This is a genomic window from Listeria immobilis (assembly GCF_014322845.1).
Classification (GTDB): Bacteria; Bacillota; Bacilli; order Lactobacillales; family Listeriaceae; genus Listeria; species Listeria immobilis.
This window is the reverse complement of record NZ_JAASUA010000013.1, coordinates 1-57671: the sequence shown is the minus strand read 5'-3', so window position 1 is coordinate 57671 and position 57671 is coordinate 1. Positions and strand designations below refer to the sequence as shown.

Here is a 57671-nt window from a genome sequence, read left to right as displayed (position 1 = left end):
TCTCTATCCACAAATACGAGCGAAACATCTGTATCACAAACCAAATGTAATTCATTCTCTCCACTAATTGCTGCGACTTGTTGGTTAATTATATCTCCATTTGAAAAAAAATGAAGAATTTGAAATTTTTTATTCTCAACGTGAAGAATTCCATTTGTAATGATAATAAACTCGTCTAGAAAAGTTTCTCCCTTGATAACCTTATTTTTAGAGAGTTTCACGTAACGGATCCATTTATCTTTTAATTTATACTTATCTAATTCTTGGACCATTTCTTTCACTTTTTCATTGTACAAATGTATCTCCTCCTACTAGTTTTCCTAAGTTTAGCAGGATTAAAGGGTTTTCATGTGTGGATTTTACACACAATTAGGTTTCTTTTTCGTCAAATTTATTACAAAAATACCTTTAAAATGAGAAATTATAACTAAAAAGAAAAATCCTCATCCATCAATGGAGAGAATTTCTGCTTTTTTAGGAACAATCCCAGTTATATAAAATATTCGAAAAGTCACGATTAATTAAGTCTTGTTTATTAATGAAAAAATTACCAACGCCACAATCACCCCACATAATTGCCATTCGATTTTCGTCAAAGTCTTCTGAGGCTAATTGGAATAGCAACGTGTCATGATGCGGGTTTTCTGTATACATACGAGGATCTTCTTGTGTGAAAAATGGATAGCCACCAACTTGACTTTTCTCTGTTGCTAGATTATATAATTGGTCTATTTTATCTTCATCTTCGGCAAATATTAAATCTGCAAGTTCATAGAAATTATGACCAAATTCATGTTCAAAATCATAACTATCTTGTAAAAGGATTTGATCTGATACTAGACCAGAGATTTTAAACTCCCCATTAACGACCGGATAAAAGTGTGTTTTTAATACATCTTTAAAAAAGAAATCTTGTTCTTCTGCCGTTAAACTTTCACTTCCTAAATCATCAAAGAAAAAAACACGGAAATTTTCTTGCTTTGTAGGATTTTCGAAATTAAGTCCTAATAAATCATCTTGATAATCAATGTAAAATGCCAATATACCAAATTCTGGATAATTTTCCATTTGTGGCATTTCGGAAAAATTAATTTGCGCTAATAAAGAAAGCGGCTTCCCTTCTTCTGTTAATGGGTAACCTTGTTCTTTTGGCAAATAACCACGTCCTCCAGCTTTACTTTGGAGTAATGATAATGTTCCCGCTTCTTTAAAATTCAATACTAGCCGTTCTTTCTCAGTTTCTAAAAATCGCTCTGCCCATTCACTTGGTAGAATATCAAAAAGTTGTTCCATGCGTTACCTTCTTTCTTTTTTTTTCCATTATAACATGAAAAAGTGCAATATCTGATGAAACAAGATATTGCACTACTTTGTTATTATTTATAAAATTTAAATTTCCCTTTACTCGCTAAAACACCTGAACCGCCTATTAATAGAAGCGCACGATCATCAATAACTTTTTTCATTACGGATGCTGGATAGCCTTTAAGATTTTTTCCAAAGACAACGCCAATTGCATCATTGTCACCTAATGAGCAAACCGTTCCTTTTTCATGATAAACAAAATCTTGTAAATCTGTTTCACCATTCACTAATTTTTCTAAGTTGACTGCCGCTACATCTGCTTGTTGCATAGCGATTTGGGCAGTTGGTGGGAATGGACGTTCATTCGCTGGGTTAATGATTAAAGAACAGTCACCCACGATTAAAATTTCTTCATTACCTGGAACAGTAAGATTATTGTTTACTTTTACACGTCCTCGGCCTGCTTCAAATCCAGATGCTTCGATGACACTATTTCCACGAACTCCAGCAGCCCATATAATCGTTGCTGCTTTAATTTCGCGAATTTCGTTTTCACTTTCAGCATATTTTACGCCGTCAGCAGTAGCTTCTTTGACTGGTTTCCCAACATGAAACTCTACACCACGGTCTTCTAAAACACCTACTCCATAATCCACTAATTTAGCATCAAATTGTGGTAATACTTTTGGTGCTGCTTCCATACAGAAAATCTTTACCTTCTCACGTGGTACATCATATTTTTTGACTAGTTCTGGAATGCGATTAGTTAATTCCCCAAGAAACTCAATTCCAGTAAAGCCTGCTCCACCAACGATGATTGTTAATAATTCATCACGAGGATCTGTTTTCCATTTAGCAAATTGCGCCTCGATATGCGCACGGATTTTTTTCACTGATTCTACGCTTGTAATAGTAAACGCATATTCTTTTAAACCACTGATTCCAAATGTTTCTGCTTCTGACCCAAGTGCAATTAACAAGTAGTCATAGCTAATATCGCCATTTGCATCTAGTGTAACTGTTTTTTCGTCTTTATTAATTTTGACTACAGTATCTTGAATGAAGGTTGTTTTTGCTTCATTAACAACTTTCTCAAGCGGGTACATTAATTTTTCTGGTTCAATTGTTCCTGCTGCCGCCTCATGTAACCATGTCGTTTCATGATGATAGTCATTCTTATTCACTAGAACGATTTCGGCATCCAAGTTTCTCTGTTGCAATTTACGTAAAGTTTTTAGTCCTCCATAACCTGCTCCGAGAATGACAATTTTTGATTTACTCATCTGGTATCACATCTACTTTCCCTTATATTTTTCTTCACAAAAAAAATTGCATTAAGAATTTCTTACTGCACCTATGTAGATTGCGCTAAAAATCTACTGTAAACTATTTTCAAGAGAAACTGGTAAGTACCAATATATTCCCCATATTTATAGCTTACAAACTATATCATAGACTTTTTAAGTATCATTTTCAAGAAAGCGAACTTGCGGTTTTTGGCTTCCTGCGAACTAGGTTAGAGTGGTATACGATATTTTTCACAATTAAGCTCTCTACTTGCTTGTATTTTGGAATCATCCTTTATTTAAATTAAAATTGGTCTAGTTCACTTTAATTCCTTTTTTTAGTCTAGCAATCCCGCAAACATTCTTTTTCAACAAATTATGCTAAAATATGCTTATTGCAACTTTAGTGTTTTCAAAAGGAATTTAGTACCTAGGGGGGTGATGTGTTTTGGATGAAAAAACAAAAATATACGATATCACGATCATTGGCGGTGGACCAGTTGGGCTATTTGCGGCCTTTTATGCTGGAATGCGAAGTGCGAGTGTGAAAATAATCGAAAGTTTACCACAATTAGGGGGGCAACTTTCAACGCTATATCCCGAGAAATATATTTATGATATTCCGGGCTATCCATCTGTCCGCGCACAAGAACTTGTAAATAATCTTATTCAACAAATGAAGCCATTTGAGCCGACTGTTGCATTAGAAGAAGCTGTTCAAAGTGTGGAAAAACAAGTAGATGGGACATTTGAAATCATCACAAAGAAAGACATACATTATAGTAAGGCAGTGATTATAACAGCAGGTAACGGCGCATTTGAACCTAGACGTTTGGACCTTCCTAACGCGGAACAATATGAAGGCACAAATATTCACTACTTTATTAATGATATAAGTCGTTTTTCCGGACGGCATGTTGCTGTTTGTGGCGGCGGAGATTCTGCAGTAGACTGGGCGCTTATGCTGGAAAAAGTTGCAAGTTCCGTGTCCATTATTCATAGACGCAACGCTTTTCGTGCACATGAACATAGCGTAAGCAATCTAGAAAAATCTTCCATAAAGGTTAAAACACCATTCATTCCAACCGAAATTCTTGGAGATGGAGACAGGTTGACCCATATTACATTGCAAGAAGTAAAAGGAGATACAAAAGAAACACTGGAAATTGACGATTTTGTCATAAATTATGGCTTTGTTTCCTCACTTGGACCGATTAAAAATTGGGGACTTGAGCTAGAGCGTAACTCCATTGTTGTCAATTCCAAAATGGAGACGAGTGTTCCTGGTATTTATTGTGCTGGTGATATTTGCACTTATGATGGCAAAGTAAAACTGATTGCTACTGGATTTGGGGAAGCACCTACTGCTGTAAATAATGCGATGAACTTTATTGATCCAAAAGCTCGTGTACAACCAATGCATTCCACTTCTTTATTCGAATAATACCTAAAGCCACGAGGTAACTTGTGGTTTTATTTTTGACTCACCGGGAAAAGTTCTTTGTAGAGATTTTTTAGGAGGAGATTAGCAATGAATGTACTTGTAATTGGCGCAAATGGTAAGATTGGCCGTCATCTGGTTAAAAAACTTGCTTTAGAAAAAGGTTTTTTTGTGCGAGCAATGGTTAGAAAAGCCGAACAAGTAGCAGCACTTGAAAAACTTGGTGCAAAGCCTATTATTGCAGATTTAAAAAAAGATTTTATTTACGCGTACGATGAAATAGAAGCAGTCATTTTCACAGCAGGATCTGGCGGTCATACACCTCCTGAAGAAACCATCAAAATTGATCAGGATGGCGCAATTAAAGCAATAGAATTCGCAAAAGAAAGAGGAATTCGTCGCTTTATTCTTGTTAGTTCTTATGGAGCAGATAACCCAGAAAATGGACCAGACTCCCTTGTTCATTATTTAAAAGCTAAAGCTAAGGCAGATGAAGTACTAAAAAGAAGCCGACTTGAGTATACAATCGTCCGCCCAGTTGGACTTTCTGATGATGCAGGAACTGGCAAAATCGCGGAAGTTTCTGGAACGCCAAAAACATCAATACCACGTGAAGATGTAGCCACTTTTATTACAGAAGCCTTGTCACAAAAATCCAGTTTTTATAAGACATATACCATCGAAAGCGGCGAAACACCCATCACCAATTTTTTCAACTAATAAAAAGCGATGATGCCAATTTTTACGGCTCATCGCTTTTTCTATATGATTAAAACGGATTCTCTTCTAAAAATGTATAGATATTTGAAACAAGTTCATCCGGCGTTTCTCCTCGAACCACTTCTCCATCAACTAAAGCAAACAAACTAGTTGCACATAAATCACAATAAGTTAGACAATCATATTCAATCACATCTAAACTATCATCTGCATCTAATTTTGCAAATGCCGCATCTGCCCCACTAGCTAAATTATTCACGCAAAATTCCACAATAGGATTCATTCCTTCTTGCCTCCTAAAAGTCCTACATTGTTGCTGAGTACCCACGATCCGTCATAACTTGATAGATATCTTTTAACCGCGGATTACCTTCTGCGATAATGTCCCCATCAACGACAATAACTGGATACATATAGTCCTCATCTACAATTTTATTCGCTATATCCCTAATCTCTGTTTCACTTGGCGGATTAAAAATATCTACATACTCAACTACAAACGGCTGTCCAGAAAACTTTCTACCAATAGCTGCTCGAAGCCATTCCTCTGTTTCTTTCGAGGATGGCGCTCCGACACAACTCGCACAAATAGTCGTTGAACCATATACATATAACTTTGCTTCCTTTACCATCACGCTTCACCTCACTATCATTGTACAAAAACCTACCCTAAAAAGCGACTAAGCTGTTTCATTTTAGCATAACTATTAAATTTCATGAATTTTTATAAAGGTATGAATTGACACAAATTTCTAGATATATTATAATATTTCCAATACATTGCATTTCTTTAACGCTGTGATGTATTATCAAGGAAAAACCAAGCTCGGTTGTACCCGTGATTCCACGGTCAACATATAAGTAACACTCCCTTTAACAATTGGGCGCGCAACCCAATTGTCTTTCAACCTTACCAGTTGAAAGAGCACGTTCCTTTCTGAGCCTTAGGAACGTGTTTTTGTTTGGCCCGTTCGAAGCAAAGCAAGTTACGGGCCAAATATGCATGCGAGCAAAGCGAGCATGTAATCCTCCAGTACTCGAAAACTCCAAAAACCTAACCCACCTAATACCGGCCCGTTCGAAGCAAAGCGAGCTACGGGCCAAATATGCATGCGAGCAAAGCGAGCATGTAATCCTCCCAGTACTCGAAAACAAAAAAAATATAGCCCACCTAATACCGGCCCGCCCGAAGCAAAGCAAGCTACAGGCCAAATATACATACGAACAAAGCGAGCATGTAATCCTCCCAGTACTTGAAAACTCCAAAAACCTAACCCACCTAATACCGGCCCGTCCGAAGCAAAGCAAGTTACGGGCCAAATATACATGCGAACAAAGCGAGCATGTAATCCTCCCAGTACTCGAAAACTCCAAAAACCTAGCCCACCTAATACCAGCCCGTTCGAAGCAAAGCGAGCATGTATCCTCCCACACCCAAACACCCAAACAATCAACACAATCCCTCTCTCATCAAAATCAATCCCTTCCCATTTTCCATTATCCTGTTATAATAGAAAATATAATAACTCCGCTCGAAAGGAGAGCTATTTCCTATGGAAGAAATCAGTTATGCCGAAGTGGATAAAGCCTTAAAAAAATTCCGCCCCTTCCTAATTAGGGATGGCGGCGATTATGAACTTGTAGAAGTAACTCCAGACGGCACCGTGAAAATCAAGTTGCTCGGTGCATGCGAGACTTGTCCAAGTTCTGATATGACATTAAAGATGGGAATTGAGCTTACTTTAGCTGAAAAAATCATCGGTTTCAAAGAAGTAGTGCAGGTTTTTTAACAAGCACATCTTAGCGACCTAATTTATCGGTCGCTATTTTTGTAGCTTTATGTTTAGAACATCCTGTAAACGTCTATCATAACAATATACATACAAGAAATAAGGAGGTTGCAAAATGGTCGAAAAACAAAGTGCCTTAGAAGCCAAAGCTCGTAGCTGGCTTATCGAACGAGGAGTAGAAATAGATGATATTGCCGAACTTGTCTTATTTTTACAACAAAAATATCATCCTGGATTAGAACTTGAAATTTGCCGTCAAAATGTAGAACATGTTCTTCGTAAGCGGGAAGTTCAAAATGCTGTTTTAACGGGCATACAGCTAGATGTATTGGCAGAAAAAGGCGAACTTGTCCAACCACTCCAAAATATCATTGATGCGGATGAAGGACTATACGGTGTTGATGAGATTCTTGCGCTTTCCATCGTCAATGTTTATGGCTCTATCGGCTTTACTAATTATGGTTATATTGATAAAGTAAAACCTGGTATTCTAGCTAAACTAAACGCCCATGACGGAATGGCTGTCCATACATTTTTAGATGATATTGTTGGTGCAATCGCTGCTGCAGCTGCAAGTCGTCTTGCGCATAGTTATCATGATGATATTGTAAACTAAACAAAAACCCAGTAAAAACGGGGCTATTCCTCTGTTTTTACTGGGTTTTCTTTTTTCCATTTTACTTCTACTTGACGAATAGAATGTTTATTCATAGAACGAACAATAAAACGGTATCCTTCATGTTCTATCTCATCACCAGCTTCTAAGTCAAATCGTTCGAGTAACATCCAACCTGATAATGTGTGTACCCCTGGCGTGTCAATTGGGATACCAAGCGCTTCCTCTACTTCAAGAAGTGGTTCTGAGCCAGCTATAATAAAGTGATTTGTTGCTACTTTTCGAATTCCTTTTGGTCCTTTTGTTTCTTCCATATCACCGACAATCACTTCTGTAACATCCTCAAGCGTAACAATACCAGCAGTTCCACCGTATTCATCCGTTAAAACAGCGAATGGCTCACTTTCTTGTTGCATTCTAACAAGCAATTCTTCTAAGGCAATTCCTTCAAACACTTCCAAAACAGGTATAATAAAAGGTTTAATTGGCTTATTAATAATCGTTTCATCTTTTCCAAGTCCAGCCATTACAGCACTGACTCGAAGCATGCCGACAATGTGATCCTTATCCTCATCTTCCATCACTGGGAAAATATGGTATGTATGTTGAGAAATTAATTGCAATAAATCTCGCACTGTCGCTGTCTGATCAATTGCAATCATCGACATCCGAGGTATCATCACTTCTTTTGCAGGAACATCACCTAGTTTAAAAATATTTTTCATATAACGGAACTCTTGCTGATTAAGCAAGCCCTGTCTATAACTATCTTCAAAAATAATTTTTAGTTCCGTTGGTGTCATTTGATCTACATCATTTGTCTGCTTTACACCAAACATCCGAGTAATTAAATTAGCTGAATTATTTAAAAGCCAATTAAGCGGAAACGTTAAACGATACCAATAAACCAGTGGTCTAGCAATAAATAGAGCTACTTTCTCTGTACTTTGAATCGTAAATGTTTTCGGAGCAAGTTCCCCAAGAACCACATTTAAAAAAGTGATTAAAATAAATGAAACAAAAATAGAAATCGGTTTTTCGAATGATTCTGGTAGAGGTAACATAAGAAATAAAGGCTCAAGCCAACCACGCATGGTCGCTTCTCCTATCCACCCCATCGCAAGTGCAGCAAGCGTATTTCCTAATTGACAGGCAGCCAGATAGTCGTTCATATTGGAGGTTACTTTCTTAACGTATTTCGCTCGAGGATTGTTTGTCGCAAGTAGTTGCAAGACAGTTGGTTTCCTAATTGCTACAATCGCAAATTCACTCGCAACAAAGAAAGCTGTCGCTGCAATTAAAAATATCACAAAAAAATCATTAAAAATATCCATTCTACATTCTCCTTATCTGCTGCCTTTCGTACTATTAGCGTTTAAACCACAAATCTGCAACTGCTTCTCCGTCGATAATTTCTCCCGTTTTTTCAAAACCATATTTTGCATAAAACTTTTCAGCCACTGTATTTTCTGGTTCAAAAGATAAGCGCAAACGTGCCGGCTTCTCAGGAAGATTTTTCACTTTTTCAATAATTTGCGTTAAAGCTTCTCCGCCATAACCCTTGCCCTGATGCTCTTTACCTGTCATAAAACGAACAAGCCAAAATTCACCGTCATCCGTATCCATCCCATACATCGCATAGCCAACAGGAATATTTTCCGAGTAGATAACAAGCGAATGATAGGTTTCTTCAAAACTTGCTTCAATAATTGAATACCAATTTTCCGCTACAAAGGTTTTTTGATGTGGGTGTACTTCAAGTTTAGCCGTATCATGAAAATTATCTTTTGTTAGCTTTTGAATTGAAACCATAATTTCTCCCCCATTTCTTTGATAAAAAAAGAGCAGAAAAATTCCGCTCTTCTAGTTAATTTTCCAATCAGTTAGCTTATTCACTGCATAAGTTGGCTGAATTTTTTTAGTAAGTAATGCTTCTTTTGAAGTGAAACCTGTATGAACAATAAGTGTGTCCATCCCATAATTAATTCCTGCCAAAATATCTGTTTCGTAGTTATCGCCAACCATTATTGCTTCATCTTTCGTTACACCAAGTTTTGCGAGTGCTTGTTCCATAATAATCGGTTCTGGTTTTCCAATAAAAACGGGTGCTGTTTCTGTCGCCACGGAAACAACCGATGTGATCGAACCATTTCCCGGAAGCAAACCATGTTCTGTGGGGATTGCTGCATCACCATTTGTAGAAATAAACATTGCACCACTTCGAACGGCGAGAGCTGCCTTCGCAAATTTTTCATAATCAACTTCTCGATCAAGGCCAACAACTACAAAAGCTGGATTACTAGAAGTTATTTCAAAATCATTATCTGTTAGTTCTTGTTTTATTCCACGTTCACCGATAACATAAACCGTTTTTTCTCGTTTTTGCGCTATCATATATTGAACGGTTGCTTGTGAAGTTGTAAAAACATCCTCACTTTTTGCTTGAATCCCCATATCTGTTAAATGTTCTGCTACTTGTCCTGGTGTTTTTGTTGAGTTATTAGTCACAAATAAATATGGAATTCCCGCTCGTTTTAAGTTTTCAATAAATATAATCGCTTCCGGAATCACTGCCGCACCGCGATACATTGTACCATCTAAATCAATTAAATAAGCTTGATAATTCTTCAAATCCCTACTACCTCATTTACTATTTTACTTTTTTAATAACAAAGTAAGCACAACCAAAATTGCAATATTCGTATATATACTCTTTTAATGTACTAATTTTATTATCATAGGCTGCTTTACGATTTTCATCATCAAAAAAGCCTTTTAGTCTAAGTTGATCATAACCCCAATCACCTACTATATAGTCATATCGTCCAAGGATATCACTAAATCGTTCATTCAATTTTTCCTCATCAAAAGCATCGCGATAATTGGTGATAATCTCATAATTTAAATCTTGAATCGTAATTGTCACTTGTTTTCCTCCTGTCCGTACATTTTCTTGAGTTTCCATTTTAAAATATCTCGGAGTAACTCTGGTGTATATACTTCTTTTCGTTTTATTTGTTTTATTATTGGGAAAAACGGAGCGAATACAAAGGTATCATGTGTCGCTATTCGGTATTCCCGGTTTTTATCAATTGGTTTATTGTCAAAAAGAGGTATTTTTTTTACTGGGTCAAAGCTAGTTCTGTCCATTAATATTGTCCCAAAAAACTCGCCTCGAAAGCCAAACCCACGTAAAGGAATTTCTTGAAGTTCTGCTCTTTTTCGGTAAATCCCATCTACAAGAATTTCAAGTTCTTCGCCTGTCATCGTTAGTGCAATCGCATTGAGTGGGTGTGGTAACATTTGGTGAATATCAAAGGAAGTTACAATTCCAGCCTCAAAATCCGTCATAAAAATGCCTGCGTTCATCACGAATGTCTCCGCACCTGTCCACTCACAAACAGCATCGTTTAAAATATGAGCAATTTCGGAGTCATCAAACCAATTATGCGCTAACTTTTCAGGAATCGCAACTACTTTTTCGGCAAGCTCCTCCCGCCCCTTTTCAAAGAAAGCTTGAATTTCGTTTGCCTCATTTGGAACAGCGGGAAGGTCTTCGGTTTTAAATGTGGTTGCGGTTTTTGAAAGGATATGATTATTGTCATCAAACGCTATATCGACTTTACCAACATATTCGCCCCATCTTCCAGCGGCAGCGAGTATTGCATTTCCTTCCAGTTTTCCGTTTTCAAGTAAATGATGTGTATGTCCGCCTAAAATAATATCAACTTCGGGAATCTCAAGAGCAATTCGTTCGTCGGTTGGTAGACCTAAATGACTCAGCATAATAACCAAGTCAGTATCTTGTTCTAGGCTATCAATTTGTTTTTTTATTGCACTCATTGGTTCCTCGATTCCCCAACCCATTGCTTCATAATACTCTTTAAAAGGAGCTGTGGCACCAATAATCGCTATTTTTATTTGGTTTATTTCTTTATATACAATCGACTTCACCCAGTCTGGTTGCATTGTTCTCGCCTTATCCGCAAAAAAATTACAGCAAACAACCGCAAAAGCCGCATGTTTATACAAATTTTCTAAGTCTTCATGTGCTAAAGTTGTTCCTTCATTATTACCAAACGTCACTGCATCATAAGGTAGTTGATTGAGTAAGTCAGTATTTGCTTGACCATTTGTTCCTTCAGTAAGCGGATGAACCCGGTCCATGAAGTCGCCAATATCAAAAAAAAGTGCTGACTTGCCTTCTTCCTCTGCTAGTGTTCGCTTCTCTTTTAAGAAGGTAAAAATACGTGGCCAATGTTCCAAGTGACTATGAACATCATTGGTATGCCATAAAGTTAATTGTTTCATTAATCCACCCCACTCCTTACTATAACTATTGTAGCTTAAATCTGCTTTTTTTACACGTGCTGGGGCTATATAAATCTCGTGTGCCATTTTTTATGTTATGATAGAATATATTGTTTTTAAAGGGACGTGATTTTTTGGATATTACGCAAACGGTTGAAATCCTGCTAATCTCTGTTTTTGCAGGGGTAATTGGCTCTTTGCTTGGTCTAGGTGGTGGTATTATTGTCACACCTGCCCTCACACTTCTTTTTGGTATTGACATCCAATATGCCATTGGGGCGAGTATTATTTCTGTGATTGCAACGAGTAGTGGTTCCGCGGTCGCTTACATAAAAGATGGAATTACAAACTTACGAGTGGGTATGTTTCTCGAAATTGCCACAACTATTGGCGCCATAACAGGTGCTTTTGTCAGTGGACTACTGTCAGCAACTGCTTTATACATTATATTCGGTCTATTATTACTATATTCTGCCTTCAATATGATTAAAAAAGTCGGTTCAGAATTCCCGACAAATGTAAAACCAGATCCATTAGCAACAAAATTAAAATTACATGATTCTTATTATGATAAGTCTCTACGGCAAACAGTCGATTACCAAGTCGCTAATGTTCCTGCTGGTTTTGGCGTTATGTATGGAGCCGGAATTGCAAGCGGGTTACTCGGTATCGGTAGCGGTGCTTTTAAAGTAATGGCCCTGGACGTCTTTATGAAAATGCCACTTAAAGTCAGCAGTGCAACAAGTAATTTAATGATGGGGGTAACTGCAGCAGCCAGCGCAACTGTGTATCTATTCCAAGGAGACATTCAACCTGCTATCGCTGCTCCTGTTGCCATTGGTGTATTAGTTGGTGCAACACTTGGAACTCGTGTTATGCAACGTTTGAAAAGTAAAGTCATCCGAATCATCTTCATTCCTGTCATTTTATATGTTGCCATCCAAATGATTTTAGAAGGATTGGGGTGGATTTAAATGACAGAAAAAAACGAAGAGATGTATCGCGTGGAACTTATTGTCAGTGCATTATTAAGAATTGGCGTTATTTTAAGTGCTATTATTATTATTTTTGGACTTATAATGCTGTTTGTTACTGGTGAAAGTGGCTACCCAGGCGAGACCTATCCAACATCCCTTACTGCGATATTCAGCGGTCTTGCTTCTCTTAAACCATATGCCATTATGATGTTCGGGCTATTTTGCTTAATTTTGACCCCTGTCTTACGAGTCGTTGTTTCGCTATTTACTTTTTTAAAAGAGAAAGACTACTTGTATGTTGGGATTACAGGATTAGTATTGGTTATTTTAGTTATTAGTTTTCTGATTGGTATAAAGGCATAAAAAACAGGATGCACATTTTACCAATATTTTTCTTTAGCTAGTCTGTAATTATTGGACTGAAATAAGCTGATTAGTTATGATTGATTAATAACCTCAAGCAAAAAACTATCTTCTCTATTGAAAAGATAGTTTTTTATTTTACTCAGAAAACAAATCCATTTGCATTGGTGCTAGACCTTGAAACTCTATTTGCAATGCAGCTTGTAAATGTTTAGCATTATCTGCTGCATCTCCCCCGCTATTATTATTGAAAATAACAACTACTTCTTTGGATACCTTTTGCAAATGTTCAATATATTTGGCCCATTCCTTTATTTCCTCATCATTATATCGATATAGCGTTCTAACCTCACGCCACTCTGGACTATTTGCCTTCATCCAGCCATATTGATTCCGACCATGCAATCTTACCACTGTCATTTCTTTATTTGTTTCTCGCAGAACAATTGGAACACTTCCTGATCCAACTTGCGGTTCGTCAACAACTGTATGAACTAACCCCAGCTCTTTAAGTAATTCTAATGTTTTTTCGGTATTTTGCTCGGTGTACCATGAATTATTTCTGAACTCAATCGCAACTGGCAAATCACCCATTTTTTCAGCAATATATTTTAAATAAGAAACATTTTCTTTTGTACAGTTAAAATACGGCGGAAATTGGAATAATATTGCTTTTAATTTCCCCGTTTCACTTATTGGTGCAATCATATCCATAAAAGCAGTATACATGGCGTTTTCACTATCAAAATACTGTGACCATTCTTTATGTTTGGTCATGGCTGAAAAAGCTTTCATTACAAATTGAAATTCTTCTGGTGTCTGTGCTACCCAATTCGCTGTAGTTCTTGGAGAAGGAATGGCATAAAAACTCGTATCTACTTCCACCACAGGAAAATGTGCTGCATAGTCAGCTAAAGTTAATTTTTTCGTTTGTAGCAAAGAATCATGATCACTCCACCCAGTTAATCCTATTGTAATCACCGCTTACCACCCTCTCTATTTTCAATGTTTATTTATGTTCATTATAACGTAAAACCAAGTGAGAATCTTTTATTTTGGTTCTCACTTAGATAAGTTTAGCAACTATTTTCAAACAATTTTAATACAAATAAAAGGAGAAAGCGAAATTCACTTTCTCCTTTTTACATATCTTATTGCTGATTTACATCGTTGTTTCTTTCTTAGTATGTCGATATGCTTATTAATTATATGGAAACGGCGATAATGTTAATTCTCCCTTCTAAATCTACGTATAAATTTAGCTGATATTCCAATTAAAAATAGACCAAAACTAACTAACATAGCATTTTCTAGAGTATCATCTCCAGTTTTAGGTAACTTGATTGTTGGTTTTGTTTTTGTTTTTGTTGAACTTGATATTTTTATATCTTCTTGTGGCTTAATCTGTATTCTTTCATTTGGCAGGTTGTTAGTTTCCGGATTATCGCTACCAGGGTCTATTGGAATTTGTGGCAATGGTAATGGAGTTGGCATGCTTTTACTACCATTTTCCTCATAGACATAAGTTACGGTTTGCGCCACATTAGTGAAAGTTCCTGTTGCGTTAGCCGGTCTTTCTTTTAATGTCCAGCCTGTGATTGCTTTTTCTGTTGTGCTATAGGTATCGCCTACATTACCGCTTAAAGTCTCGGTAGATGCCAGTTCATTGCCTTCTATGTCTTGATATTGCACAGTTACATCTTGACCAACTACTTGATCTTTTTCGTATACATAGGTTACGGTTTGCGCCGCGTTAGTAAAGGTGCCTGTTGCGTTAGCCGGTGTTTCTTTTAATGTCCAGCCTGTGATTGCTTTTTCTGTTGCGCTATAGGTATCGCCTACATTACCGCTTAAAGTCTCGGTAGATGCTAGTTCATTGCCTTCTATGTCTTGATATTGCACAGTTACATCTTGACCAACTACTTGATCTTTTTCGTATACGTAGGTTACGGTTTGCGTCGTGTTAGTAAAAGTGCCTGTTGCGTTAGCCGGTGTTTCTTTTAATGTCCAACCTGTGATTGCTTTTGCAGTAGTAGTATAATTATCTCCTATAGTTCCACTCAATGTTTCTCCTGAAGCTACGTTATTTCCTTCCTCATCTACATACTTAATATTCACTTGGCTTTCCGTGCTAGATAAAACTTTGATCGGTTGTGTTACTGTAAGTGAATAATTAAAATCAACTCCTGATTCTGAGGTTGCTGAGGTTGCAATTTTATAGGTAGCATTTGTGTCTTGAGTAAGATTACTCCAAGAAACATTTTTAGAATCGGCTGAAATTTGACCGCTACTAGAAGCAGTTTGAATCGGCATTATTTCCCCATCAAGCCCTTTTGTTGGGTTATTAGAAGTTGCTGTTTCGCCTTGTCTAACACTTATGGTTGGTAGTGTAATGGTTTGATTTTTGATTTGCAATTCTTTATAGTCATCGTTACCTTTTACCATTTTCTCAAATAACGGCTTAAGTTCTGAAACATCAACAATATGATTAGAGTCTGCATAAACAATCTTCATTCCCTCTAACGATTTTATTTCGTTTAATGAACTTAGAGCATTTTGATCTAAATATAAAATAGTTAACTTATCCATGTTGGTTAATGGGCTAAGACTCTGCACTTTATTATGAGTCAGATTTAAATTTTGAATAGAATTATTTCCATTTAAAGGGGAAAGGTCCTCTACTTCGTTCCAAGTTAAATCTAGCCGTTCTAAGTTTTGCATTTGAGCTAAAATAGAAATATCACTTATTGCTGAATAATCGCTTGAAATCCATCGATAAGAATTATAACTAAAATAGGTTAATTTTTCAGCTCCTAATAACGGGGAGAAGTCCTGAATATAATCACCACCAAGCTGTAATTCTTCAAGCGCTGGAAGGTTTTGAATCCCTTCCAAATTTTCAAGTAAAGTAGAAACAGCTATAATTGTTTTTAAGTTTGGTAAATCTGTAATAGGTGTTATTTTCTTTACATCACTATTTGAAAAGTGAATTTTATACATATTAACTGCATATTCTAAGCCTGTTAGATCTGACACCCGTCCGGGAACAACTGCAGCTGCTGGATTTGTATAATCAATTGCAACAGCACCAAGCTGAGCTAAATCTCTCTCTGTTAATATTTCCGCAGTACCCTTACTTAATGTTATTTTCAGTCCCTCATTAAGGTTTTGATCCGGAATGTTAACTATATCTGTTTCAGCTGCTCGAACATTTACTACTGGAAGGCACCCAAATGCAATTAAGAGACAAACCATTAGTATTTTCACTGATTTTTTCATTTTTTCCTCCTCTTTAATCGATTTTTGCTTCCCTACTAATTTGATATTTACTCTTTTCTTTTGATCGTATACGCTCGATGCAATTATTACATATGGAATAAACCACTGTACATGCGTTTAAAATGATTTTTCCATTTAATTAAGCATTTGCTTTTTTTTGTTCAAAAAATTGCCATAAAAATGAATACTACCTGTAATCTATGGATAAATAAATATTAAGAATAACCCGTCCCACTCTTACTCTCAGTTAGGTTTTCAATATTTCATTTTCGCAAAAACAGGATCACTAACTATGAATATTTTTCTAAAAACCGCCTTGAAATTTTAGTAAAAATAGCCTTTTTCCCCAAATTAAACGAGCTTTTCCAAAAATAAAATGTACCAAAACAATACTAATTTACGCTAAAAGTGAAATCCTAGAATGCTCCTTATTAAAGTTTAGCAAATAGTAAAACTAGTTACTTTAAACCGTAAAAAATATCTCCTAACTTATGAAATCTTTCTACAAAACATAAAAAAAGAGCTTATCCATGATGCCAATTTTGGCAATCCTGAACAAGCTCTATTAGAAATATTTAAATGCAACTAGACTTAATACAAAACAGATGCACTCTTTTTTACAGTTTTTTTCAATCAAATTTGAAAAGAAATATTCTTAGATTCTCTCTACTTTACATTCACTTTTTCTTGACAGCTCCACTTTAAAGGGTTGCTCCAATAACCAAGGTGTTCCTTTAATATTGATGATTCCCATTTTAGAGAGATCATTCATAATATTGGATGCTTTTGTTATGGAACATTTGGCTAATTTTGCAAGAACATATATTTTTAACCATCGCGGAAATACTGGATTCGCTGCTGGATCAAGCTGATAGCGTTCAATAATACGCACTAAAACCATATAGATACGTTCTTCCGGATGTCCTAAAAGTAATTTTCTCTTCCATTCTAGCTCTTCCTCAACATCCTCCGCCATTTGTAAAAAGAAATTAGCTAACAATTGTTGTACTTCTAATTTTTCAAATAATTCATTTGCATCAATAATACTATAGGTCATTGCTTCTAATGCATGTATTGATAAACTGTTTTCTGTTGTATAGATGATTCGTTGATCCGCAAAAACACGATAAACATCTGTTGGCTTAATTAAACCTTCTTGTAATACTAATCCTTCCCACATCACGATTACGTTTCCTTGTTCCATCTTCAAGGATTTTCCTGCTGCTAAATGATGTTGCGGGAGATAAAAATTCTTGGTAATCCAAGAATAAATCAATAAATCTTGTTTAACAAATTGATGGAATTCTAAAAAATCCATGTTTTACATCCCTTCGCTTTTCATTCCAATACAGTTTTGTTAATTAAATAATAGTTCCACAATTGAAATGTTAGTTTCTTTCATTCATCAAATATTTTTTCTCTATTAATATTTCTTTAATCCTAAAAAAGGCAGGGTATGTCAATGTTACTACATATCCTACCTTTCTAGTTTTAACGCTATTTACTTATGAGTGACTTCTTCTTCTTGTTGTTACCACCCATAAGAGTAGCCCTAGTGCTAGTAAGCTAATTCCAGTCCAAATTATCCATGGACTTGTTTGATCTCCAGTTTTTGGTAATGGTTTTGCTTCTAGATAGGTTGCTGTGTGTTTTGTGTTATCCGCTACTGTTAATTTCGTGTTCTTGTTTTTCACGGATGGTTTACTTGGTGTTGCTGGATCCGCGACTTTTGTATCCTCTACTTGAATAGTAGCTGTTACGGAAAGTAGTTCTTTTCCAGCATCTGCTGTTCCTTCGTTTGGATCATATGTGTAGACGATTTGATAAGTGCCTACTTTGTTCATATTTACAGTACCGCTTGTTTGTACTTTAGAGAAAGGAATCTTCACACCGTCTCGGTTAGTCGCATTAATGAAATTATCTTCTGCATTCCATTTTCCGCCTTTTTCGATGACGCTATCTTGTACTGTAATTTGTGCTTGATTTTGTAAAACAGTTACATGAGACACTACTTTAACGCCATCATAGATATAGCTAATTTCGTATGTTCCAGCTGTTTCTGTGTCTACTTGTCCTGTCACAGTAACATCCTCGAAAGCAACATTGTCGCCTTTTTTATCAAGTGCTTTATCGAAATTATCTTTAGCGCTCCACTTGTCACCTGTATAAATCGTTGTATCATGTGCTTCTACGCTTGTTTGTCGTGGTGCTACAGTAAGATTGATTGTTGTAGAAACGCCATCATAGCTGTAAGTTACTTGGTACACGCCTGGAGTACTAAGATCTACAGTAGGTGTTTCAGTAACAGTAAGGTCTTTAAAGTCTACTGCATTACCATCTTTATCTAACGCATTATCGAAATTGTCTTTAGCATTCCATGTGTCGCCGGAATAAACAAGTATATCATGCGCATTCACAGCGGTTAATCGTGCTTTAACTGTCACATTAATAGTGGTCGAAACGCCATCATACGTGTAAGTGATCGGATACGTTCCAGCTTCATCGGTATCTACTGTGTCAGTTACCGTTACATCTGTAAAGGCAAGTGCATTACCGTCTTTATCAAGCGCACTATCAAAGTTATCTTTTCCACTCCATGCATCTCCTGTATAAATTACAGAGTCATGGGCATTTACGGCTGTTTGGATTTCTTTAACCGTTAATGTAATCTTTTTAGTGATTTTACCGTACTTGTAAGTTACTTCATAAGCACCAGCTTTAGTAGTATCGACAGTTGGATTTTCTGTTACAGTCACATCTGTAAGTGCTACATTATTACCATCTTTGTCAAAAGCACTATCAAAGTTATCTGCTGCTGTCCATGCATCTCCTACATAAATTGTAGAGTCATGGGCGCTAATACCTTCTTTGTCTTCTTTTACAGTTACAGTAATTGTAGTAGAAACACCATCATACGTATAAGTGATTGTGTTGGTACCAGCTTGAGTTGTATTTACTGTTCCTGTCACAGTTACATCCGCAAATGTTACTGGATTTCCATCTTTATCAAGCGCACTATCAAAGTTATCTGCTGCTGTCCATGTATCTCCTGTGTAGATGGATGAATCATGGGCATTCACTGCAAGTTTCTTATCTTTAACAGTAACATTAATTATTTTGGAAACGCCATCGTACGTGTAAGTGATTGGATATGTTCCTGCTACACTTGTATTTACAGTACCTGATACTGTTACATCAGCGAATGGTACTGCATTTCCTTCTTTATTTAGCGCACTATCAAAATTGTCGCTTGCTTTCCATGTGTCTCCAACATAAAGATTGGAATCATGCGCATTCATGGCAGTTAATCGTGCTTTAACCGTCACATTAATAGTAGTCGAAACGCCATCATATGTGTAAATGATTGGATACGTTCCAGCTCTATCGGTATCTACTGTGCCAGTTACTGTTACATCTGTAAAGGCAAGAGCATTACCGTCTTTATCAAGCGCACTATCAAAGTTATCTGCCGCTGTCCATGTTTCTCCTGTATAAATTGCAGAGTCATGGGCATTCACAGCTGTTTGGATTTCTTTAACCGTTAATGTAATCTTTTTAGTGATTTTACCGTACTTGTAAGTTACTTCATAAGCACCAGCTTTAGTAGTATCGACAGTTGGATTTTCTGTTACAGTCACATCTGCAAGTGCTACATTATTACCATCTTTGTCAAAAGCACTATCAAAGTTGTCTGCTGCTGTCCATGTATCTCCTACATAAATTGTAGAATCATGGGCGCTAATACCTTCTTTGTCTTCTTTTACAGTTACAGTAACTGTAGTAGAAACACCATCATACGTATAAGTGATTGTGTTGGTACCAGCTTGAGTTGTATTTACTGTTCCTGTCACAGTTACATCCGCAAATGTTACTGGATTTCCATCTTTATCAAGCGCACTATCAAAGTTATCTGCTGCTGTCCATGTATCTCCTGTATAGATGGATGAATCATGGGCATTCACTGCAGTTAATTTATCTTTAACAGTAACATTAATTATTTTGGAAACACCATTATACGTGTAAGTGACTGGATATGTTCCTGCCACACTTGTATTTACAGTACCTGATACTGTTACATCGGCAAATGGCACTGTGTTTCCGTCTTTATTTAGTGCACTATCAAAATTATCCGCTGCTGTCCATGTATCTCCAACATAAAGTGTAGAATCATGGGCATTTACTTCTGTTAAATCTTGTGCGACTGTCACTTGAATAGTTACTTCAGCTGTTTTACCATCTTTAGTTACAGTATAAGTGAGTGGATAGGTCCCACCAAGATTGGAGCCATTTTTAATTGCATTTAGTTGTGTTTGGTTTACTTGTACTAAGCTAAGACTATCTTGAGCGCTAGAATTTACGCCACTTTTCACTTCTTCAAATGCCGCTGTTTTAGCAAGATCTAGCCCTTGTGCATTAGTTAAAGCAACCGCCTCTTTATAGGACAGAGAAAAATCAGTTGCACCTATAATGAAGCCATCTTTTTGAACAATAGTTCCATCTGCTGAGGTAACATATACTGGTGCAGTGGAGCTTTTTTGTGTTCCAAAAACATCTTCAATTTGTAGTGTTAAATCAGTTGCGGCAATTGTTTTATTGTTTGTAGAAACACCAACAACTGCGGCAGAACCATCAGTTAATGTTTGGACTGTAGCTATAGCTGTATTTGCGCTTGTCCATTTATAACCATTTGTGCTTGCTTGAATATTTTGGAAGAAAGCTGGCTCAATTGTATCTTCTGCTGCGTCTCCACTTGTTGAGGCAACTTTTGGTAAAGTAATTCCTAAGCTTTGCCCTGTTTGTACACGTTTTTCATTTAAATTCACTTTTAAGTCTTTTGTAGGCTCATATGCGATGTAGCCTGCATTCATAAACTGAGAATCTGGTAAAGTTGGGTCAATTTGTTTCACCCAGCCTTTATCTGCTCCCATGAATGGAACATTACTATTAAGTGAACTATCTCTTCCTATATTTTGTAGCGTGAATTGATACCCATCTTTTTCTGGGAATTTCACAGCATAATCACCATAGCCTACGTTATCGTTATAATCAAAACTATAAGAACCATTGGCATCTGTAATAGCTGTTATATTGTTTCCATCTTTTGTAGCAGGAATATAAGTGGAAGTAGTACTATCCCATTTATAAAGCTCTACTGTTTCGTTCGCTAATACTTCGTCACCTTTTGCTTTTTCATAAAGTCCATTGGCATCTTTATCATTAAATAAAGTTCCTGATACTTCCCCAATCACGAGTTCAGCACCTACTCTAGTTCCTGATAATGATCCAGAGAATGTATTGGTAACAACACGATAGTAAGGGTTGTAAATATCACGTTCCCCAATTTTATTGCCTGTAGTTGCAGTGTCAAACGTTTCATCTACTTTAAGGGGTACTTTAAATGTTTGTGTTTCACCTGCATTGATTTTTGTTTTAACTTTAATGCGGACCATATTAACTTTTTCGTAGTCTGCAACTGTATCTGTATAAATACCAGTAGAGTCATAGTTCGTTTCAGTTGCTTCTGTCGCATAACTTACTTCAAATTGTTCTTGTTGTTCTGCAGTAGCTGGCAATGCACCACTTAGTTTCATATCCCATTTAAAAGGTGCGCTTTGGAATTTTTCTCCAAAGTTTTGCCCTGTTTTTGGAATCGGGATATATAGCTCAAAGGTACTTGCTTCACCACTTGAGGTATTAGTAATTTTAACAGTATAATCAGCGTCCGTTCCTGGTGTGAAGTAAGAAACCGTGCTATCTTCTCCTTCTACATATGCATCTTTTGCACCTTCACCAGCAACACTTAAGAATGTTTCTACTGTAACGGTATCTTGTTTTGGAATACTTAATGTACTACTGTTAACAGAAAGTAATTTCTCATTTTCTGTTCCATTTTTATTCACGTCTAATCCTGCATCGTCGAAATTATTTTGAACGATTGCAGAAGTAATATCAGATCCACCCCAAGCAATTACGCTTTGTGCGTCCATGTTGATACTTTTATCTAGTGTGACATCAAATGTTGTGTCGTAGCTAAGATTTAGATATTGATTTTTTGTTGGATAACCAGTATATACACCAACAGTAACATCCGTTGTTTTTAATACATATACTTTATCGCCATTGTTTGCTGTTTCTTGTTCGATAGTGAAATTAACATCTTGACCATCTTGGTTTGTTAGTTTAATGGAAGATGGTAGGATTTTTGTTCCGGATAAAGCATGTAGATAAACTTCTGGGTTATTAATTACTGTTCTTGTTCCATAAGGATAATCAAATAAAGCTAATGTTGCTTTCGTATTAATAGTTTCTCCTGCTCGTGCTGTTTTGGTAACTGCACCAGCTTTATTGTAAAAGGTTGCAGCTCCATTTGCCGCAGTAGTAATGGAGTCATGAACTCTATCGGTTGAAATAGCAGTAGTTTTCGTATTTGCTTCATCATCGGCAGCCCATATAGACCCCTTGAATTGAACTGATGTAATACCTGGTTTTACTTTTCCATATGAAGCTTTGGAATTCCAACGATACGTAGCAGAAGCTTCTGTATTTTGATATCCAACAGAAAAGTCTCCTACATTCGCTTTCACTTCTGTAAAATACTCACCTTCTTGAAGCCCAACTGCTTTAGCATCTAATCGATACATTCTATCGTTATTTTTAATCAATGCTCCAGCAAAAGTTCGATATGTGGAGTTTAAATTTGTTTTATACTCCACATTAGTTATTTTATTTCCCGAAATAGAACTATCAAAAGGTATATTGACCATGTATGCTTCCCAATTAGGGTCGAATTCAATTTGATACATTTGATTTGTCTTTACACCAGCTGATCTTTTATTATCAATTTGGATACTTCCTCCCCATGTTTCATTATCTGGGTTGATAAGACCATTCGCTGTAAATAAATTCATTTTGTTTAAAATATCTGTATCATCGACTACGTTACAAGTGTCTAGTGATGTAACTGTTGTTAAGTTAGTAGTATTACCAGTTAAAGCATCTGTTTCAAATACTTTTCCGTCATACGTTGTAATAGTCGCATGTGGCACTTCTGTTGCGCTATAAGTCCCTAGAGCTGTTCCTTTTGGCACTTTATATTTAACCGCAAATGCCATAGGCGCATTATACTCTTCTTGCTTATAATCTATTTCCACTTTATGTTCAGTTGGATAATTGGTAATGGTTAGATTAGAAGTACTTTTTAATCCACTACCATTATGATTCACAACGTCAGCAAATTCCATACCTTCTGGATAATAGAGGGTCATTTTGACATTTTTAGCAAGATAATTCATTGCTCCACGACCATCTAATTGGTTACTTCCGTTTACAACCGAATAAGTTTTTGTATAGTTATAGGAATTGGTAGTGTCAGTGCTGGCAAGAACTTCTGTTAACCCTTGATTAACAAACCAATTACGGAACATTGTTTTTACATGGGTTTGGTTTGCATAACCTAATACTAGGTTTCCTTCTGCATGAACCGCTTGTTCAGCAGAATCAACTGGCGTAGTCGCTCCACCAACAAATACTTCTGCTTTTATTGGATTAGCTAAGTCTGCAGCTCCATAATATTTTGCTGCATCTACTCGAACAGAGAAGGTAAAACTTGCTTTTTCTGTTCCTGGGCTTAGATCATAGCTAACTGTCCCAAAAGTTGCTTTATTATAATTTACTTCTCTATCTGGAACTTTCATCGAAGTGATTGCTTTTCCAAGTGGATCACTAGCGCCTAAATAACTGAAAATATTGGAATCAACACCAGTACTAGCTTGGAAATCACTTGGTACAGGAACGGAAACAAAACGCATTCCGTCTGGCAAAGTAAAATTCACTTTCTTACCAGTAGAAGTATTATCACTAAATTCTACAGTTGCTGTAACCTCTTTAATATCACCATTACTCCAAGCAGTTTGATTATAATCTGGTATGCTTAGTGCAATAGTCGTTTGTCCTGACTTTAACATAGTTCTCTTTGTGTCTGTTGTGCTTTTTGTTTCTGTAGAGACTTGGTTATTTTCTTCTGTTTGACTTGCAGGTGTTTCTGTTTCTATATTTGTTTCCTCTTCAGAAATAATCCCACTTACTTCATAAGAAGCTGTATACGTTTTTGTTTCTGGTTCCTCTGCACTTTCATTTTGATAGGTAACAAGGAAGTCAGTATTGCCATTTTTTTCCGCTTTGTAGGTAGCTTCTTGGCCCTCTGTTTCTTTGTTATCAGGTGTTTTAATGCTTAGGATTTTCACCTGTTCATTGGTTGGTGTAACTTTGATACTTAATTCGGCAGACTTTTTATCTTCTGCAAGAGTTGACTGAACGTCATATGTTAGCTCATCCCCACTAACATCCTCGGCAAACACGTTAAGCGCCACTAAATTCAGTTGACCTAATATCAGAAAAACTGTCATTAGCGATAATAAATATCTTCGTGCTCTGTTTGTCTTTATCATTAAAAACTCTCTCCTTTGGTAATTTTCTTGTTGTAAAACAACTGTAAAATGCTGTTGCAGATTTATATTACTAGGAAAGGTGTCTACTGTATAGACTCTAAAATTAATATGAGATAAAAAAATCACCCCACGAGCGATTTCGTACAAACATTCGTCACAAAGGATAAGCGTTTTAGACACATTTTAGACACAAAAAACTTATACTGGAGTTTTTTTATGTTATAAAATAGCTTTAAATGTAGCATTTCTACATATTCCAAATTTTTATTTCAACTTTAACTCTTGACAAAATCGAGAAACGATAGAACACTGCCGCTAAAAATGAGAATAAAAACACCTTCTTTGAATTCATGTAAAATGAAACTAACGAAGGTGTTTTTTGTGAGTACAAGAGTTATGTATCCAATAGAAATAAAAGAAGAAGCAAGCCAAATGAAGCTAACTGATAAAACAAAAAATTATGGACACTTTAAATATAAATAATCCTAGGTGACACTGATATCGAAATGAAGAAATCCATCAATTTCATCAAGGTATAGGGAAACAATATAAATATCAAAATAGTGTTGTTGAATTACCAAAAATAGCGCAATTAAAAATAGCTCTTCGACAAAAAGAAGTGGAACTGAAAATCTTAAAAAAGCACATAATATTGGCAAGGAAGTGAATCCCTCTTATTTTGTTTCCTTAGTAGAAAATCTAAAAGGAACCTATCTAGACAAAAAAACTGCCAAGCATTACAAGTTCCTATATCCACCTATTAATGCTGGAAAAAGGAAGATTTTACACGAACCACCGTGAAAAACAAAGTGGGATACTGTGTAAAACCTATCATTATACGTATGGGTATCGAAAGATTGCTGCACTAATGAAGCAAGAAGAAACTATTGGTATCAATCAAGTTCAACGTATTATTCAAAAGCACAGTTGGCAATGCCAAGTGAAAGTCAAAAAGAAAAACGTTATCCGTAGTATGTCCCGAAAAGAGACACCCACAGATAACGCTCCCATAGAATGTTTCCATTCCTCGCTAAAATTTGAAACATTCTACCTCAATAAAGCGTATTAATACGTTAAATCTATTGTAATCCAAATCGTAAAAGATTAATTAAATATTATAATGAAAAAAGAACTCAGCAAAAATTAGGCTACCAGTCTCTCGTTAATTTCAGAAAACAAACAGCCTAATAAAAGTGTTTTTATTCAATTCTCACTTTTCCGTGTCAGTGCCATTTAAAGTTTAGGTTTTTAGTGTCTTTTTTAATTTCTCTAGCTCTTCTATTGTTTTTCTATAGGTCTGCTTTTCCCATCCAGCTTCCACCTGGTTATAAAAATTTTTTTGATGTTCAATATATTTTTCTTGATTATTCAAATAAAAATACGCCGTTGAAAGAGTTGCATACATCCAGTAATTTTCTTCACCTTCAAGCAAACTTGATTCTATTATAGAAATAACTTCTGAGTATACTTTTTTGCTTTCATAATGTAGATACGTTCTTGTTTCCTCTGTGATGTCTTTTTTTTCTGTTTTTAGTGCTAAACAATTTGCATAATTCTCTCCATTATAATAGTCTTGTTTAATGATAAATCCTTTCTTATAATATTCTATCGCATCATCCAAGTAAGCAAAGTTCCGATTTAGTCTGTATAGGTTTTTGTATATTGCTCCTGTTATACCTAAAGTTTCCAAGTCTAATGATTTTTTTGGATTTAACTCTTTAATAACATCCAATCCATTTTCCAGAGCCTTTGTTTCATTTGGTACTTTTGACTTATATACTGATAAAGCTAATTGTTGAACTACATATTCATTATTGGGGAGCACCTGTTTTAACCTTTTCCATTTTATCGTTGCTTCCACAAATCTATCTGCTTTCATAAGGTGTGTTGCTTCACTTAACAGTTTCATTATAGTGTCGTTACTTTCTTCCGCTTCTTGAATAAATTTATTATACTCTTCATCACTAATTTTGGGAGGTTCTGTATTTGGCAAATATGTATACAATGGGCTGTCCACTATACTACCTTCACTTGATTGTATAAAATCTTTGAGACTATTTTTTATTTTATTAGCCTCATGCTCATCCAGTTCTTCCCCTATTTCTTCGTATGTGAGATATCGAGAATGTTCTAAATCAAAGGGGATTTTATTATCACTTTGAACCATCACAATTGTCGAAAAAGGTCTAACTGCATGTCGTACGCCTAATTCATAAATGGCATTTGGATTCAGAGTAGTCAAGTCAGCAATAACTAAATCTGCATTTAATAAAAGAGCATACATGCTAACATCTATAATAGAAGAGCCTGTTATTTCATCTGCCCTAATTAGCTTATATCCTGCTATTTCTTCTTCAAATAATGGCTTTATAACTTTCGTGTATATTCTATCTAAATCAATTTCTCTTGAATTTTGATAATCCATTTTTTTACCAAATCCCATAGCAACAAAGCATACTTTTGATTTCATTTCTATCCCCCTTACTATTGTTTAGCATAACTTCTAACAGCATTTAACAACCCTGATGAGCTCCAATTAACTAAAACAGTAGCATTATTTGTGATTTTCAAAGGTGTACGTTCACTTCCCCAAGGTTTCAAACCAATTATAGGTTTATTCATCCTCACAGCTTCATCAATCTCATAGTCAATCCATTTACTATAATTACTATACATTCCAGCAACTACTATAATCACACTACAACCACTAATTTGACGAGTAAGCTTCTCTTTTAATTCTTTATCAGTTGAAGAATCATATGGATTATTTGCCGATATAGAATGATTAGCCCACCTGAATAACGAGCTAGAATCAAGCCACTTTTTGATTGTGTCATAATGATATGTATAATTCCAAGAATGGCTAATTAGTAATTTGTAATTTTTTAAATAAGGCATCTTTGTATCTCTCCCTTTAAATTAAATTGATAAAATCTGGATAAACATAAATATTTCTAAAATTATGATTTCCATACTTCTGTGTTTCAAAGTCTGTTACTGATTTCACTTTAAATTTCACTCGTGCTCCAATATTTATATCTTGAGCAATAGGAATGAATTTATAATATAATTGCAACCAATGGCTTTCTTCTTCATGAAACCGTTCACCAGTTGGAATTAAAATATCAATCTTACAAAAAATGTAATCTGTATATTTGATAATATCTGTTATAGAGGCTGCATAAACAGAACTTGAGGGCTTCAATTTTCTCAATAAATCACAACTTTTTTCAACTTCATCATACAAAATATCAGCCGGTACATCCAATTTCATCTTCAAAGATAGTTCCGTGACAAACTCTCGCAGTCCTTGTTTACAATTATTATCTCCGTTTAAAACTATTCCCATCTTGGTTTGATTTATACAACAGTCCATAAACTCTTTTGATCTTTTATCAAATCCCGGAACAAAAAACATATAATAATCATTTTTTGTTACCCAAGAAGCCCCCATCTCGTTAAGACAAACCACACTTTTGAAATAATCTTCTGAAAGTAAAAATAAAATAATGTTACTTCTTTCAATCCTACGTCCTAAATAATTATAGATATTCTCTCCTATCGGAATCTTATTTTTCTCATGAGAAGTATAAACTATATCCGAATTAAGAATCCCGATAGAAACCATTAATCCCCTTAAAACATTCCCATATTGCCTATCTATAGAATTGTGACTCAAAAATATGGACTGGTTTTTTGGGGACTTTAATATATTCCAAAGCATCAAAAATTCACCTACCACTCAAACAATTTGTTAATATTATTATAGCACGTAGATATTTTCTTTACACTGATAATAGCAAATTGAATTTTGACAAATGAGACTCTAAAATTTTTTCATCTGAAGTATAAGTAATTCCACAAACCAGTATATTATATAATTAGACTAAACTATAATTAAATTGTTATACAATAACTTAAAACATTGATAGTATTTCTGAGAAAACTATAGCACACAGCTCAGATTAAATTATTACTTGCAAATACCACTACTGTTAATAAATTGGGGGGGAAGTGAATGAAAATCACTACATTTAAATAATATCAAATTATTGTTCAAAAAACAAAAACCTCTCGGCGAATAAATATGTTAGACCAAAAAACGACAAATAGACTTAAACTATCGCGAATAAACCCAGGAAAAAACACAATACTTGTTTACCACCAATAAATTCAATGCATTATCTTAACCAGAAGCCCCAATGACTGGTTGTACTATATCTAGGGAAATATGAATTACCTAAAATCACGTTACATGGTTTTCATTATACTTTTGACCGCCTACTCTTTGAAATTGGTATCTGCATCAATAAAATGAAAGAGGCTGGTGAACGTTTTGCCAATTATGTCAATTTCTAGGATAACATTCAAAATGGCATTCACTCAATATATATAAAATCAAAAACTCGCAAAGTATTGTTATATCAACACTTTGCGAGACCTATTAAATATTAACCAATCGAACCTTCCATTTCGAACTTAATCAAACGGTTCATTTCGACAGCGTATTCCATTGGTAATTCTTTTGTAAATGGTTCAATGAAGCCCATAACAATCATTTCGGTTGCTTCTTCTTCACTTAAACCACGGCTCATTAGGTAGAAAAGTTGTTCTTCGGATACTTTGGAAACTTTTGCTTCATGCTCTAACGAAATATTACTATTTAGGATTTCGTTATATGGAATTGTATCTGAAGTTGAAAGATTATCCATAATCAGTGTGTCACATTCGATATTGGAACGTGCCCCATCTGCATTACGACCAAAATGTACAATTCCTCGATAGGTTACGTTTCCACCTTGCTTAGAAATTGATTTTGATACAATTGTGGAAGATGTATTTGGTGCGTAGTGCATCATTTTTGCGCCCGCATCTTGACGTTGCCCTTTTCCTGCAATAGCGATAGAAAGGGTCGTTCCACGTGCACCTTCCCCACGTAAATGTACTGCTGGGTATTTCATTGTCAATTTCGAACCAATATTACCGTCAATCCATTCCATCGTAGCATTTTCTTCACAGAAAGTACGTTTTGTTACTAGGTTATATACGTTATTTGCCCAGTTTTGAATGGTTGTATATCGACAATATGCTCCTGGTTTTACAATAATTTCTACAACAGCAGAGTGAAGTGAATTTGTTGTATACACTGGTGCTGTACAGCCTTCCACATAATTCACACTTGCATTTTCATCCACTATAATAAGGGTCCGCTCAAATTGCCCCATATTTTCTGAGTTAATTCGGAAATATGCCTGAAGCGGTGTGTCCACTTTAACGCCTGGTGGTACATAGATGAATGAACCACCTGACCAAACTGCGGAGTTTAGTGCAGCGAATTTATTATCTGTTGGTGGGATAACTTTAGCAAAATATTCTTTAAAGATGTCTTCATTTTCTTTTAGAGCTGAATCAGTATCTTTAAAGACTATTCCTAATTCTTCTAAGTCTTCCTTCATATTATGATAAACAACTTCAGATTCATACTGAGCAGAGGCACCAGCCAAATATTTTTGTTCCGCTTCTGGAATACCTAATTTATCAAAAGTTCGTTTAATTTCTTCCGGAACCTCATCCCATGAACGCACGGTTTGTTCTGACGGTTTCACATAGTAAGTAATGTCTTCAAACTTAAGTTCGGATAAGTCACCACCCCAAGTCGGCATTGGCATTTTATAAAATTGTTCTAAAGACTTCAAACGGAATTCAAGCATCCATTCTGGTTCTTCTTTAATATTCGAAATTTCTCTTACTACTTTTTCTGTTAATCCGCGTTCTGTACGGAACACAGAGGTATCTTTATCATGGAATCCATATTGGTATTCGCCAATTTCTGGAATTTCAGTCATGTCGTATCCTCCTTTTCGCTACTTATTTGGTTCCTTCTTTTTCAAAAATTGCTCGTTCCATCGCCTTCCAGGAAAGGGTTGCGCACTTGATTCTTGCTGGGAATTTCGCAACTCCAGCAAGCGCTTCGACATCACCGTATTCATCAATAGTTTCGTGATCGTGACCTTGAACCATCTCTGAAAACTCACGTGACATTTTTAGTGCTTCTTTCTCGGTTTTTCCAATTATACTTTGCGTCATCATCGAAGCAGAGGCCATCGAAATCGAACAGCCGCTACCAGTGAATTTTGCTGCAACAATTTTATCTCCGTCCATTTTTAAATGAAGATGGATTTGATCGCCACATGTTGGGTTATTAAGGTCAATGGTTACATCGCTATCTGGGAGTTCTCCATTATTACGCGGATTTTTATAGTGATCCATAATGACTTGTCTATATAGCTGATCTAATTTCCGGCTTGTCATAATCCAAAATACTCCTTTGTTAACTTGAGCCCTTCTATAAGCGCATCAATTTCTTCTTTTGTATTATAAATATAAAAGCTTGCACGAGCTGTAGAAGATACATTTAGCCACTTCATCAAAGGTTGTGCACAATGATGTCCTGCGCGAATTGCCACCCCGTCCTCATCCAAAATAGTTGCAACATCATGCGGATGAGCTCCTTCTATGTTAAAAGTCACTAATCCACAACGAAGACTTGCATCGGTTGGACCGTAAATCGTGATACCTTCTACTTTACTCATTTGCTCTATTGCATAGCTTACTAATTCTTGTTCGTAGGCATGAATATTACTAATTCCAATCTCTGCCAAGTAATCAATCGCTGCACCAAGCGCAATAGCTCCGCCGATAATTGGTGTTCCAGCTTCCAATTTCCAAGGTAGTTCTTTCCAAGTGGAATCGTATAATTCAACAAAATCAATCATTTCTCCGCCAAATTCGGTCGGTTCCATTTTTTCTAGTAATTCTCGTTTTCCATACAATACACCAATACCAGTAGGAGCCATCATTTTATGACCAGAAAAAGCATAAAAATCAGCATCTAAATCGACTACATTTACTTCCATATGCGGCACGGCTTGCGCACCATCCACAAGGATTACTGCACCGACTTTATGGGCTAGTGCTGCAATTTCTTTTATCGGAGTAATTGTCCCAAGAACATTTGAAACATGCGCCAAAGCAACTATTTTTGTTTTTTCACTAATTGCTTTTTCTGCTTGTTCTATAGAAATGGTACCATCTTCTTCTAGCTCGATATACTTCAAAACCGCGCCTTTACGTTTAGCAAGTTGTTGCCACGGAATCAAATTGGAATGATGCTCTAAATAAGAAATAACGATCTCATCGCCAGCTTCGATATTTGTCTCTCCGTAACTATCTACCACTAAATTAATTGCCGAAGTGGTTCCTCTTGTAAAAATAATTTCTGCTACTTCCCGTGCCTGAATAAACTTTGCTACTTTAGCACGTGCTAATTCAAATGCATCTGTCGCTCTAGCCGCAAGTGTATGCACTCCACGATGTACATTCGCATTATCAAATTCATAGTAGTGAGTTAAGGCTTGGATAACTTGTTTTGGTTTTTGTGAAGTAGCCGCATTATCTAAATAGGCTAACGGTTTTTCATTTATTTCTTGGGCTAGTATTGGAAAGTCCGCACGAATTTTTTGGATATCTATCATTTAGCGCACTTTCCCTTCAATTACTTCCCGCAGCATTGATTTAACACTTTCGATTGGTAGTTGACGTACAACTGGATCTAAGAAGCCGTGAATGACTAAACGTTCTGCTTCTTTTTGTGAAATACCGCGACTCATTAAATAGAATAGTTGCAATGGATCCACACGACCAACAGAAGCTGCATGTCCTGCAACAACGTCATTTTCATCTATTAATAGAATTGGATTTGCGTCACCGCGTGCTTCTGGGCTAAGCATTAATACACGTGATTCTTGTTGTGCATCAGACTTAGAAGCGCCGTGCTTAATATGACCAATTCCGTTAAAGATAGTTGTTGCTCTTTCTTTCATAACACCATGGGATAAAATCGTACCATTCGACGCCTTACCATAATGAGTTACACGAGTGGTTACGTTTTGTGTTTGTTTTCCACGTCCAACCGTTACTGTCTTCACATCAGCAGATGAGCCGTCACCCATTAAATTCGTTACGTTTTCATTGATTGTATCGCCATCATTCATTAGACCAAGCGCCCATTCAATTTGGCTGTCCGTGCCGATATGACCGCGACGATTTACATAAGTAGTTGCCTCGCTCGCTAGATTATCAACTCCGCCAAAAGTAATTCGGGCATTTTTTTCGGCAATAACTTCTTCAACAATACTTACAATTCCTTTTGGTTCATTATCTACTGTTACATAGTTTTCCACATAAGTAACTGCACTATTATCATCAGCAACAAGTAACACATGGTTCACTAGCGGAGATTCTGCTTTATCTTGTACAAAAACCGCTTGAATTGGCGATTTTACTTCCACATTCTTTGGTATATATAAGAAAATACCACCATTAACCAGTGCCGCATGGAAAGCAGTCAATTTATGTTCACTTACTTGCACCGCATCTGTCATATAATATTTTTTTACAAGCTCTGGATGATTTTTAACAGCCGAAATAATATCGGTAAAGATAACACCCTGTTCGCTTAATTCTTGACTGAGTTGTAATCTTGCCGGACGTTCATCCATTTGAACGTAAAAGTTTGTTTCTTTATTATCTAAATCCACTAGATTCGCTACTTTTTCAGGTAAAGTTTCATTTGTTACGCCTTCTTTAAAAGGTATAAATGTTTCAAACTTTGTGAAATTCCAGCGTGTTATCTTTGTTTTATCCACATAAGGTAAGTCCAGTTCCCCATAAGCTTTAAAAGCAGTGCGACGAATATCTAAAAACCAATCTGGTTCATTCGCATTACTTGAAAAAGCGTGGATAAAATCATCTTTAATCGTCATATTTTCTGTCATGATTTTAACCTCACTTCCTTATTGTTGGTCTACTGCTTCTTCTTCCTCAAATTCAATACCAAGTTCTTGTTTAATCCAGTCATAACCTTCTGCTTCTAAACGTTTAGCAAGCTCTGGTCCGCCTTCTTTAACTACTTTCCCTTGCATCATTACATGTACAAAGTCTGGAGTAATGTAATTAAGGAGACGTTGGTAATGGGTAATAATCAAGCAGCCAAATCCTTCGCCGCGCATTTCATTTACACCTTTAGAAACAACTTTAAGTGCATCAATATCAAGACCGGAGTCAATTTCGTCTAAGATTGCTAGTTTTGGTTCAATCATAAGTAGTTGTAAGATTTCATTACGTTTTTTCTCTCCGCCTGAAAATCCTTCATTTAGGTAACGTTCTGCCATTTCTTCGTCCATATCTAAAATATCCATTTTGGCATCTAATTTACGGATAAATTGCATTACAGGAATTTCGTCACCTTCTTCACGTCGGCTGTTGATTGCCGCACGGATGAACTCAGCATTTGTAACTCCGCTAATTTCACTTGGATATTGCATCGCTAAGAAAAGTCCACAACGAGCGCGTTCATCTACTTCCATTTCTAAAACATCTTCGCCGTCAAGTGTGATTGTACCTTGTGTTACTTCATATTTTGGATGCCCCATAATAGCTGAGGACAACGTAGATTTCCCTGTTCCATTTGGTCCCATAATAGCATGGATTTCTCCAGTTGAAATTTCAAGATTAACACCTTTCAAAATTTCTTTTCCTTCTATTTCAACATGTAAATCTTGAATCTTTAAAGTTGCCATAAAAAAAGTCCTCCCTAGTGTAAAATTTGCATAATCCTAGTTTAGTATAATTCTAATCTGATTACAACTATAAAAACCAGCACTCTTCGCATTCTCCCCTTCATTCTACTATTAATAGCCGATTTTTTCCAGTTTTCAAGCATTATCAGTATTTCCCTTTTATTTGAGAATATTCAAGAACAGCAACTAATGAAATAGATGCGCCCTACATATCAATAAAAAAGCAGATTATCCCCTGGTAAAAAAAGGATTGTATATCTTATTTAGATGTGTTATTGTTGTAACGTAACAAATTTGCAACATAATAACCTATTTGTAATAAACGATTAAATATTGAAGGAGAATTTAAATATGAAGAAAGCAATAATGGCTGTGACCATCTTTGTATTGCTTTTAACTACACTATCCGGTTGTAGTTCACCAAAGTCAGACTTCACTGCAGCTCTAAAGAAAGTTACTGAAAACAAACAATATACAACAGATGTCAAATTCCAAATTAACGACCTATCAGATAATTACATAAAACAATTGGGGCCTGATATTACTTTAACTCAACTAAAAAAATCTAATCTTCAATATAAAGTTTCCGTAAATAGCGAGTCTGATTCTTCTTATAGTAGTTTCTCGGTTCACTGGGCTGGTAATAAGCCAATTGACTTAACTTTACATGCACTTCAAAATAGTGACGACGGAAAAGCTTATATTCCGGTATCAGATATATATGATGCGTCTGATAGTATCTCCAGTTTACTAAACGATTCAACTGCTACCATTTTCAATGAAGTTCTTGCTCAAAATAAAGAATTGGAATCAAAGTATCTTAATCTTTTTGAAACTGTTCAAAACTTTTCTAATCAGACAATCGATTCAGAAACCGTTGATCGCCAAGCTGAACAACTGAAAAAAATTGAAGAAAAAAGTGGTATTGCAATTTATAGCTATTTAAATAACCTTGATGATCAACACTTCACCGCAAAAGATAACGGTGATATCGTGCTCAAATTAAGTAAAAAAGAAATTAGCGATATGATTAACGAAGTACTGAAAACCCTTGATGACGACGGCAATATCGTTACCCTTATTTCTGAAATTAATAGCAGTACACAAAAAGAAGCCAAATCTACTTGGCAAACGCAACAAAAATCCATTCGTTCTGCATTAAAAAAGCTTACATCTACAAAAACACAAAGCTTGGATTTCCGATTAACTTTAACACCAGATAGCAAAAAAGGTTTTAGTAAAGCCACTATTGACACCAATTATAAAGATGAAGCATCAAATCACTTAATGAACTTCACTACAACCATTGATATGTTAGACTATGAAAAAGTTCCTTCCATGCCAAAAGGAAATGAAATTGTTTCTAAAAAAGAACTTGATAAAGCCATTTCAGATGGTTTAAAACTTTATTTAGGAAGTACCATACAATAAAAAAAACCTTTTACCGACTTGGTAAAAGGATTTTTTTTATTGTTTACTTATCAACTGGAACTACTGCGCCGTCCCATTCTTTTGTAATATAGTCTTGAATTTCTTTAGAGTGAAGCACAGTCACTAATTCTTTAACATTTTTATCGTCTTTATTCTCCTCTGTTGTAACAACAATATTAGCGTATGGAGAGTCTTTGCTTTCAATCGCAATGGCATCTTTGGAAGGATTTAAGCCTTGATCAACTACAAAGTTAGAATTAATCGCAACAACATCGCCTTCTTCGTTATTGTAAGCAGTCATTAAATAAGCTGGATCAAAATCATATTTGAATTTTAAATTTTTAGGGTTATCTTTAATATCATCAAAAGTTGCATCTTGCGCTTTAACACCATCTTTTAAAGTTAATAGCCCATTATCTACAAAAATACCAATAACACGTGGCCAATCTGATTTTGAATTAGAAAGTAATACTTGTGCGCCGTCTTTTAAATCTTTAATATCTTTTACTTTTTTGGAGTAGATTCCCATTGGTTCGATATGGATTGCACCAACATCAGCAAATTTATATCCTTTTTCCTTTTCTTCTAGTTCAAGGTAAGGTTTATGTTGGAAATAGTTGGCATCCAAGTCGCCTTCTTCAAGTGCTTTATTCGGCATAACATAATCTGTATACTTTACAATCTTCAAATTAATTCCTTTTTCTTTCAAAATTGGTTTTGCTTGCTCCAAAATTTGAGCATGAGGCGTGTTTGAAGCACCTACTACCAATTCCTTATCGTCTGTTTTACTGGATGATGCTTTATCAGATGAGCTACCACAAGCTGTAAGTACTAAAATTAAACTTAATGTAAAAATAAATCCAAGAACCTTTTTCATGAAAATCTCTCCTTTTTTGCGGGGATTCCGCGTTTTTTATATAAATTGCTTCATATACTTAGGTTAGCGTTTGTCGGTTCGTTTGGTTAAAAAGTCGCCGATAAACTGAAAAATAAAGACTATAATCAAAATAATAATGGTTGCTAAAACTGTTACATCTGGTTGCCCGCGTTGGAATCCTTCCAGATATGCGGTATTTCCAAGTCCACCGGCACCAATGACACCTGCCATCGCTGTGAAACCTACTAAAGAAATGGCTGTAACTGTAATACCAGAAATTATCGCTGGTAAAGCTTCCGGGATAAGCACTTTTCCAATTATGGTGAACATATTAGCACCCATTGATTTTGCCGCTTCAATAACTCCTTTGTCTACTTCACGAAAAGCAATTTCCACCATCCGACCATAAAAAGGAGCAGCCGAGATAATTAACGCTGGTAAAGCGGCTTTCGGTCCAATAACTGTACCAACTAGCGATTTTGTCATTGGGAGAAGCAGGACAATTAAAATAATAAACGGAATGGAACGGAAAACGTTGACTAGTATTGCTGTAATCCAGTAAAGAATACGGGCACCAGTATGTTTTTTATTATTTGTTAAAAATAGTAACAATCCTAACACAATTCCTAATAAAAATACTGCAAATAGTGAAGTAAGTGTCATATATAATGTTTCTTGTGTTGCTACCCACATCATTTGAAAATCAACATTTGGGAATAATTCTTGTAATTTCGTCATCGCTCTAACACTTCCGTTTCTACATTAAGTTGACGTAGCTGTGTTAGACTCGCATTAATCGCTTCTTTCGCACCTAGTATCTGTACATAAAGCGTTCCATAAGCGCCGTTTTGTGTTTGTGTTAAATTACCATGGAGGACATTTAGCATAACATCATTATCTTTCGCAACTTGAGAAATCACAGGTTGGGTTGCATTTTCGCTCATAAATAACAGTTTAACTATTTCACCTTCTGCATAGTTTTCAAGTAGCAGATGAATTAATTCTTCCGTTTCATCTGAATCAGTTACTTGACGAACAAAGCGTTGGGTTACTTTTTCTTTTGGATGACGGAAAACATCTAATACTTCTCCAAGTTCAACAACTTTTCCGTTTTCCATCACGGCTACACGATTACATATTTTTCGAATAACATGCATTTCGTGGGTGATAACAATGATTGTAAGGTTGAGGCGTTTGTTAATATCTAATAAAAGTTCTAAAACTTCATCTGTTGTTTGTGGATCTAGTGCGGAGGTTGCTTCATCACATAATAGCACTTTGGGATTATTAGCAAGCGCTCTAGCAATTCCTACCCGTTGCTTTTGCCCACCACTTAGTTCAGCTGGATAAGCATTTTCTTTTCCTTCTAGTCCAACTAACCGAATTAATTCATTAACGCGAAATCGTCTTTTTTCACCGCGTACGCCAGCAATTTCTAACGGAAAGGCAATGTTTTCAGCAACAGTACGTGACCATAATAAATTAAAATGTTGAAAAATCATTCCAATTTGTTGCCGAGCTTTTCGAAGTTTTCCACCACGGATCTGACTAATTAGTAAGTTATCCACCTCTACTGAACCTTCAGTTGGTAGCTCTAATCCGTTGAACATTCTTATCAACGTACTTTTTCCAGCGCCTGAATAGCCTACTACACCAAATATTTCTCCTTGTTCAATTTCTAAATCGACATTATCGACTGCTCGGACTTTATTATTTCTTGATGTATATTCTTTTACAACGTGCTGTAATGTTATCATCTCTATCACCTTTTCTACATTTCTGGTATACAAAAAGCCTTTCTGCTGATGAGCAGAAAGGCAGCATTTTTTCAAATGGACTAACTTCCTTCTCATCTTTCAGAACAATTAACTGTTCTGCATGATTTAGCACCTTAAACACAAAATGAACTATTGTTTAGGTTGCTGGGTTTCACAGGGCATTTCCCTCCACCACTCTGGATAAGATTTCTACATATAATTATATCACTTCATTTATGACTATCGTGACATTTCTTGTTTTTTCATATTACCTTTTCCACTCTACTTTGTCAATAAATTTTTACTAATAGCTTATTAATTGTAATTTAATTCACTAATTATAACGGTATTTCTTTGATCATCTATACTAGTTAATTGTGAGGCAATTTTTACTTGTGCTCTATTTTGAGAATTAATTTTACCCTTATTTATTTGGGCTAAATAAACAAAAATCACAACGACTGTAATACAAGCAACAACAATTAAGACAAAATGCTTTTTCATTTGTTCACCCTCCGTAATTTATATTCTACTGAATGAATATAAACCATGAGGAAAGAAAAATTTAAGAATTATTAAAGATTAACTGAGTGGTAATTTAACGATAAAACTAGTTTTCCGATGTTTGCTCTCAGCAGTAACAAGTCCACCATGTTTTTCAACAATTGATTTGGCGATAGCAAGCCCCAAGCCAGTTCCAGTCGTTGTTCTATTTTTATCAGCTTTATAAAATCGCTCAAATAAATATGGTAAATCGATTTCTGAAATTTCTTGTCCGTAATTCGTTACTTTTACAACAGCCATATTTCCTTCTTGTTTTGCGCTTACGTCGATTTGCTTATTTCCTTCTCCGTACCGAAGCGCATTCGAAAACAGATTTTCAAATAAACGCATGATTTGATTGCCATCACCGCTAATAATTAACTTTTTGGCATCAAAATGCTCTACGATTTTCATATTTCGTTCCGTTGCTTGTCCATCATATTCGGCAACTAGCTGACTTAATAATTCAATAACGTCTAATTCATCTTTTTTTAATTGATACTCAACGCTATCAAGTCTTGTATAAGAAAACAAGTCATCAATCAGCTTATGCAGATGTCGTGCCTTACCGTAAACCAGCTCCGTGTAATAACGCAATTCCACTTCATCACGATAACGATCTTCATGAATATAACTTAAGTACCCCAAAATTGAAGTCAGTGGTGTCCTAAGATCATGCGAAACATTCGTAATTAAATCATTTCTAGCTTGTTGCGCCTGCTCTTCTTGTTTCATTAATTTATTTTGTCGTTCTCGCATGTTTTCGATATTTCGCTCTAATTCTTGAATTTCAGGAACAAAACTCTCTGTATCCACTGGTTTTCCATCGTTTAGCGCAAAATTTATTGTTCGCAATTGCTTTTTCAAAAGTTTTTGCCGCATGTAGCGATAGAAAAAGGAGAAAAATAAGCAAGTAATCAAGAAAATAATAAAATAATTGATTAATAATACCCAAATGGAATCCATCACACGAACATATTTATTAGGACCAAATAAACTGACAATCGCTCGAGTAACTTCTTTTAAAAATAAAGAATCATCTCTAATGGAGATAGCCCATAAATATATAGTTCGTACCGTAACCATGCCTAAAACCCATGAAATAACAGCGAAAAAAGTTGCTTGCCAAATATTCATCACATGGCTAATTTTAGTAAACAACATTTCAAGTTTATATTTCAACTTTGTATCCTACTCCCCATATAGTCTTAATCACATTTTCCCCGCCCATAGCATCTCGTAATTTATCACGCAAATTGCTAATATGGACCATAACCGTTTTACTTGCTCCAAGCGCTTTTTCTTGCCAAATTTTTTCGAAAATATATTCGGAACTAAATACTCGCCCTGGTTCACTTGCAAGCAAAAATAAAATATCAAATTCCGAAGTTGTTAAATGTAGTTCTTTTCCACTAACTGTCACCACATGAAGCGCACGATCAACAATGATTGGTCCAATGATAACTTTATCCTGACTAATCGGCTCTACTTGACTCATTTGTTGCATTCGCCTCAAAATTGCTTTGACACGGACAGAAAGCTCTAATGGATTAAACGGCTTCACCATGTAATCATCTGCACCAGTTAAAAGCCCCATTATCTTATCATTATCTTCCGCCTTCGCACTAAGCATCAAAATGGGCGTCAAAATACCTTCACTTCGCATTAAACGGCATACTTCTAAGCCATCCATTTCCGGCATCATAATATCTAATATAACTAAAGTAGGTTGCTTATCTTGCACAAGACGCCAAACCTCTGCTCCATCATATGCTTGGTAAATCGTATATCCTTCATTTTGCAAATATAATTTCACTAAATCCACAATTTCTTTATCATCATCCGCAATTAAAATAGAAGTTGTCATACTTAATTTTCCTTTCCATTCTTTGTTTCCCCCTATTGTAGCACTTTTGAAACAAATCGAATAGAAAGAGCTTATTTTAATTTTCTGTAAGGACTCGCTCTTCTTCTGGCTCTAAGTGAATGAGAACTTCCGCTTTCGCATAAAAATCCATTATTTCTGCTTCAATCTCGTCACATAGCGAATGAGCGCTTTCGATTGTCATGGAAGAAGACACCACTAAATGAAAATCAATGTACTCTTCCGCTCCAGCACGTCTTGAGCGAAAATCATGAAACTCAATAAATTTATTTTTATGTGTCAAAATAATTTGCTTAATTGCCGCTTCTTCTTCCGTTGATAAACGTTTATCCATTAGCGGTGGGAAAGATTCTTTCAGTAATTTAAAAGCTTCAAACATAATATAAAAAGCGGTTAAAATAGCAATAACAGAATCAATCCACAGCCAACCGGTTATGTATACTAAAAATAAACTAAGCGCAATACCTAGTGAGGTAAAAACATCTGTATATAAATGGAGCGCATTCGATTTCATTGCTACAGAATTCGCTTCATCAGCAGCTTTTTTGATAATTCGTGATACGACAATATTAACGAGCGCGCCAAAAAGCATTACCATTATGCCAAGCGCTGGAAAACGTATTTCATGTGGGTTTACAAGTTTATTTACGGATTCAATAATAATCCAAATACCCGCAACAAAAATAAGTAACGTTTCGATTGTTCCAGCAATATTTTCAGCTTTTCCATGCCCATATGGATGATCTTCATCAGCAGGTTGATTGGAAATCCGAATAGAAAAGAAAGTAATGACCGACGCAAATAAATCCATCGATGAGTGAATCCCTTCCGAAATCACTGCGACAGACCCTGTAAAAAAGCCTACAATAAGTTTAAGTACAACTATAATAAAATTACTACAAACGGATAAAATAGTAAGATTAGAATGATTCATCCAAACAGCCTCCGATATGTTATGTTTCACTAAAAATCTCTCTTTATAAAACACAAATTTAACAACTCGAATTATCTTACCACGTTCAGTCAAATTGTGTCTATAGCAATGTTTTTAGCTAAATACATTTCTATATCTGAAGCGAAACTTTTTTGCATTAAGGCAAATTATTAAACAGAAAAAACTCCTGTATTACTCATCATACAGGAATTCAAAAACAGCTGTTACATCATGCAATTGATAACTTACATCTTTAGGTATTCCAGCTTTAAACTTCACTAGAGCAGGAACAGATGTAATCTCTAAATTCTGAGCAATTTCCGGCACATAGTTTAAATCTACTTTGGCAATCGTTGTATCGATACTATCGGCGGTTTGAGTCATGTCCACCAAACGACTAGCCATCTGGCAACTTCCGCACATAGGTGTAAAAAAGAATATGACAAAATCCGCCTTATTTTTTTGCGCTAATTGTAATGTTTCTTTTTCCCAAATTTCCAGAGAAAACACCCCCTATAAAAAAAGGCCAGTTCGGTTATCCCAAGCCGGCCCTCGTATAAATCAATCTAATGTTTTTTGGTAATCTTCACTTGATAAAAGCGCATCTATATCTGCCGCTTCTACTTCTGCTAATTTTAAAATCCAACCAGTATCATACGGGTTACTATTGATTAATTCTGGTTCATCTTCTAAAGTTTCATTCACAGCGACCACTTTTCCGCTAACCGGCGCATAGAAATCTGATACAGTCTTAACGGATTCAATGCTACCAATTGAATCACCTTTTGCGACAGTATCCCCAACTTCTGGTAATTCAACAAAAACAATATCCCCTAATTGATCTTGTGCAAAATCAGTAATCCCGATAAGGTAACTACCATCTTCCGCTTTCACCCATTCATGCTCTTCTGTATACAATAAATCTTTTGGTAAACTCATTTTCCAAACTCCTCCTTCTATTACGATTATCTATTGTGACTATTTCCAAGTTGCTTCAAATTCAGGTTCGTTAAATCCAAGTGTTACTACTTTACCATTTGTTGTTAACGGACGCTTAATTAGCATTCCATCTGAGGCAAGTATTTCATAAGCTTCTTTAAGTGACATCGTATCAATTTTATCTTTTAATCCTAATTCACGATATTTAATTCCACTTGTATTAAAGAAACGACGGATTGGAAGCCCGCTAACTTCATGCCATGCTTGTAATTCTTCTGCACTTGGTGTTTCTGTTTTAATATCCGTCTCGGTAAATTCAATTTGCTCATTCTCAAGCCATGCCTTTGCTTTTTTGCAAGTACTACATTTTGGATACCAATAAAAATTAATCATTTTGCCTCTCCCTTCGATTGCATTCTACTACTATCATAGTGCATTTTTTATGAAAGTACAAACAGCAACACTTAGAAAAAAATAGTCCTTTTGAAAGCGGATACATTTCGAGTTTTAAAAAATACAAAAGCCTGATTCGACTTTTGTATTTAAGTTTTAGGAGACATGATTTTCTTCTTTTACTTCAAACATCGACTTTTTATAATTAAACCTTATTCCTAGCACTAGTCCGACCGCCATCATGTTTCCAAGCAGCGCACTACCACCATAACTAATAAATGGTAATGGAATCCCTGTTATTGGTAGTAAGCCAATGTTCATTCCAACGTTTTCAAGCACATGGAACATTAACATCATAACTACACCTGTGCAAATATAAGAATAAAAAGGAATACCAATATCTAATGCCACACGAATGATTTGATAAATTAATAAGAAATAAATTGCAAGCAGAATACTCGCTCCAATAAAGCCATAATCGCCGGCTACAATCGTAAAGATAAAGTCATTGTGGTTTTCTGGAATGGCAATGGCATCATATCCTGGCCCATTTCCAGAAATTTGTCCAGAACCAATTGCGGTCAGCGCACGAAGCACCTGATATCCGCCACCTTGAGGATCATTCTCCGGATTAATCCAAGTAGTAATCCGTTCAAATTGATAAGGTTTAAATCCAAGACTTGTTAACCAATTTTGATGATAAATAACCATCCAAATCAGCGCTGTCCCAATCGCAGCAATGGATCCAAACAGCGGAACAATAATTTTCCAACTAATCCCAGAAATAAGTATCATTCCAGACATAATAGCAATAAACACCAAGGCAGTACCCAAGTCTGGTTGCAACATAATTAAAATCAATGGAAAGAGCGTAAATAGACCAATCTTGACTAACAACCATGTATCATAGCTAAGGCGATGAATTTTATATGCTCGATTATGATCCCAAATCACTTTTGCTAAGACGATAATTAAAATAACTTTTACAACCTCAGATGGCTGGATATTTCCTAAAAACGGAATAACAATCCAACTTTTTGCGCCTTTTACTTCTTTACCGAAAAGCAAAACAAAAACAAGCATAAAAAGACCAAGCCCATAAAAATAATAGGCCCATTTCATTAGTCGGTCATAATCTAATTGCATAACGACAATAATTGCAAATGTCGAAACGACAAACCACATTCCTTGTTTTACAACAAAGTTTGCATCATATTGGTCATTTGTTAATTGCGCGCTGTAAATGGACACTAAACTGATTATCATTAGTAACATCATGGATAAAACAATCCCATAATCAATACGTCCAGCTAATTTATTTTGTTGATTCATTGTTAAATTACTCCTTACTGGTTGGTTTGTATAAACTTAAGTAACACTTTCTCCCAAACAGTTAAAAAAGAAAATCAAACTTGATTTCCTTTTCCTAAGTTAACTTCTGGAGCGTTGTACCTCGCTGATAACACGAGTCCAAGTGCCATAAATGCGCCCAGAAGAGAGCTTCCCCCATAACTGACAAAAAGTAGTGGAATACCGGTAATTGGCAGTAAACCAATGGTCATTCCGATATTTTCTAAAACATGAAATAAAATCATCGAACAAACACCCGTACAAATATAAGAATAAAACGGAATATTAATATCTAGTGCTACTCGAATTATTTGGTAAATCAGTAAAAAGTATAACATAATTAATAGACAGCCACCAACAAAACCAAAGTTTCCACCAATAATCGAAAAAATAAAATCATTATGGTTTTCTGGAATTGCAATAGCTTGATTACCTATTCCGTTGCCTTGTAGCTGACCAGAACCAATCGCCTGCATTGACCGAAGAAGCTGCATTCCGTCACCGAGTGGATCTTCTTCTGGACGTAACCAAGAAGTAATTCGTTTAAATTGATATGGTTCAAATCCTAATTTTTGTAAAATTGCCTGATTATATAAAACTAAATAAATTAAAGTTGCACCTATTACTGTAATAAAACTAAATAAAGGGACTAAAATTTTCCATGTGACACCACTAATAAATACCATACCGATAATAATTGCAATAAATACTAAAATTGTCCCCAGGTCTGGTTGAAGCGCAACTAGACCTAGCGGAATAATTGAAATAACTCCTACTTTTAGAAGCAATTGAATATCCAATTTTACCGTATGCAGCTGATATTTTTTATTATGATCCCAAATTACCTTTGCAAGGGCGAGAATTAAAAAACTTTTCATTAACTCTGACGGCTGCAAACTTCCTAACGAGCCAATACTAATCCAACTTTTGGAACCTTTTCGTTCGTCACCAACTATTAATACAAGAATCAGTAGCAAATTCCCTAAACCATATAAATAATACGCTGCCCACTGAAGTTTATCATAATCAAAAAAAAGTACGATAACCACGACTACTCCTGTAGAAATAACAATCCAAATAGACTGCTGTAGCAAGAAATTATTTGTATACTGATCATTCACAAGTCCAGCAACATATATCGCCACAAGCCCAATAATGCAAAGTAACATCATTAAGAAAATAATTGCATAATCTACTCGAACTGCCTTTTTTCTATTCCTAGCCATTTTATTCCGTCCTTTTACATTTAGATTTTCAAATAGAAAAAAGCCGCTATTCTTAAAAAGAGCAACAGCCTTCATCTATTATAATAAAGTTTATCAAGGATAGGAAGCTTTTTCACTAAATTCTAATCTTCTTTCTGTTTTCTTTAATATTCAAACCTCGTTGAAGCAAGCGGATAAATGTGTTGCTTACCGTCTTTTTCAGTAATATCTGCGGTAATATGGAAAACATTCCGAAGTAAATCTACTGTGAACACTTCTTTTGGGGTTCCATTTTTTACTAATTGACCATTTTCGCAAACAAAAACATAATCACTATATATTGCCGCTTGATTTAAATCATGCAACACTAACACTATCGTTAAATTATACGTTTTATTTAAATGAACTAGTAAATCTAAAAGTTCTAATTGATGTGCGATGTCAAGATAGGTCGTTGGTTCATCTAGTAATAAAATGGGTGTTTTTTGAGCTAATGCCATCGCAAGCCAAGCCCGTTGCCGTTCACCACCAGACAATGAATGGAGCGGTCTATATGCCAAACTTTCAAGATTACACACTTTTATTGCCCACTGAATAACTTCCTCGTCCTCTTCTTGTAAGGTCGATATCCAGCTTCGATATGGCAAACGACCATACGCAACTAAATCATGAACAATCACGTCTACTAAACCTTCTGGAGCCTGTGCCAGCATAGTCATCTTTTTCGCAAGTTCTTTAGCCGATATATCCGTCATGTTTTTATTCCCCAACAAAATTTCGCCACTATCTGGTGTCAACAATCGCATCATTAAGCGTAACATAGTTGATTTACCGGAACCATTTGGCCCAATAAGCGTCGTAATTTTACCTTCTGGAATAGTTACATTTATATTCGACATTTGAAAATCTCTTTTGCGCGAGAAGGAAATATTTTTTAATTCTAACGCTGATTTCATGAAGCAACCCTCCCACGTTGAAGTAAGAATAAGAAGAACGGGGCACCAATCATCGCCAGTAAAATCCCCACTGGAAGCTCAATCGAACCAAACCAACTTCTCGCTGCCGTATCTGCAAAACCAACTAACAAAGCACCACCCAGTGCAGAAAGTGGAAGCAAATATTTATAATCGTTCCCAATAATTAATCGGAAAATATGTGGTACAACAAGACCAACAAAACCAATCAAACCTGCAACACTCACCGCAATTCCGCTTAGAAAAGCTGCCAACATAATTATGAAAAATCGGTGTCGCTCTACTGAAAATCCAAGTAATTTTGCCGCATCATCACCAAGAAGCAACACATTAGAAGAACGAATCGCAAAACCACTTAAAATAAAACCAATTAACATATAGGGCCAAATTAAGTCTAAGTGATACCAACTTTTCCCTGAAAGTGTTCCTGTCATCCAAGAAATAACGCTTTGAACCCGGTTACTATAAAGTACCATTACACCCGAAGTCATTGCGCCAATAAAAGCATTAATCGCAACCCCTGACAAAATAACTCGAAGTGGGGAAACGCCTCGGTCCCACGCTAATAAATAAATTAAAATCGCTGTCCCAAATGCACCTATAAACGCCCCTAGTGGAACAAAAGCAGCCATCGTTGGAAAGACAAGTGTCATCACAATAGCGACAAAACCACCACCGGCTGAGACCCCAATCACTCCAGGGTCAGCTAACGGATTTCGCATCACACCTTGTAGCAAGCACCCAGCAATCGCAAGTGCAGCCCCTACTAAGAAAGCAATTAATAATCTTGGTAAGCGTAAATTCCAAATCAGTTGGTTAGCGAGGTCGTTACCTCCACCCGTCAACGCTTGCCAAGCATCACTGTATGTAACTTTCACTGATCCCGTGGTAAGTCCGTAAAAAAAAGTCAATATGAGTAAAATAATTACTACCACAAAAGTTATCCGTCTACGTTTGCGCCGCGGATCATGCGCTTTTACAGTTGTCATCTAGTTATCCACCTTATTTATTTCGTTTGCCATATAATCTAATGCTTCATCAATCTTTATTCCCGGATTCGTCCCAAAAAGCTCTGCTGGAAGAACAACAATATGATCATTTTTTACAGCACTTGTAGAATTCCAAGCTTCATTTTGTTTCATTTCTTTTTTAAATGCAGCCTCTGTTTCTTTCTCATCTCCACCATGAATCATTAAGAAAATCACTTCTGGATCAGCGGCTACAATTTTTTCAACATTTATAGAAGCATATTGTGGAAAATTTTCCACACCTTTAAAATCTTTAGCTACATTTTCTCCACCAGCTATTTCTAGTATATCACCACTTAAAGAAGATGGTAAGGCAGCATAATTACTTCCTGGTGCCCCTAAAACTAGTAACGAACGGACTTTTTTTGCTTTTTGTTGCTCTTTTATTTTTGTCACTTTATTATCGATGTCAGTTTGTAATTCTTTAGCCTTTTCTTCTTTGCCCAAAAGTTTTCCGAGTACGGCTGTTTGTTTTTTAATTTCATCAATCGAATTTGCTCCTGTTAAAACTACTTTTGGACCAACGCCTTCCATTGCTGGTACATCTTTCAAATTCTGCTCAGAGCTTGCAACAATGGTATCCGCACCTAGAGAAGCAATTTTTTCTAAATTCAAGTCATGCGTATTCCCAACTTCTGTCGCATCCTTCGCCCCCTCTGGAACACCACTTGCGTCTGTTGTTTGGCGACCAACCACAGTTCCACCAAGTGCATCTATAATATTCATATCCGCATTTGTCAGCGCGATAATTCTTTCTGGATTTTTTTCAAAAGAAACTTCACGACCCGACATATCTGTAAGTTCTAGTGCCGCCTGAGTCTGTTTTTCTTTCGCTACCGTTTCATTTTCCGAGCCATTTGTAGTATCATTTCCGCATGAAGCGAGTACTAATGCGGTCGCAATGCTTAAAACAACTATAGTTAATTTCTTCATAATTCCCCTCCACAACACTATCCCTTTCATTTTACTAAATTATACCACGATATTCAAAAAGTCGGGACCCTAAATGAGAATTATTTTCATTTATAAGCAATTAGTCGATATTATTCTTATTATACTTTATAATTAACATAAGGAGGCGATGAAAATGACTGATAATCTTTTTCCAAATCTAGCGCATGAAAATTGCAAAGAAACGATGCCCCCAGTCACAACAGAACAATTTAAAGAAGCTGCTATCTTAGAAAAGAATCGAAAGCTTGATGAGATTTTAAGAATAGTTGATAAAAAGAAGCCTAGTAACAAAAAATAACAGGAGCCTGTTTGCGCAGGTTCCTCTTTTAGTTATTAATCCCGAGTTAACTCATATGATAAGTTATATTTATTTTATTTGCTTAAAAAATCATGTATACTAGAAAAAAAGACACGTTAGGAGGCCCCTACATTGGCTATTTTAGAACTAAATTTCAAATCGGAATGCTTGGCTATGCAAACTAGCGTAACAGTGATTTTACCTGAAACAGAGGCACTTTATCATCGTTCCATTCCTAAATATAAAACTTTATATATTCTTCATGGGTTATCAAACAATCATACTACTTATACTCGAAATACTAATATTGAACGTTATGCGACCGAAAAAGGACTTGCCGTTGTTATGCCGGCAGCTGATCATAGTTTTTACTCTAACATGGTACATGGCCGTAATTATTTTGAATTTGTTAGTAAGGAACTTCCGCAAGTAATGCAAAACTGGTTTCCTCTCTCGAAAAATAAAGAAGATACATTTATCGCGGGGCATTCAATGGGTGGTTACGGGGCATTCAAGGTCGCACTCACTTTTCCTGAAAGATTCCAAGCTGCCGCAAGTATGTCAGGCGTCATGGATATTAACTACATTATTAAAGAAGACTGCTTTGATAACTTTAGTACTAGAGCGATTACAGGAGAAATGACCAGTCAAACAGGCACTGAAAATGATTTATTTTATTTATTAGAGAAAAATCTAATCAATCAAGTCCAACTGCCACTTTTATTTCAAAATTGCGGGACAGAAGATTTCCTTTATCAAGATAATATTCGCTTTCGTGATTTCGCTCTATCCAAAAATGCACCACTTGAATATCGAGAAGGTCCAGGTGAACACGACTGGGATTTCTGGGATAAAAGTATCAAAGAAATTATCGATTGGTTGCCTTTATAAAGAAAAAAGACTTGGAAAAAACCAAGTCTTCATTTTTTTAGTGCGTAAAACCATATGAATCATTTCGTCCTTTATCATGATAAAGTACTCTAGCTTTTTCTAGGTTATGCAATGCCTCGTGAAAATCCGCTGCAAATTCTTCCGCAACATTATACCCTAAATCCGCGCGACAAACAAAACGCTGAATAATTGTATCACTCAAGTCAGCTGGAAGTGGATACGCCGGAACTTGCCACCCCTTCATCAAAAGTTGATCTGCCAAATCATAGAGAGTCCATTCTACATCAAGTCCCTCTTTTATTTTATAACAAACAATTGGCAAATTAGAGCCATCATTAATTAACTCAAAGTAACCACTTTTTTCTACCGCTTTGGCAAGATAGCTTGCTGTTTTTTTCGTTTTTTCGTGAATTTCACGATAACCATCATAACCAAACCGTAAAAAGTTATAATATTGTCCAATAATCTGACTAGCACTTCTGGAAAAATTAATTGCCATTGTTGGCATGGATCCGCCTAAATAGCTTACTTCGAAAATCAATTCTTTTGGTAAATATTCCTTATCTTTCCATAATATCCAACCAACGCCAGGATATACTAAGCCATATTTATGACCAGATGTATTTATCGAAACGACATTTTTTAATCGAAAATCCCATGGTAACTCTGGATTTACAAAAGGAGTAAACATTGCACCACTTGCGCCATCCACATGAATTACTAATTGATGTTCATTGACCTTATTGTACTCCTCCACTTTTTCATCTAAAAGTGCAATATCATCAAATTTACCAGTATAAGTAATGCCTAGAATCCCAACTACGCCAATCGTATAATCATCTACCAATTCAAATACACGATCTACATCAAGACTTAAATGTTCTTTATCCATTGGTACAACACGCATATCAATATCCCAATATACGCAAAATTTTTCCCAACAAACTTGATAGCCTGAAGAAATAATTAAATTCGGACGCTTTGCTTGAATATCTAGTCCTCGTTTCTCAGCTTCTTTGCGCCATCTAAATTTCATCGCCAAACCACCGAGCATGCACGCCTCCGATGATCCAACAGTAGACGTCCCTAAGTAAGACATTTCTTTAGGAGCATTCCATAAATCAGCTAAAATATTCACACAGCGGTTCTCAAGTTCTGCTGTTTGCGGATATTCCGACTTATCAATAGCATTTTTTTCCAGCGTTTCCGCCATAAGCAACTGTGCTTCTTCTTCCATATATGTTTGGCAAAAAGTAGCTAAATTTTGCCTAGCATTGCCCTCATCTAGCAATTGATCTTTTACGAGTTGATAAGCAATTCTTGGTTCCATTGGCTCTTTTCTTAAGACATATTTTGGAATGCTAGTACTTTCTTCCTCGGAACCAAAGAGTGGAATTCGATAACTTTCATGTTTTCGTTTGTCGTTTTCGCTATAAAGCATCTTTTTTCCTCCTTCAATAATCTAACTGTATCATTTGACCAATACCCATTAAATATTATACCCAAACCGTTCAATTTTTCACAAATTTTTGTTATACTACAAAGATATCCAAGAGGAGGTTATTATGTTTGATTTAATTTTTCCCATATTACTTATTATTCTTGGCATTATTTACCGCGTTCATCTACCACAAAATAGAGATAGCCGTTTTAGTTATCGTACAAAAGCATCCCTTAAGAACGAAACCAATTGGCAAAAAGCGCATCGCTTACTCGGCTTTTACTGGATATTAACGGGATGTTTATTACTTGTTTTTTCACTTATCCTCGCGTTTATTCCAATGTATGCATTTGTGCGCAGCTCTATATTACTAGCTACAAGTATTTTTGCCGTTTTACTTTCGATTATTTTAGTAGAAAAAAAGCTAAAATAAAAAAGCACAACCAATTGGCAGTGCTTTTCTGTAATCCATTACATACCTTATCAAAAAAAATTAATCTTCTTTTGTTATCGTGTTGCGCTCTGTTACTCGATAAATATGGATGGTGAGATAGACTTGTTCATCTCTAGTTAACTCAGTATGATGCGTATTAATTAAATATGCATCAATTTTTTTCGTACAATCAAATGCTTCGGGATATTTCATTTGTACTTGTTCGTATAAAAAATCATCCCCAGAGTCAACAATCTCTTTTCGTAGTAACCGTTGTGCAAAATACTGTAGATGTGTAATAAAACGAGTATAATTCAGCGACGTTTCATCTAAAACCATACCATAATGATATGTAACAATACTTAGAATGTCTTGAACTATTTGTGTCATCGCAACAGTCATATGCATTTGTTGCCCATCTTGTCTAGCGTTCACAATATGAAGTGCAATAAAACCTGCTTCATCTTCATCTAGCTTAATTCCGATTTCTTTTTCAATAAACTCTAACGCCTTCATGCCGACTAAGTACTCTGCGTGATAAAATCGTTTTATTTCCCATAATAGTGCGTTTTTCAAATTAATACCTTGATTATAGCGGGATACTGCAAAATTAATATGATCTGTTAACGTTAAATAAATATTATCACTTAAATCTGTTTCCAATGTTTCTTGCGCATACTGGACAACATCATCCGCCACGCGCAAATGTTTTAGCGGGATTTCACTTAGCAATTCTGACAGCTTTTCCGATAGTTCGTGCGTTTCCATAATGAATGTCTTTTCAATCTTGGATGCGTCTACTTCATCTCCAACTTTCTTTTGAAAAGCAAGACCGCGCCCCATCGCTACAGACTCCTTGCCATTTTTACCCTCGGCGATTACAACATTGTTATTTAGGATTTTTTTAATAATCATGCATCTTCACCTCTCTCAAAAGAAAAAACCCAAACTAATTCCAATGCTATCGAAATCAAAATAGCACTTGAATTAGTTTAGGTTTTGCCTGCCTTGGCAGTAACAATCCTATACATTTCTCTAACATTATAGTACAAAAAGAAACCGATTACAAGTAGTTTTTTGATATTCAATTTAGCATTACTTTTTATCTTCCCTATTTTACTCCATTTTATTCATTGACATATAATTTATATCGTGCTATTTTTGGCTGGAGGTGATAAATTATGGTTACACGCTCGGAACAAATTTTTGTTAACTTGCCTGTAAAAGATTTACAAGCATCCATCGCTTTTTTCACAAAACTTGGTTATGAGTTTAATCCTAAATTTACTGATGAAAATGCTACTCAAATGATCATTGGGAAAAATATTTATGCCATGTTACTGAAAGAAGATTTCTTCCAGACTTTCCATAAAAATGCACTCGCAGATACAACTAAAGTACGCGAAGTTCTCATTACAATCACACTCGAAAGCCGTGAAGCTGTTGATGAATTAGTAGATTTAGCTCTAAGCCTCGGCGCAGAGACAGCTGCTGAACCTCAAGAATATGAATATATGTATAGTAAAAGTTTTCTCGATTTGGACAAACACCTATGGGAAATTCTCTATTTCAATGAAGACGCATTTGAATAAAACAAAGCTGCTGGAATCAATTAAATTCCAGCAGCTTTTTTAAATTTCTTGATTTTTTTAATAGCCCAATCGTAATGACTAGATGTACTAGATATAAAATAGGCACCTAGCGAAGTAGTACTTGTCCATTTAAAGTATTTTTTTGTAAATAATTCTTCATTTGAATGTCCTTCAATTATATCCATTTCTATTTTATGCGTTTCATCTAGTAATTTCCGTGCTTCTGCTAAAGAGGTCGTTTGGTACTTTTCCCAAATAGCCCTATTTAGTTCAGGTGTGGTTTTCCACGTATAACCTTCTGCTGGAGTGATTGGTTTTCCACCTGACATCCCAACTTTGTACCACTCAAGCATCATCTTGTGCCATTCATGTAAATGTATAATGACATCTCGAATGTTCTTGTCCCTATCTTCAAACGGAAATGGTTGCATTTGTTTTTCTACTGGAATGGCATCAATTAAATCATTTAGCTTTTTGTAATTTTCCGCACTTAACTTTATTAATTCCCCTTTATTCGTCGGTCTCGCCATAATAATCTTACTCCTCCCCAACAATTATGTAAGTTTTTTTACTATTTTTGTTACTTTATAAGCAGGATTTTCACTATTTTTACCTATAAAATAAACGTAAGAACTTAGAAAAGGATGATTCGATGAAGAAAATATTTATAGGTATAATTAGTTTACTCATACTTGGAGGCATTGGCATAACTGTTTTTTACTATTGCTACGATAAAACAGCAGTAGCCGAGCAATATTATGTAAAAATCACTAAGGATGGTGAAAATAATGGGCAAAAAGGCTTTGCTTATTCTTACACACTGCCCGGATATGATAAAGATGGCCACGAAGAAAAAATGAGTTTCACAGCAGATAAAAACTTACGTAAAGATGCCTACTTAAGAGTCTATTATAAAAAATTAAAGGGAGTCACTACATTTGAAGAAGTAACGCTTAAACAAATCCCTCAAAAAGCTGCTAAAAAACTCCATTAATAACTAGTCCCCTCGGTTTTCCGTGGGGATTTTAAATTGCAATATACACTTCAATCTTACCATTTTTATGATACCATTCAAAATCAGTATTATAAGTTCTAGCCAACTCACTATCACGGCTCCAAATTTCTCGCCATGCCTGTTCTACCCCTTTTGGATTAGTTGTATCTACTGGAAAAACAAGATACTCTCCTGCTTCAATAATAGAAGTTATTTCTTGTTCCCAATCAGTGGTTCCTACAAGCAAATCGTAATCACCCATATAGTCACTAGCATAATTACTATACACTGCAAAAATATCTCCTGCTGGTTGCTCTACCATCACCTCACCCCAAAGCCTTGCAATTGGAGCAAAATCAGCATTATTAGTCCGAATTTTCTTCCCATAAATTATTTTGTTTTCTGGCAAGTTCATTATTTATCACCTCTTTAACTAGATAATAGCAAACAAACCCTGACAACATAATGTCAACTATTCAAATTAAAATAAAGTTTTTCCACTTCTTTTTTATATGCTACTTTTAACGATTCTGGTTCGATAACTTTTACAGAACTAGTAAACATCAGTAAAAAAGGAATCATATTTTTACTTTTATCATATTCAAACTGAACACGAACAAGATCAGATTGAATATTCATTTCTTCTAATAAAAAATAATCTAGCAATTTACCCAGTTGATTTTTAGGAAATTCTAATATAACTTTACTTGTTGTATGAACATCTGACTCTATTTTGTTTAATACTTCTATATCACTATTAAGCTGCTTTAACGTAATAATTCTTGTTAATTTAAAACTCCGAGTTGCTGCTCTTTTATGACAGTATGCTTCTAAATACCAACTGCCATCCATTAAATTTAGCTTTTGTGGAGAAATTCGTCGTTTCGTTTCCGTCCCATTCATCGCAATATAGGTAATTTCTAACTGTTTGTTTGTTGTAAAAGCTTTTTGGATATGTGCTATTTTTCGTTTCACTTCTGCCTCAATTTGCTGCCGATGCTGTGTTGCAGAGTCAAAGAAAAGATGATTGCTAGTTGGCTTTTCTGTTTGTAATAAGGCAATTTTCTCTTGTAAAATTTCCTGACTTTCATTCAAAATATATCCAGAACGAGCTTGAAGCGCTTCTAATAAAATTTGCTTTTCTAGTTCAGAAAAAGTAAATGTTGATAATTTATAAGAATCTAGCATTGTAAATCCGCCATTTTTCCCAGGTAACGCAACGACTGGAAATCCTGCATAAAGAAGTGTATCCATATCACGATAAATAGTTCGCACACTAACCTCAAACTTTTCAGCTAGCTCACTTGCAACTACTTTTCGCTCTAATATTAATATTAGTATTGCTAAAATCCGCTCTAATTTCACCGATACAACCTCCCGCATTTTTAGCCTAATTATAGCATGCCTTTTTACCAATCAAAAACCCAGGCATAAGTAATGGATAACACTTCTCGCATCATTCCTTTGTATTTTGCACCTGTCTCTGATTTTGCTGGAAGTCCAGTTACATCGATATTTTGGCGTTTCGCAAGCATAAGTGCCCGGTACATATGATAATCACTCGTGATAATGACCGTTTTTCCCAGTTGGAATTTTTCCTTACTATAACTAATATTTTCTTCTGTTCGTTTAGATTTTGTTTCCATATCAATTCGTGATTTTGAGATACCTTTATTTATTAAATATTCCTTCATTACAGCGGCTTCTGTATCAGATTCATCTGCACCTTGACCGCCGCTGACTATCACCTTGGATTTCGGATATTCATTTAAATAATTAACAGCAGTATCCAACCTTTCTTGCAAAACTGGAGATGGATAACCCGGATCCCCATTTATTTTCGCGCCCAAAATCAATACTGTGTCCACATTTTCATTTGGTTTTGCCTGACTTCCACTAAACATGCATATGGCAACCAAAAACATATATAACAAACCAATTATTACTAAAACAATTAAAATTTTTCTAAGATGCTCCATTTTCGCTTCCTCCTATATGTTATTCTATTCAGTTTAACAATGACTTTTAAATAAAAGAGAAAGATAACCTCAAATTATTGGAAATTCGTGTAAAAAAGCATCCTATTTCCTATAAAAACACTTTATATTCAACTTAATTTTACGAATTCAAATGACAAAAAATGTTCACAAATGAGGAATATCATAAATAAATTAAATTTTTCAGGTATTTAGTTGCTAATCTTCCCATGTTACGATAAATAAGTTTCATCCACTAAAAATAAAATTGATAGGAGCGAACTATAAAAATGAAGAAAATATCTATACTACTTATATCTTTCCTAATGCTAATATCCATTCTTCCTTTTAATCCTCAAGAAGTTTATGCAGCATCTTGGTTAGAAGAAGAGTTAGATGGAAATGAACCTTTCATTACAGCAACGGAAAAAGCCCTAGGAAAAAACCGCGCTGATATTACTTTAGCTGATTTGGAAAGCATTCAAAAACTTTTAGTATTTGGCAGTGCTTCCATACCTAATCAAATTTCTGATTATAAAAATTTGACTACTTTAGAAGCTAGATCTGGTACTATCACAGAAGTTCCTGATAGTATTGGCGAATTAAAGAAATTAGAGACACTAAATTTAAATCAAAATAAATTACAAGAATTCCCCATGATAACCTTACAATTACCAGTTTTAAAAAATTTATATATAAATACGGGAAATATCACTGAGATTCCAGCAGAAATTACAACGATGTCTTCTCACTTAATTTCTTTAGATATTCGTTTTCAAAATTTAATCTCGCTTCCTAGTGTTATTTTTACTACTAGTTGGACTGCCAATGCGGATAAAAAATTAATTATATCTACAAGTGAAAATCAACTTGTTTCTAATATCCCGCAAAATTATCTTGATGATTTTAATAATAAAAATAACATGTTAGAATTTTATAACTTCCCTCCTGAAGATTTTAGGCAGCATCAAGATCAATTAGTCTATAAAGGTGAAGCAATAGAAGTTCCCTTAAACACTGATTTTAATCTATTAACACCAGATAAAGCCAATTTAGGATTGAAATCTAATAAAGCACTTTTTGCGCAACATGAGTTTGTTTACTATGATGATGGTACTTCGAGCGATGTATTAGTTGATGGGGTAGCTACAAATCCTGGTAGTGGCTATATTACAATCAAAAGTAGTCTTTCCACTAACTCCAATCCTTTTGCAAAAGTTAAAGTCCCAATTATAGTTACTTCCCCTGTAAAAGGTGCCGACATTACTGTTCAATACGTCGATACTGATGGGAATGCCATTGCTGTAGAAGACGTTTTAACTGGAAATGTGGATGATAATTATACTTCTTCACCAAAAACTATTGCTGGTTATACTTTAAAAACTACTCCTGCTAATGCGAATGGACTATTTTCAGACCAAGCCCAAACTGTCACTTATGTTTACACGAAAGACCCAGTTGCCGCTGAACCTGTTACTGTTCAATACGTTGACACTGACGGAAATGCCATTACAACAGAAGACGTTTTAACTGGAAATATTGGCGATAATTATACTTCTTCACCAAAAACTATTGCTGGTTATACTTTAAAAACTACTCC

Annotated in this window: 57 protein-coding genes, 1 pseudogene and 1 riboswitch (1 of these 59 running past the window's edge); of the genes and pseudogenes, 14 read left to right on the top strand and 44 right to left on the bottom strand. The window is 35.6% G+C overall.

Annotation, left to right across the window (positions count from 1 at the left end; all coding sequences use genetic code 11):
* The 3 genes from HCJ45_RS13440 to HCJ45_RS13430 form a co-directional block, all read right to left on the bottom strand.
* On the bottom strand, positions 1–296 hold the beginning of the coding sequence (locus HCJ45_RS13440; protein WP_187125158.1) for a Crp/Fnr family transcriptional regulator. Its footprint begins 361 nt before the window's first position; only the first 296 of its 657 coding nucleotides appear in the window; its start codon is at positions 294–296; its stop codon lies beyond the left edge, outside the window.
* A gap of 178 nt (positions 297–474) precedes the next feature.
* Positions 475–1293, bottom strand: a complete 819-nt coding sequence (locus HCJ45_RS13435; RefSeq protein WP_187125157.1) for a YwqG family protein — start codon at positions 1291–1293, stop codon at positions 475–477.
* Between the two features lie 83 nt (positions 1294–1376).
* Positions 1377–2588: an NAD(P)/FAD-dependent oxidoreductase gene (locus HCJ45_RS13430; RefSeq protein WP_187125156.1), complete on the bottom strand. Its 1212-nt coding sequence runs from the start codon at positions 2586–2588 to the stop codon at positions 1377–1379.
* Positions 2589–3039: 451 nt separating this feature from the next.
* Here HCJ45_RS13430 and HCJ45_RS13425 point away from each other — a divergent pair, with 451 nt between their 5' ends.
* Positions 3040–4035, top strand: a complete 996-nt coding sequence (locus tag HCJ45_RS13425; protein WP_187125155.1) for an NAD(P)/FAD-dependent oxidoreductase — start codon at positions 3040–3042, stop codon at positions 4033–4035.
* Between the two features lie 87 nt (positions 4036–4122).
* The gene (locus tag HCJ45_RS13420) at positions 4123–4752 is read left to right on the top strand and encodes an SDR family oxidoreductase (protein ID WP_185348706.1); all 630 of its coding nucleotides are present in this window, start codon (positions 4123–4125) and stop codon (positions 4750–4752) included.
* A gap of 49 nt (positions 4753–4801) precedes the next feature.
* On the opposite strand, the gene HCJ45_RS13415 is transcribed toward HCJ45_RS13420, so the two are convergent.
* The 3 genes from HCJ45_RS13415 to HCJ45_RS13405 all read right to left on the bottom strand — a co-directional run bounded on the left by HCJ45_RS13415 (position 4802) and on the right by HCJ45_RS13405 (position 5757).
* The gene (locus HCJ45_RS13415) at positions 4802–5035 is read right to left on the bottom strand and encodes a YuzB family protein (protein WP_185348708.1); all 234 of its coding nucleotides are present in this window, start codon (positions 5033–5035) and stop codon (positions 4802–4804) included.
* 22 nt (positions 5036–5057) lie between these two features.
* Complete coding sequence (locus tag HCJ45_RS13410) at positions 5058–5384, bottom strand: YuzD family protein (protein ID WP_185348710.1); 327 nt, start codon at positions 5382–5384, stop codon at positions 5058–5060.
* 241 nt (positions 5385–5625) lie between these two features.
* Positions 5626–5757, bottom strand: a complete 132-nt coding sequence (locus tag HCJ45_RS13405; protein WP_187125170.1) for a hypothetical protein — start codon at positions 5755–5757, stop codon at positions 5626–5628.
* Positions 5758–6305: 548 nt separating this feature from the next.
* Between HCJ45_RS13405 and HCJ45_RS13400 the strand changes: the two genes are divergently transcribed.
* Positions 6306–6542, top strand: coding sequence for a NifU family protein (locus HCJ45_RS13400; protein ID WP_185345474.1), 237 nt, complete (start codon positions 6306–6308; stop codon positions 6540–6542).
* Between the two features lie 115 nt (positions 6543–6657).
* Positions 6658–7158, top strand: coding sequence for a phosphatidylglycerophosphatase A family protein (locus HCJ45_RS13395; protein ID WP_185345477.1), 501 nt, complete (start codon positions 6658–6660; stop codon positions 7156–7158).
* 23 nt (positions 7159–7181) lie between these two features.
* Here the strand turns inward: HCJ45_RS13395 and HCJ45_RS13390 are convergent, their stop codons facing one another.
* From HCJ45_RS13390 to HCJ45_RS13370, 5 genes are read right to left on the bottom strand one after another with little or no spacing between them, the layout of a single operon-like run.
* Positions 7182–8492, bottom strand: a complete 1311-nt coding sequence (locus HCJ45_RS13390) for a hemolysin family protein (protein WP_187125154.1) — start codon at positions 8490–8492, stop codon at positions 7182–7184.
* 34 nt (positions 8493–8526) lie between these two features.
* Positions 8527–8970 (bottom strand): GNAT family N-acetyltransferase, encoded by a 444-nt coding sequence (locus HCJ45_RS13385; RefSeq protein ID WP_187125153.1) that lies wholly within the window; start codon positions 8968–8970, stop codon positions 8527–8529.
* Between the two features lie 51 nt (positions 8971–9021).
* Positions 9022–9789, bottom strand: coding sequence for a TIGR01457 family HAD-type hydrolase (locus HCJ45_RS13380; protein WP_187125152.1), 768 nt, complete (start codon positions 9787–9789; stop codon positions 9022–9024).
* 19 nt (positions 9790–9808) lie between these two features.
* Positions 9809–10084, bottom strand: a complete 276-nt coding sequence (locus tag HCJ45_RS13375; protein ID WP_003720710.1) for a YutD family protein — start codon at positions 10082–10084, stop codon at positions 9809–9811.
* Positions 10081–11469, bottom strand: coding sequence for a bifunctional metallophosphatase/5'-nucleotidase (locus HCJ45_RS13370; RefSeq protein WP_187125151.1), 1389 nt, complete (start codon positions 11467–11469; stop codon positions 10081–10083). The genes HCJ45_RS13375 and HCJ45_RS13370 overlap by 4 nt, the downstream gene beginning before the upstream one ends.
* A 134-nt stretch (positions 11470–11603) precedes the next feature.
* Between HCJ45_RS13370 and HCJ45_RS13365 the strand changes: the two genes are divergently transcribed.
* Together HCJ45_RS13365 and HCJ45_RS13360 are read left to right on the top strand one after the other, a co-directional pair.
* A complete protein-coding gene (locus HCJ45_RS13365) occupies positions 11604–12443 on the top strand; it encodes a sulfite exporter TauE/SafE family protein (protein WP_187125150.1) in 840 nt (279 codons plus the stop codon).
* Entirely contained in the window at positions 12444–12809 is a 366-nt protein-coding gene (locus HCJ45_RS13360) for a DUF1634 domain-containing protein (protein WP_187125149.1), read from the top strand. It begins immediately after the preceding gene.
* Positions 12810–12947: 138 nt separating this feature from the next.
* On the opposite strand, the gene HCJ45_RS13355 is transcribed toward HCJ45_RS13360, so the two are convergent.
* From HCJ45_RS13355 to lcp, 4 genes are all read right to left on the bottom strand, one after another.
* On the bottom strand, positions 12948–13790 hold the full coding sequence (locus HCJ45_RS13355; RefSeq protein ID WP_187125148.1) for a DUF72 domain-containing protein: 843 nt from the start codon (positions 13788–13790) through the stop codon (positions 12948–12950).
* A gap of 246 nt (positions 13791–14036) precedes the next feature.
* Positions 14037–16088: a MucBP domain-containing protein gene (locus HCJ45_RS13350; RefSeq protein WP_187125147.1), complete on the bottom strand. Its 2052-nt coding sequence runs from the start codon at positions 16086–16088 to the stop codon at positions 14037–14039.
* 655 nt (positions 16089–16743) lie between these two features.
* Positions 16744–17406 carry a Crp/Fnr family transcriptional regulator gene (locus HCJ45_RS13345; RefSeq protein ID WP_187125146.1) on the bottom strand — a complete coding sequence of 221 codons (663 nt, stop codon included), beginning with the start codon at positions 17404–17406 and terminating at the stop codon, positions 16744–16746.
* 187 nt (positions 17407–17593) lie between these two features.
* Entirely contained in the window at positions 17594–24535 is a 6942-nt protein-coding gene (gene lcp / locus HCJ45_RS13340; RefSeq protein WP_187125145.1) for a putative cellulose-binding protein LCP, read from the bottom strand.
* 381 nt (positions 24536–24916) lie between these two features.
* On the opposite strand from lcp, the pseudogene HCJ45_RS13335 reads away from it, so the two are divergent.
* A pseudogene (locus tag HCJ45_RS13335) lies at positions 24917–25723 on the top strand (IS3 family transposase).
* 52 nt (positions 25724–25775) lie between these two features.
* Here HCJ45_RS13335 and HCJ45_RS13330 read toward each other — a convergent pair.
* From HCJ45_RS13330 to sufC, 8 genes are all read right to left on the bottom strand, one after another.
* Positions 25776–27005, bottom strand: coding sequence for a TRAFs-binding domain-containing protein (locus tag HCJ45_RS13330; RefSeq protein ID WP_187125144.1), 1230 nt, complete (start codon positions 27003–27005; stop codon positions 25776–25778).
* A gap of 14 nt (positions 27006–27019) precedes the next feature.
* Positions 27020–27433: a TIR domain-containing protein gene (locus tag HCJ45_RS13325; RefSeq protein ID WP_187125143.1), complete on the bottom strand. Its 414-nt coding sequence runs from the start codon at positions 27431–27433 to the stop codon at positions 27020–27022.
* 16 nt (positions 27434–27449) lie between these two features.
* A complete protein-coding gene (locus HCJ45_RS13320; protein ID WP_187125142.1) occupies positions 27450–28259 on the bottom strand; it encodes a toll/interleukin-1 receptor domain-containing protein in 810 nt (269 codons plus the stop codon).
* A gap of 727 nt (positions 28260–28986) precedes the next feature.
* On the bottom strand, positions 28987–30381 hold the full coding sequence (gene sufB, locus HCJ45_RS13315; protein WP_187125141.1) for a Fe-S cluster assembly protein SufB: 1395 nt from the start codon (positions 30379–30381) through the stop codon (positions 28987–28989).
* 22 nt (positions 30382–30403) lie between these two features.
* On the bottom strand, positions 30404–30847 hold the full coding sequence (gene sufU / locus HCJ45_RS13310; protein ID WP_003722439.1) for a Fe-S cluster assembly sulfur transfer protein SufU: 444 nt from the start codon (positions 30845–30847) through the stop codon (positions 30404–30406).
* A complete protein-coding gene (locus HCJ45_RS13305) occupies positions 30844–32070 on the bottom strand; it encodes a cysteine desulfurase (RefSeq protein WP_187125140.1) in 1227 nt (408 codons plus the stop codon). Before HCJ45_RS13305 ends, sufU begins: the two co-directional genes overlap by 4 nt.
* Positions 32071–33372 (bottom strand): Fe-S cluster assembly protein SufD, encoded by a 1302-nt coding sequence (gene sufD / locus HCJ45_RS13300; RefSeq protein ID WP_187125139.1) that lies wholly within the window; start codon positions 33370–33372, stop codon positions 32071–32073.
* An 18-nt stretch (positions 33373–33390) separates the two neighbouring features.
* Positions 33391–34176 (bottom strand): Fe-S cluster assembly ATPase SufC, encoded by a 786-nt coding sequence (sufC, locus tag HCJ45_RS13295; RefSeq protein ID WP_187125138.1) that lies wholly within the window; start codon positions 34174–34176, stop codon positions 33391–33393.
* A gap of 351 nt (positions 34177–34527) precedes the next feature.
* On the opposite strand from sufC, the gene HCJ45_RS13290 reads away from it, so the two are divergent.
* On the top strand, positions 34528–35607 hold the full coding sequence (locus tag HCJ45_RS13290; RefSeq protein ID WP_187125137.1) for an Lmo2079 family surface lipoprotein: 1080 nt from the start codon (positions 34528–34530) through the stop codon (positions 35605–35607).
* 43 nt (positions 35608–35650) lie between these two features.
* Here the strand turns inward: HCJ45_RS13290 and HCJ45_RS13285 are convergent, their stop codons facing one another.
* The 15 genes from HCJ45_RS13285 to HCJ45_RS13215 form a co-directional block, all read right to left on the bottom strand.
* Positions 35651–36484, bottom strand: coding sequence for a MetQ/NlpA family ABC transporter substrate-binding protein (locus HCJ45_RS13285; protein WP_187125136.1), 834 nt, complete (start codon positions 36482–36484; stop codon positions 35651–35653).
* Positions 36485–36547: 63 nt separating this feature from the next.
* Positions 36548–37222, bottom strand: a complete 675-nt coding sequence (locus tag HCJ45_RS13280; protein ID WP_185345516.1) for a methionine ABC transporter permease — start codon at positions 37220–37222, stop codon at positions 36548–36550.
* Positions 37219–38241: a methionine ABC transporter ATP-binding protein gene (locus HCJ45_RS13275; protein WP_187125135.1), complete on the bottom strand. Its 1023-nt coding sequence runs from the start codon at positions 38239–38241 to the stop codon at positions 37219–37221. Before HCJ45_RS13275 ends, HCJ45_RS13280 begins: the two co-directional genes overlap by 4 nt.
* An 89-nt stretch (positions 38242–38330) precedes the next feature.
* Positions 38331–38449, bottom strand: a riboswitch (SAM riboswitch).
* Positions 38450–38556: 107 nt separating this feature from the next.
* Positions 38557–38745: a hypothetical protein gene (locus HCJ45_RS13270; RefSeq protein ID WP_187125134.1), complete on the bottom strand. Its 189-nt coding sequence runs from the start codon at positions 38743–38745 to the stop codon at positions 38557–38559.
* Positions 38746–38823: 78 nt separating this feature from the next.
* Positions 38824–39966, bottom strand: a complete 1143-nt coding sequence (locus HCJ45_RS13265) for a sensor histidine kinase (protein ID WP_187125133.1) — start codon at positions 39964–39966, stop codon at positions 38824–38826.
* Entirely contained in the window at positions 39956–40651 is a 696-nt protein-coding gene (cesR, locus tag HCJ45_RS13260; protein ID WP_185345528.1) for a response regulator CesR, read from the bottom strand. Before cesR ends, HCJ45_RS13265 begins: the two co-directional genes overlap by 11 nt.
* Before the next feature lie 76 nt (positions 40652–40727).
* On the bottom strand, positions 40728–41603 hold the full coding sequence (locus HCJ45_RS13255; protein WP_187125132.1) for a cation diffusion facilitator family transporter: 876 nt from the start codon (positions 41601–41603) through the stop codon (positions 40728–40730).
* A 192-nt stretch (positions 41604–41795) separates the two neighbouring features.
* Positions 41796–42104 (bottom strand): thioredoxin family protein, encoded by a 309-nt coding sequence (locus HCJ45_RS13250; protein ID WP_187125169.1) that lies wholly within the window; start codon positions 42102–42104, stop codon positions 41796–41798.
* Between the two features lie 60 nt (positions 42105–42164).
* On the bottom strand, positions 42165–42542 hold the full coding sequence (gene gcvH, locus HCJ45_RS13245; protein WP_187125131.1) for a glycine cleavage system protein GcvH: 378 nt from the start codon (positions 42540–42542) through the stop codon (positions 42165–42167).
* A 39-nt stretch (positions 42543–42581) separates the two neighbouring features.
* The gene (locus tag HCJ45_RS13240; RefSeq protein ID WP_187125130.1) at positions 42582–42935 is read right to left on the bottom strand and encodes an arsenate reductase family protein; all 354 of its coding nucleotides are present in this window, start codon (positions 42933–42935) and stop codon (positions 42582–42584) included.
* Positions 42936–43091: 156 nt separating this feature from the next.
* On the bottom strand, positions 43092–44267 hold the full coding sequence (rodA, locus tag HCJ45_RS13235; RefSeq protein ID WP_187125129.1) for a rod shape-determining protein RodA: 1176 nt from the start codon (positions 44265–44267) through the stop codon (positions 43092–43094).
* A 74-nt stretch (positions 44268–44341) separates the two neighbouring features.
* On the bottom strand, positions 44342–45511 hold the full coding sequence (gene rodA / locus HCJ45_RS13230) for a rod shape-determining protein RodA (protein WP_185345542.1): 1170 nt from the start codon (positions 45509–45511) through the stop codon (positions 44342–44344).
* A 143-nt stretch (positions 45512–45654) separates the two neighbouring features.
* The gene (locus HCJ45_RS13225; RefSeq protein WP_185345545.1) at positions 45655–46446 is read right to left on the bottom strand and encodes an ABC transporter ATP-binding protein; all 792 of its coding nucleotides are present in this window, start codon (positions 46444–46446) and stop codon (positions 45655–45657) included.
* Positions 46443–47453, bottom strand: a complete 1011-nt coding sequence (locus HCJ45_RS13220; protein ID WP_185345548.1) for a FecCD family ABC transporter permease — start codon at positions 47451–47453, stop codon at positions 46443–46445. Before HCJ45_RS13220 ends, HCJ45_RS13225 begins: the two co-directional genes overlap by 4 nt.
* Positions 47454–48425 (bottom strand): ABC transporter substrate-binding protein, encoded by a 972-nt coding sequence (locus HCJ45_RS13215; protein ID WP_187125128.1) that lies wholly within the window; start codon positions 48423–48425, stop codon positions 47454–47456.
* A 154-nt stretch (positions 48426–48579) separates the two neighbouring features.
* Between HCJ45_RS13215 and HCJ45_RS13210 the strand changes: the two genes are divergently transcribed.
* Together HCJ45_RS13210 and HCJ45_RS13205 are read left to right on the top strand one after the other, a co-directional pair.
* Positions 48580–48744, top strand: coding sequence for a hypothetical protein (locus HCJ45_RS13210; protein ID WP_185380700.1), 165 nt, complete (start codon positions 48580–48582; stop codon positions 48742–48744).
* 132 nt (positions 48745–48876) lie between these two features.
* Positions 48877–49635: an alpha/beta hydrolase gene (locus HCJ45_RS13205; protein WP_187125127.1), complete on the top strand. Its 759-nt coding sequence runs from the start codon at positions 48877–48879 to the stop codon at positions 49633–49635.
* Positions 49636–49672: 37 nt separating this feature from the next.
* Here HCJ45_RS13205 and gad read toward each other — a convergent pair whose 3' ends face one another.
* Positions 49673–51076 carry a glutamate decarboxylase gene (gad, locus tag HCJ45_RS13200; RefSeq protein ID WP_185345561.1) on the bottom strand — a complete coding sequence of 468 codons (1404 nt, stop codon included), beginning with the start codon at positions 51074–51076 and terminating at the stop codon, positions 49673–49675.
* A gap of 124 nt (positions 51077–51200) precedes the next feature.
* Between gad and HCJ45_RS13195 the strand changes: the two genes are divergently transcribed.
* Positions 51201–51509 carry an SdpI family protein gene (locus HCJ45_RS13195; protein ID WP_187125126.1) on the top strand — a complete coding sequence of 103 codons (309 nt, stop codon included), beginning with the start codon at positions 51201–51203 and terminating at the stop codon, positions 51507–51509.
* A 60-nt stretch (positions 51510–51569) separates the two neighbouring features.
* Here HCJ45_RS13195 and licT read toward each other — a convergent pair whose 3' ends face one another.
* Entirely contained in the window at positions 51570–52424 is an 855-nt protein-coding gene (gene licT, locus HCJ45_RS13190; RefSeq protein ID WP_185345565.1) for a BglG family transcription antiterminator LicT, read from the bottom strand.
* Positions 52425–52690: 266 nt separating this feature from the next.
* Here licT and HCJ45_RS13185 point away from each other — a divergent pair, with 266 nt between their 5' ends.
* A complete protein-coding gene (locus HCJ45_RS13185; RefSeq protein WP_187125125.1) occupies positions 52691–53101 on the top strand; it encodes a VOC family protein in 411 nt (136 codons plus the stop codon).
* A gap of 20 nt (positions 53102–53121) precedes the next feature.
* Here HCJ45_RS13185 and HCJ45_RS13180 read toward each other — a convergent pair whose 3' ends face one another.
* Positions 53122–53631 carry a ClbS/DfsB family four-helix bundle protein gene (locus tag HCJ45_RS13180; RefSeq protein WP_185345569.1) on the bottom strand — a complete coding sequence of 170 codons (510 nt, stop codon included), beginning with the start codon at positions 53629–53631 and terminating at the stop codon, positions 53122–53124.
* A gap of 122 nt (positions 53632–53753) precedes the next feature.
* Between HCJ45_RS13180 and HCJ45_RS13175 the strand changes: the two genes are divergently transcribed.
* Positions 53754–54095: a YxeA family protein gene (locus tag HCJ45_RS13175; RefSeq protein WP_187125124.1), complete on the top strand. Its 342-nt coding sequence runs from the start codon at positions 53754–53756 to the stop codon at positions 54093–54095.
* A gap of 31 nt (positions 54096–54126) precedes the next feature.
* Here HCJ45_RS13175 and HCJ45_RS13170 read toward each other — a convergent pair whose 3' ends face one another.
* From HCJ45_RS13170 to HCJ45_RS13160, 3 genes are read right to left on the bottom strand one after another with little or no spacing between them, the layout of a single operon-like run.
* The gene (locus HCJ45_RS13170) at positions 54127–54510 is read right to left on the bottom strand and encodes a GyrI-like domain-containing protein (RefSeq protein ID WP_185345573.1); all 384 of its coding nucleotides are present in this window, start codon (positions 54508–54510) and stop codon (positions 54127–54129) included.
* 53 nt (positions 54511–54563) lie between these two features.
* A complete protein-coding gene (locus HCJ45_RS13165) occupies positions 54564–55460 on the bottom strand; it encodes a WYL domain-containing protein (RefSeq protein ID WP_187125123.1) in 897 nt (298 codons plus the stop codon).
* A 44-nt stretch (positions 55461–55504) separates the two neighbouring features.
* Positions 55505–56074, bottom strand: coding sequence for a YdcF family protein (locus HCJ45_RS13160; RefSeq protein WP_187125122.1), 570 nt, complete (start codon positions 56072–56074; stop codon positions 55505–55507).
* 287 nt (positions 56075–56361) lie between these two features.
* Between HCJ45_RS13160 and HCJ45_RS13155 the strand changes: the two genes are divergently transcribed.
* Positions 56362–57671 (top strand): MucBP domain-containing protein (locus tag HCJ45_RS13155; RefSeq protein WP_187125121.1); only part of this gene is annotated, 1310 nt, incomplete at its 3' end.

Excerpts from the sequence above, each read along its gene's own strand:
- sufC (WP_187125138.1), bottom strand. The coding sequence starts at position 34,176 with ATGGCAACTTTAAAGATTCAAGATTTACATGTTGAAATAGAAGGAAAA.
- HCJ45_RS13410 (WP_185348710.1), bottom strand. The coding sequence starts at position 5,384 with ATGGTAAAGGAAGCAAAGTTATATGTATATGGTTCAACGACTATTTGT.
- HCJ45_RS13395 (WP_185345477.1), top strand. The coding sequence starts at position 6,658 with ATGGTCGAAAAACAAAGTGCCTTAGAAGCCAAAGCTCGTAGCTGGCTT.
- HCJ45_RS13290 (WP_187125137.1), top strand. The coding sequence starts at position 34,528 with ATGAAGAAAGCAATAATGGCTGTGACCATCTTTGTATTGCTTTTAACT.
- lcp (WP_187125145.1), bottom strand. The coding sequence starts at position 24,535 with ATGATAAAGACAAACAGAGCACGAAGATATTTATTATCGCTAATGACA.
- HCJ45_RS13175 (WP_187125124.1), top strand. The coding sequence starts at position 53,754 with ATGAAGAAAATATTTATAGGTATAATTAGTTTACTCATACTTGGAGGC.
- HCJ45_RS13435 (WP_187125157.1), bottom strand. The coding sequence starts at position 1,293 with ATGGAACAACTTTTTGATATTCTACCAAGTGAATGGGCAGAGCGATTT.
- HCJ45_RS13240 (WP_187125130.1), bottom strand. The coding sequence starts at position 42,935 with ATGATTAATTTTTATTGGTATCCAAAATGTAGTACTTGCAAAAAAGCA.
- gad (WP_185345561.1), bottom strand. The coding sequence starts at position 51,076 with ATGCTTTATAGCGAAAACGACAAACGAAAACATGAAAGTTATCGAATT.
- HCJ45_RS13405 (WP_187125170.1), bottom strand. The coding sequence starts at position 5,757 with ATGCATATTTGGCCCGTAACTTGCTTTGCTTCGAACGGGCCAAACAAA.
- rodA (WP_185345542.1), bottom strand. The coding sequence starts at position 45,511 with ATGGCTAGGAATAGAAAAAAGGCAGTTCGAGTAGATTATGCAATTATT.
- HCJ45_RS13390 (WP_187125154.1), bottom strand. The coding sequence starts at position 8,492 with ATGGATATTTTTAATGATTTTTTTGTGATATTTTTAATTGCAGCGACA.
- HCJ45_RS13255 (WP_187125132.1), bottom strand. The coding sequence starts at position 41,603 with ATGAATCATTCTAATCTTACTATTTTATCCGTTTGTAGTAATTTTATT.
- HCJ45_RS13325 (WP_187125143.1), bottom strand. The coding sequence starts at position 27,433 with ATGCCTTATTTAAAAAATTACAAATTACTAATTAGCCATTCTTGGAAT.
- sufD (WP_187125139.1), bottom strand. The coding sequence starts at position 33,372 with ATGACAGAAAATATGACGATTAAAGATGATTTTATCCACGCTTTTTCA.
- HCJ45_RS13350 (WP_187125147.1), bottom strand. The coding sequence starts at position 16,088 with ATGAAAAAATCAGTGAAAATACTAATGGTTTGTCTCTTAATTGCATTT.
- HCJ45_RS13385 (WP_187125153.1), bottom strand. The coding sequence starts at position 8,970 with ATGGTTTCAATTCAAAAGCTAACAAAAGATAATTTTCATGATACGGCT.
- HCJ45_RS13420 (WP_185348706.1), top strand. The coding sequence starts at position 4,123 with ATGAATGTACTTGTAATTGGCGCAAATGGTAAGATTGGCCGTCATCTG.
- HCJ45_RS13360 (WP_187125149.1), top strand. The coding sequence starts at position 12,444 with ATGACAGAAAAAAACGAAGAGATGTATCGCGTGGAACTTATTGTCAGT.
- cesR (WP_185345528.1), bottom strand. The coding sequence starts at position 40,651 with ATGACAACTTCTATTTTAATTGCGGATGATGATAAAGAAATTGTGGAT.
- licT (WP_185345565.1), bottom strand. The coding sequence starts at position 52,424 with ATGATTATTAAAAAAATCCTAAATAACAATGTTGTAATCGCCGAGGGT.
- HCJ45_RS13285 (WP_187125136.1), bottom strand. The coding sequence starts at position 36,484 with ATGAAAAAGGTTCTTGGATTTATTTTTACATTAAGTTTAATTTTAGTA.
- rodA (WP_187125129.1), bottom strand. The coding sequence starts at position 44,267 with ATGAATCAACAAAATAAATTAGCTGGACGTATTGATTATGGGATTGTT.
- HCJ45_RS13430 (WP_187125156.1), bottom strand. The coding sequence starts at position 2,588 with ATGAGTAAATCAAAAATTGTCATTCTCGGAGCAGGTTATGGAGGACTA.
- HCJ45_RS13415 (WP_185348708.1), bottom strand. The coding sequence starts at position 5,035 with ATGAATCCTATTGTGGAATTTTGCGTGAATAATTTAGCTAGTGGGGCA.
- HCJ45_RS13225 (WP_185345545.1), bottom strand. The coding sequence starts at position 46,446 with ATGAAATCAGCGTTAGAATTAAAAAATATTTCCTTCTCGCGCAAAAGA.
- HCJ45_RS13215 (WP_187125128.1), bottom strand. The coding sequence starts at position 48,425 with ATGAAGAAATTAACTATAGTTGTTTTAAGCATTGCGACCGCATTAGTA.
- sufU (WP_003722439.1), bottom strand. The coding sequence starts at position 30,847 with ATGACAAGCCGGAAATTAGATCAGCTATATAGACAAGTCATTATGGAT.
- HCJ45_RS13170 (WP_185345573.1), bottom strand. The coding sequence starts at position 54,510 with ATGAACTTGCCAGAAAACAAAATAATTTATGGGAAGAAAATTCGGACT.
- HCJ45_RS13280 (WP_185345516.1), bottom strand. The coding sequence starts at position 37,222 with ATGACGAAATTACAAGAATTATTCCCAAATGTTGATTTTCAAATGATG.
- HCJ45_RS13185 (WP_187125125.1), top strand. The coding sequence starts at position 52,691 with ATGGTTACACGCTCGGAACAAATTTTTGTTAACTTGCCTGTAAAAGAT.
- HCJ45_RS13220 (WP_185345548.1), bottom strand. The coding sequence starts at position 47,453 with ATGACAACTGTAAAAGCGCATGATCCGCGGCGCAAACGTAGACGGATA.
- HCJ45_RS13370 (WP_187125151.1), bottom strand. The coding sequence starts at position 11,469 with ATGAAACAATTAACTTTATGGCATACCAATGATGTTCATAGTCACTTG.
- HCJ45_RS13305 (WP_187125140.1), bottom strand. The coding sequence starts at position 32,070 with ATGATAGATATCCAAAAAATTCGTGCGGACTTTCCAATACTAGCCCAA.
- gcvH (WP_187125131.1), bottom strand. The coding sequence starts at position 42,542 with ATGAGTTTACCAAAAGATTTATTGTATACAGAAGAGCATGAATGGGTG.
- HCJ45_RS13180 (WP_185345569.1), bottom strand. The coding sequence starts at position 53,631 with ATGGCGAGACCGACGAATAAAGGGGAATTAATAAAGTTAAGTGCGGAA.
- HCJ45_RS13275 (WP_187125135.1), bottom strand. The coding sequence starts at position 38,241 with ATGATAACATTACAGCACGTTGTAAAAGAATATACATCAAGAAATAAT.
- HCJ45_RS13270 (WP_187125134.1), bottom strand. The coding sequence starts at position 38,745 with ATGAAAAAGCATTTTGTCTTAATTGTTGTTGCTTGTATTACAGTCGTT.
- HCJ45_RS13320 (WP_187125142.1), bottom strand. The coding sequence starts at position 28,259 with ATGCTTTGGAATATATTAAAGTCCCCAAAAAACCAGTCCATATTTTTG.
- HCJ45_RS13400 (WP_185345474.1), top strand. The coding sequence starts at position 6,306 with ATGGAAGAAATCAGTTATGCCGAAGTGGATAAAGCCTTAAAAAAATTC.
- HCJ45_RS13160 (WP_187125122.1), bottom strand. The coding sequence starts at position 56,074 with ATGGAGCATCTTAGAAAAATTTTAATTGTTTTAGTAATAATTGGTTTG.
- HCJ45_RS13210 (WP_185380700.1), top strand. The coding sequence starts at position 48,580 with ATGACTGATAATCTTTTTCCAAATCTAGCGCATGAAAATTGCAAAGAA.
- sufB (WP_187125141.1), bottom strand. The coding sequence starts at position 30,381 with ATGACTGAAATTCCAGAAATTGGCGAATACCAATATGGATTCCATGAT.
- HCJ45_RS13330 (WP_187125144.1), bottom strand. The coding sequence starts at position 27,005 with ATGAAATCAAAAGTATGCTTTGTTGCTATGGGATTTGGTAAAAAAATG.
- HCJ45_RS13195 (WP_187125126.1), top strand. The coding sequence starts at position 51,201 with ATGTTTGATTTAATTTTTCCCATATTACTTATTATTCTTGGCATTATT.
- HCJ45_RS13345 (WP_187125146.1), bottom strand. The coding sequence starts at position 17,406 with ATGGATTTTTTAGAATTCCATCAATTTGTTAAACAAGATTTATTGATT.